Source organism: Clostridium sp. AF12-41, from assembly GCF_003461685.1.
In the GTDB taxonomy this organism is placed as follows: domain Bacteria; phylum Bacillota; class Clostridia; order Lachnospirales; family Lachnospiraceae; genus Otoolea; species Otoolea fessa.
The window spans coordinates 115,344-173,014 of the sequence record NZ_QTXO01000003.1 but is presented as its reverse complement, the minus strand read 5'-3'; the positions used below and the strand labels follow the sequence as shown (position 1 = coordinate 173,014).

Sequence of the window (57,671 nt, the reverse complement as noted above, 5' to 3'; positions counted from 1 at the left end):
CTTGTTGAGTTATTGGTAGAAAAAAGGAAATTTTTTTCAAAGAAATTCTCTAAGTAAATGATATTGCCTGTGGAGAGAACGTGAAGTTTGAAAACAGGAAACACAGAAAAAACAAAAATTTGGATTATTGAAAAAAATATATATCCAGTCTTTGGCAGTTGAGTGAAAATAAAATCGCTGTAACCCTTGTATTTGCTGGGGTGCAGCGATTTTTGTTGCTGTTGCAGACTATAGTATTTTTTTCTTCCTTGTCCATTTTTGGAATTGTTCTCATTTTACTGTTCGTTATGAATTGATAATCCGTTCGGAAACCGGAAACATTCTTCGAGCTGTCATCTGCTTTCATTTACTTTCAAAATTTCACTAACCTGATTATGCAACTATTAAACTCCCGTGCCAAGAATTAACAACCAGATCTGTCCGTAACTGGAACCGTACAAATTGGAAAAGAATGCATAATCATACAAAACCATGTAAAAAACAGGAATTCAGGCTTGATTATTTATAAAAATGCGGTATAATGTATTCCTAGATACAGTAATAAAAGTAAGAATATTCGTATTTACTGCATAAAAATACAAAAGCAGCGAATAGAAATGAGGAGGAATTTATTATGAAAAAGAAATTAGCAGCAATCGCTATGGCAACTGCTATGGCAGCATCGTTAGCAGCATGCTCTTCCAAACCGGCAGAGACAACCGCAGCCGCAGAGGAGAATGAGGAGACAACCGCAGAGGCAGCAGAGGGCAGCGAGGCAGCAGAAGCTGGCGACAGCGCATTTGCAGGAAAGACTCTGGTTATGTCCACCAACGCTGAGTTCGCACCGTATGAGTACCACGATGGAAATGATATCGTAGGTATCGACGTAGATATTGCAAACGCTATCTGCGAGGATATGGGAGCATCTCTGGAAATCACCGACGTAGCATTCGATTCTATCATCCCGGAGGTTCAGTCCGGCAAAGCTGATTTCGCAGCAGCAGGTATGACTGTTACCGAGGATCGTCAGACCCAGGTGGATTTCTCTGACACTTACGCAATCGGCGTTCAGTCTGTTATCGTAACAGAGGACAGCGACATCGCATCCCTGGATGATTTAAAGGGCAAGCAGATCGGCGTTCAGCAGGGTACCACCGGCGACCTGTACTCCACCGATGATTTCGGCGAGGAGAGCGTACAGAGATTTTCCAAGGGCGCCGATGCAGTACAGGCGCTGTCCACTGGCAAGATCGATGCAGTTATCATTGACAACAAACCGGCACAGGTATTTGTAGACGAGAATGAAGGCTTAAAGCTTCTGGAAACACCGTATGCAGAAGAAGAGTACGCAATCGCAGTTAAGAAGGGCAATACAGAGCTTCTGGACGCTATCAACGCATCCATCGCAAACCTGAAAGAGTCTGGAAAACTGGACGAGATCGTTGAAAAATACATTACCGCTGAGTAATATAAAAGAGAATTGAAATGAATCGTCAGATGGATGGATTCAGGTGATCCGGAAAACACCCAGAGTGCTTCCGGTATCTGACGGAACGGAAAAAGGTTGCTGCAGAATGGCGAAAACACGGTTCGGCGGCAGCCCTTTTTCAAGTCTATATCACCTTACAAGGAGGAAAACAGATTGGAGAAACTCAAGCAGGCCTTATATTTAAACCTGATCAAGGATGACAGGTGGCAGTATTTGACAGGGGGCCTAAAAAATACCCTGATCATCACGTTATTTGCGACCCTGATCGGCATTGCCCTTGGTCTGCTGATTGCGATTGTCCGTGCAACTCACGACAAAACCGGAAAAATGAAATTTTTAAATGGTGTCTGCCAGGTATATCTGACGGTCATCCGGGGAACGCCGGTTGTCATCCAGCTGATGATTTTCTACTACTGTATTTTTGTATCGCGTGTATTTGCTGGCGTCTTTGTCGGTGTGATCGCGTTTGGTCTTAACTCGGCAGCGTATGTAGCGGAGATCTTCCGTTCCGGTATCATGTCGATCGACGAGGGACAGATGGAGGCAGGTCGAAGCCTTGGTTTTAACTATGTCCAGACGATGCGCTATATCATTATGCCGCAGGCATTTAAAAACGTACTTCCGGCACTTTGCAATGAGTTTGTTGTTCTTCTGAAAGAGACTTCGGTAGCCGGTTACGTGGCGGTGCAGGATCTGACGAAGGGCGGCGATATCATCCGTTCCAGAACGTATGACGCGTGGACACCGCTTCTGATAGTGGCTGCTGTTTATCTGGCGCTGACGATGATCTTCAACCACTTTGCACAGAATCTGGAAAGGAGCCTGAGAAAGAATGAACGATAAAGTACAAAACGGAGAAGTGATAATTGACATCAAGGATCTTTCCAAGGCATTCGGTGATTTAAAGGTCCTGACTAATATTTCTACCCAGATACGCAAGGGGGATGTTGTCTGTGTGATCGGACCATCTGGTTCCGGTAAATCCACATTTCTGCGCTGCATGAACCTGCTGGAAACTCCGACCGGCGGACACATCTATTTTGAGGGAACGGATATCACGGATCCAAAGACAAACATTGACAAACTCCGTCAGAAAATGGGAATGGTATTCCAGCAGTTCAACCTGTTCCCGCACATGACGATTCTTGATAATATGACGCTGGCACCGATGAAACTGCTCGGACGCCCGAAGGACGAGGCGGAGACGGAAGCATTGAAACTTCTGGAGCGTGTCGGATTAAAGGAAAAGGCATCCGCCTATCCGGGACAGCTCTCCGGCGGTCAGAAACAGCGTGTGGCGATCGTCCGCGCCCTGGCAATGCATCCGGATGTGATGCTCTTTGACGAGCCAACCTCTGCGCTTGACCCGGAGATGGTAGGCGAGGTATTAAACGTAATGCGCCAGCTTGCCGAGGAGCACATGACGATGGTCGTGGTTACCCATGAGATGGGCTTCGCCCGCGAGGTGGCAACCCGCGTCATGTTCATGGAGGGCGGCAACTTCATCGAAGAAAACGAACCGAAGGAGTTCTTTGAGCATCCAAAGAGCGAAAGATTGAAGGCATTTTTGAGTAAGGTGCTGTAAGGAAATTTAATATTAGGAAAAGCCCGGTAGGGAGAGAATGTATAGAACAATTCTTTCTGCCGGGCTTTTTTATGTCTGTAATATCTTTATGCGTTTTCTATTATCCATCTGGTTCTTCTAACTTCCGTTTTGAAAAATGTTTATTTGGAAAGAAAAGTTGTTAAAAAAATTGCAAATATATAAAACAAAATGAAATCTCCCATCGTCTTATTAGTAGAACAGCAGAAAAGGAGGAAGATTCTGAAAAGAAGGCGGAACAGAATGTTGAGACAAAGCTGGACAGTGGGAAGCAGGAGAAAAAAGAGAATGCGGTAGAACGGTCGGTTAAAAACATTAGAACCGATAGCGCTGAGGAAGCACTTCCATATGAGCTCGTGATTGTGGAGGCAGAGAAAAAATAAATCTATAATAAAGGGGAAAGAATTGTGGAAAATGGCAGTTCTTTCCCCTTTTATGGTTTTCACACGCCTGTGCCTACCACGTCACCACCCGGTCAATCACCGTCTGCTGTTCCTGACTCGATTTCATCAGGTAAATCCGGGTTGTTTCGATGCTGTCGTGTCCTAACAGATCCGCCAGCAGGGAAATGTCATTGAACCGTTTCAAAAAATTGATGGCGTAGCGGTGCCGGAAAGAATGCGGGTACATTGTTGCCGGATTGATGCGGTAGCGCTTTGCGATGTTTTTTAACTGCATCTCGATGGCGCGTGCGGAGATGCAGGTGCGGCGGCGGGTCAGGAAGAGAAAGCCGCTGTCGATGCCGCGGGAGGCAAAGTAGGGGATTGCTTCCCCGCAGAGGGAGCGGGGGAAGAACAATCGCCGTATCTTGCCGCCTTTGGAGTAGAGATCGAGATAGCCAAGCTGCAGATCCTCCATTTTGATCTGGCGCAATTCACTGACGCGCGCGCCGGTGGAGGCGAGAAAACGCACGATGAAATACCAGAAGTAATTTTCATCCTTTTTTAGCCGCCGTTTGAGCCGGTCGTAATCTTTCTGGGAGATCACTGTATCAAGGTAGGTGTGCTTCTGCTCCCGGATGGGGCGCAGGCGGTAGTGACCCGTGGGAGTGATGCGGAGTGAATCTGTGGGGGCGGATATGGGTGATTGAAAATTCGCCTTTTCATTATCTAACAATCCACTGTTTTGCATAAAATCCAGAAACCGGTTCATTCCCAGAATCCGCGTATTCACTGTCGATGGCTTATAACATTCCAGCAGCCAGCGCCGGTACGACTGCAGGTGCTCGACCGAAAGGCTGTTATAATGCGAAAAAAACAGCCGGACGGAACAGCTGTAGACCCGGATGGTGCTGGCGGCGTGCCCCTGTTGTTCAAGGTAAACGCCAAAGTCGGAAATAAGTGTTTCAAAATTCATATGTGCTTCATTTACTCCTCTCTACCAGGTGACTACCCGGTTGACAATCTCATACTGCTCGCCGCTGGAACGACGCAGGTAAATCCGGGTTGTTTCGAGATTTTTGTGTCCAAGCAGGTCGGAGAGCAGGGAAATATCGCCGCATTTTTCGATAAAACTCTTGGCAAACCGGTGGCGGAATGCATGCGGATGTACCATTTCCGGTGTCATGTGGTAGGAGAGGGCGATGGTTTTGAGCTGGCTGCGGATGCCGCCTGGAGAGATGGGGGAACCGAAGCGGTTGAGGAAGATGGGACCGTGGGATTTGTGGAGAAAGGAAAGCCATTTGAGGGTATCGGTTCGGAGTGACTGTGGGATGTAGATGCGCCGGACTTTATTTCCTTTGGAATAGATGTCCTTATAGCCGGAGAAAATATCTTCTGCCTGGAACTGAATCACCTCGCTGACCCGGACGCCGGTTGCCGCCATGAAACGGATGAGAAAATAGTAAGTGTACCGTTCATCCCGAAGCAGGCAGCGTTTCAGGTATTCATAATCCGCCTCGCTGATCATGTGATCCAGATAGGTTTTCTGCTGGATTTTTACCATGGGAAGATGCCCGGGATAGAGCTTTTTAAAATCCAGGTAGGCATTCAAAGCCCGGATCCGTTGGTTGATGGTCTGCGGCTTGTAGTGCTCGAGCAGAAAGATTTTGTATAGCTTTAAATTGGGGTAGGTAATGTCACGGTAATAGGTAAAATATTGCCGTACCGCATAAGTGTAAGCGCGGAGTGTCTCATCGGCAAGGTTGCGCGTGAGCAGGTAGCGGGCAAATTCGTCCGCGGCCTTTTGGGCTCTTGCAGGTGCGGCAGCACGCGTTTGACCGGAAAGGCGTGGAATGGCAGCAGAAGTTTGCCTGGATGAGAGGGGGAGAGTGTGCTTGCTATGAGCAGCGTGTGGAAAAATATGATTTTCTATCATTTGTGGCATAATATGTAGGAACCTTCTTTCTGTATCATTGAGAAACGTCCATTGGCACAGAAAGAAAACTCTGCCGAGGCGTGGAACACACCGGAACGGATGAAAGGATGAAATGGCAGAGAAATCAATCCGGAATGCTGCTGGACGTTACAAAAGTCAATTATACAGGATTTAAAAGAAAGCGGAGAAAAAAGTGTCTCCGGTGTCTTTATCATACGGATACATTCTTCGCAGGTTCATCGGTTTCACAGTTGAATTTCTTCATTAATTCCATCAGGCGGCACAGGCACTCGTCCATCGATGCCAGTTCTTCCGGGGTGTAAGCGCGCAGCCCAAACAGGGTGGAAGACAGCATTTCCTGCTTCATCTGGTTCATCATCTCACGACCGGAATCGCAGATGCGGATGTAGACGCGGCGGCGGTTGGCTGTATCGTGGATCCGCTCGACCAGACCGCGTTCCTCAAGAACCTTGATCATATGGGAGAGCTGCTGCTTTGTGATACTCAGCTTGTCCGCCAGCTCAGACATGGTATAGTCTTGATCTGCCCAGCTGTCGAGCGCGATCAGGGCAAAAAATGGAAGCGAGTTGACTTTCATATCATGGCTTGGCTGGTAGTGGCATTTCGCCAGGGAGAGAAAGCCGAGTGCAAACTCCAGGAAGTGGATACCGGTGTTTTTTAAAAGATTTGAATTTTTTTTGCCTGGATTCATAGGAAAACCTCCAAATTTAAATATCAAAGTAATAAAATGCGGTCCATTTCACAAACATAAATTGCAAACAAGGAAACATCAATTTACTTGTACTCTAGCACATCCAGACAAAAAGGTCAACAAATATAAAAAGTAAATAAATATTTACTGTTGTGGATTGACAAATAACAAAGAATGCGGTATATGTTAATGTATCACGAAACGATGTGACAGAAACACAGAAACCATCTGTCACAGACTCACAATAAGGAGAACAATCTATGGTAGAGAACACGAACGGCGGCGGAAAGCAGCCGCCCAGAAAATCATTTTTATATTATTATGGATTGGTTATGCTGATTGTCATGCTGTTAAATATTTTCCTCTTTCCATCTATGATGGATCGGACGCAGCAGGTGCGGTTTGACCAGTTCAGCGATCAGTTGAAGGAAGACAATGTCGATGAAGTGTATGTGACGACGAACAATGAGATCGTTTATACGCTGAAAAATGACAATAAAAACACAGCGTGGAATGTCACCTACAAAACCGGCGAGATTCCGGGTGTCAACCTGTATGATCTGCTGGATGGTAAGGATGTGAAATACAGTGCGGAGATCAACACACAGGCGTCCCCGCTGCTGAATTTCCTGCTGACCTGGATCCTGCCGCTGATTCTCTTTGTGGGAATCGGACAGCTCATGGGACGCTCGCTGATGAAACGGATGGGCGGCGGACCCGGCAACGCAATGACGTTCGGCAAGTCCAATGCAAAGATTTATGCGGAATCCGAGACCGGCATCACCTTTGCGGATGTGGCTGGTGAGGAAGAGGCGAAGGATGCGTTAAAAGAGATTGTCGATTTCCTGCATAAGCCGGAAAAATATTCGGAGATCGGTGCGGTGCTTCCGAAGGGTGCACTTTTAGTCGGTCCTCCAGGAACCGGTAAAACAATGCTGGCGAAAGCGGTTGCCGGTGAGGCACACGTTCCATTTTTCTCGATCTCCGGTTCGGAATTTGTTGAGATGTTTGTCGGCATGGGTGCGGCGAAGGTGCGTGATTTATTTAAACAGGCCAATGAAAAAGCGCCGTGTATCGTATTTATCGACGAGATCGATACGATTGGTAAGAAGCGTGACGGCGCCGGCATGGGCGGCAATGACGAGCGCGAGCAGACGCTGAACCAGCTTCTGACTGAGATGGATGGTTTTGACGGCAAGAAGGGGGTTGTCATTCTGGCGGCGACCAACCGTCCGGAATCCCTCGATCCGGCGCTGCTTCGTCCGGGACGTTTTGACCGCCGGATTCCGGTAGAGCTGCCGGATCTGAAAGGCCGTGAGGCAATTCTGAAAGTCCATGGCAAAAAGGTTAAAGTGGATGAGAGTGTGGATTACAATGAGATCGCCCGTGCCACCAACGGTGCGAGCGGCGCGGAGCTGGCAAACATTGTCAATGAGGCGGCGCTGCGGGCAGTCCGGATGGGACGAAAGACCGTGTCCCAGCAGGATCTGGAAGAGAGTGTCGAGACGGTTATTGCCGGATATCAGAAGAAGGATGCCGGTGTTTCCGGGGATGAGAAGAAGATTGTCTCCTACCATGAGATCGGTCATGCGCTGGTAGCGGCGCTGCAGACGCACTCGGCTCCGGTCCACAAGATCACGATTGTGCCGCGAACCTCCGGGGCACTCGGATATACGATGCAGGTGGAGGCGGATCAGCGCTTCCTGATGAGCAGGGAAGAGGCGTTCAACAAGATCGTGACACTGACCGGCGGCCGTGCGGCGGAGGAGCTGATCTTCCATTCTATCACGACAGGGGCTTCGAATGATATCGAACAGGCAACCAAGATCGCCCGTGCGATGGTGACGCGTTACGGCATGAGTGACCATTTCGGCATGGTAGCGCTCGAGACGGTCAACAACGCCTACTTAGGCGGCGATACTTCCCTGGCTTGTTCGGCAGAGACGGCGGCGAGGGTCGATGAGGAAGTGATTGCGCTGGTAAAGAGCGCGTATGAGAAAGCGAAAGCTATTCTTTCCGGGCATGAGGATAAGCTTCATGAGCTGGCAGACTATCTTCTGGATAAGGAGACGATCACCGGTGAGGAGTTTATGAAGATTCTGGAAGAGAAGAAAGAGGATGGCGAGGCAGAGGCTTAAAACAGAGCCGTGTATTATAAGGTGGACGGTTACGTGTTTGCCGAAGTTATAAGAGAAATCAGTTACAGTGAGCTGAGCAGGTATCAGGCATTTTGAAAGGAAATGTCTGGTGCCTGTTTTTGTGTTATCTGCGTCGAAAAAAGATGCTGGCAGCTGATTCCTCCGGTGTTCCCTTCCTGCATATCGGGGGATTACAGGAGGAAAACAGAAATAAGTAAAACTTATGAAAAGAGATTAATAAATATCACAGTAAAAATCAGGCAAATTCCTTGAAAATCGTCTGTAAATATGCAATAATATTTCCTGTATCGATCCAAATTTTCGGGAATGCGGTTTTATTTTCGGATTTCAGGTTCTGCGAGGGAATTCTGACAAACGATGAGAAAGGGAGAGAACCGCATTCGCAGGCATTCTTAGGAGGAAATGTTATGAGAAAAGTAGTAAGCGTGTTACTGAGCGCTGCCATGGCGCTGTCCCTGTGTGCAGGCTGTTCTTCTTCGTCTTCTGATACAGCAGATACGAAGGCAGCGGAGGAAAAGGGAGTTGACGCGGCAGACACAGAAGCAGGCGAGGCAGCAGAGGGCGTGATGCCGGCAGTTGCTAAAGAGGATCTGAAGGTCGGAGTGATTCATATTGGAAATCCGGCGGATGGTTCCGGTTACAGCTATACGCATGATCAGGGTATCGTAGCGATGCAGAAAGCCGTTGGTCTGGAGGATGATCAGATTATCCGCAAGAACAACGTAGCGGACGATGATCAGACTGCCATCGAGACAGCAATGCGCGAGTGTGTCGAGGAAGGATGCCAGATTATCTTCGCGACAAGCTGGGGCTACATGGATGCATGCGAGGCACTGGCAGAAGAATATCCGGACGTTATCTTCTCCCATGCAACCGGCTACAAATCCAACGGTGTGAACTTTAACAATTATTTTGGACGGATTTATCAGTCCCGTTACCTCACTGGTATCGCGGCTGGTTTAAAGACAGAGAGCAATAAGATCGGTTATGTCGGCGCCTGGGGCAAGGACAATGCCGAGGTTACCGGCGGATGCGACGCATTTGCAATGGGTGTATATTCTGTAAACCCGGATACAACCGTTTACATCAAGACCACCAACAGCTGGTACGATCCGGAAGGTGAGAAACAGGCAGCCGTAGCCCTGATCAACGAGGGCTGTGATGTCATTGGACAGCACTGCGATACACCGAACCCGCAGCTGGCAGCTGAGGAAGCTGGCGTATTTGGTGTTGGTTACAACTCTGATATGAGCAAGGATGCTCCGAAGGCAGTTCTGACCTCCACCGTTTGGAACTGGGGCGCTTACTATACCAAAGCTGTACAGGATCTGATTGATGGTACATGGACAGGCGAGAACTACTTCGGCGGTCTGGAGGAAGGTCTGGTAGACATTTCCCCGTTATCTGACCTGTGCGTAGATGGTACGCAGGAGAAGATCGATGAGGCACGTGCGCAGATCGAGTCTGGCGACTGGGATGTATTTGACGGCGTGATCGAGTGCAACGACGGAACCACCGTTGGCACCGAGGGCGAGCATATGTCTGATGCAGATATCACAGGCAATATTCACTGGTACTTCAAGAACATCGTAGAGAAATAATCACGGAATTATATACCTGGAAGCGATACTGAAACAGGTTCGGAAACGCTTCCGGGTGTTGCAGATTTCAAGAGTATATAACAGATAAAAGGAGGCAGCTTCAAATGGATCCACTTTCATTTGCGGCACCTCTTTTTTCTTTTTTAGAAAATTGATTAAAAAAATTGGTTAAATATTCATTTGAGGTGACGATATGACAGAACAGTATGCCATTGAGTGTAGGCAGATCACGAAAGCATTCGGAAGCGTCGTGGCGAACGATAAGATTGATCTGACCGTCCGGTACGGCGAGATTATGGCACTTTTGGGAGAAAATGGTTCCGGTAAGACAACGCTCATGAACATGCTTTCCGGTATCTACCACCCAGATGCCGGTTCGATTCTGGTTGGAGGAAAAGAAGTCTCCATAAATTCGCCGGTAGATTCGAGAAATTTAGGAATAGGTATGATTCATCAGCATTTCAAACTGGTGGATGTGTTCAGTGCGATGGATAATATCGTGCTGGGAACCAAGGGAAAACGGCTGGGAAGAAAGGCGTTGCGGGAAAAAATTGAAGCGCTTGGACAGTCATTTGGACTTGAAATTGAACCGGAGAAAAAGGTCTACGACATGTCGGTCAGCGAGAAGCAGACGGTCGAGATCCTGAAGGTATTATATAGAGGCGCCCAGATCCTGATTCTGGACGAGCCGACGGCAGTCCTGACGCCGCAGGAGACGGAGCGGCTGTTTAAAATCCTGCGCCGGATGCGGGAACAGGGTTGTGCGATTATTATTATTACCCATAAATTAAATGAGGTCCTTTCTATCAGTGACCGTGTCACGATTCTGCGAAAAGGAAAGAGCATCGAGACGGTGGAAACTGCCGGATGTGATGAGAAGAAACTTACGGAGCTTATGGTTGGACGACCAATCAGCTTGAATATCGAGCGCCCGGAGATGGAGAAGAGAGAGACTATTTTGAAGATTGTCGATCTGACCGTCGATAAGAGTGACGGCGGCGTGGCGCTGGATGATATTTCTTTTGAGATTAAAACAGGCGAGATTCTGGGCGTTGCCGGTGTTGCCGGAAGCGGCCAGAAAGAACTCTGCGAGACGCTGACCGGGTTGATGGACGCGAAAAAGGGCGCTATTTTGTACCGTAAGGAAAATATCATCGGTAAGACTCCGGCGGAGATCATCCGCCTCGGAATCAGCATGAGTTTCGTGCCGGAGGATCGTCTCGGCATGGGACTGGTTGCTTCAATGGGTATGGTTGATAATATGCTGCTCAAGTCCTATTCGGAAGGGAAAGGGTTGTTTGTAGATCGGAAACCGGCAAGGGAGATGGCAGAACGCCTGATCGGAGAACTGGGAATCGTGACGCCGGGCGTTGATACGCCGGTGCGTATGATGTCGGGGGGCAATGTCCAGAAGGTACTTTTGGGACGTGAGATTGAGTCGAGCCCGCAGGTGCTGATCACGGCTTACCCGGTGCGAGGGCTTGATATTAATTCTTCCTATCTGATTTACGACCTCCTGAACCAGCAGAAGAAAAAGGGCGTGGCGGTTGTCTATATCGGTGAGGATCTGGATGTGCTTCTGGAGCTTTCAGACCGGATCATGGTACTCTGCCATGGAAAGATCACGGGTATCGTGGATGCTAAGAAGCTCACGAAAGAACAGCTGGGACTGATGATGACCGGTACCGAAGCGGGCGAGCTGGGGCTGGATAAGAGTATGGCATCCGAAAAGAAGGGGGAACAGGCATGAAAGAACCGTGGATCCGCGTTGTAAAAAAGGCGGAACTTGGAAAAAGAGAAACATTGATCCTCCGTCTGGAGGCGATCGTGCTGGCTCTGGTGGCAGGCGGATTCTTTATCCTGCTGATTGGGCAGAATCCATTTGTCATTTATCAGACGATTGTAACCGGAGCGCTGCGAAGCGAGATGGCGATACAGGCGACGGTCAAAATCATGATTCCACTTTTGATTGCGTCGCTGGGCGTGACGCTGGCATTTAAAATGAAATTCTGGAACATCGGAGCCGAGGGACAGATCATTATGGGCGGTATTTTTGCCTCGTATTTTGCACTGTTCCATGCGAACTGGAATCACTGGCTGCTGGTGATCGTGATGTTTCTGGCAGGCGCGATCGGCGGAGGTCTGTGGGGACTCATTCCGGCGTGGTTTAAGACCCGGTATGATACGAACGAGACGCTGTTTACGCTGATGTTAAACTATATCGCGCTGAATGTCATCGTATTTTTGAGAGAGGGCGCATGGCGTGACCCAGGTTCCCAGGGATATGCGAAGATTGCCCGTTTCAATAAGAACGCGGCGCTCGATAAGGTGTTCGGCATCCAGTTCGGCTGGGTGATTGCGCTGATTCTTGTGGTAGTGATAGCGGTTTACTTAAATCGTTCCAAGCAGGGATATGAGATCAGCGTCGTGGGAGAGAGCCAGGAGACGGCCCGCTATGCCGGCATGAATGTAAAAAAAGTGGTTCTGCGGACGATGTTTCTGTCCGGCGCTGTCTGCGGCATCGGCGGCATGGTGCAGGCGACCGGTTCGGATGTCACGCTGACGACGGCAGTTGCCGGAGGGGTCGGATTTACGGCGATCATCGTGGCATGGCTGGCACAGTTGAATCCGCCTGTGATTCTGCTGGTTACCTTTTTGTTCAGCGTGCTGGAAAAAGGAAGCAGCGTAGTTCAGTCTTCATTCGGATTGTCCTCGGACTGCGCGGATGTGCTGCAGGGAATCATCCTGTTCTTCATTCTGGGATGTGAACTGTTTATACGGTATCAATTTGTATTTCGCGGAAAAGGAGGTACACGCGCATGAGCAGCGAGATCGTAATTAAATTTCTGGTGGCGGCTGTATTGGCGGGTACGCCTTTCCTGTTTGGCACGGTTGGCGAAATTTTGAGTGAGAAGGTCGGACACCTGAATCTGGGCGTCGAGGGCATGATGTCGATTGGCGCGTGCGCCGGATTCATGGTCGGCTATCAGACGGATAACTTTGTTGCGGCGCTGTTAGCTGCGGCGGTGGCTGGAATGCTGTCGGCATTGATTTACGGTGTTTTGACTGTCACATTTATGGCAAATCAGAATGTAACGGGATTGACCCTGACGATTTTCGGCGTCGGATTAGCCAATTTTATCGGTGTCTTTATGCTGGAAAAATCAGAGAACGGCACCCTGAAACTTCCGGATGCGGTGACGGCACAGATGCGTAACATCCACATCCCGGGACTCAGTGATCTGCCGGTGGTCGGAGAATTATTATTTTCCTATAACCCGTTCGTTTATCTTGGAATCATCATCGCGATTGTGGCGAGTTTCTACTTATATAAAACACAGGTTGGTTTAAATGTGCAGGCGATCGGAGAAAATCCGGGCGCAGCAGATGCGGCAGGTATCGAAGTTACAAAGTGGAGATACATTAATATCCTGCTATCCGGTGCGATCTGCGGTATCGGCGGCGCGTATTGTTCGATGATCATCAACGGCGGCGTGTGGCTGCGCGACAGCGTCGGTGGTCTTGGCTGGATTTCCGTTGCCCTCGTTATCTTCGCGGCGTGGAAGCCGATCAATGTTATTTACGGTTCCTTTATTTTCGGGGCGCTGCGCGTGCTGAAATACTATGTGCCGAAAAACACGTATGCGATTCCAACGGCATTTTTCGATGCCCTTCCGTTCATTATCACCGCATTGGTGCTGGTGATCGCGTCGATGCGTAAGAATAAAGGGGCACATATCCCGGCGCATCTGGGCGAGAATTATTTCCGGGAGGAACGGTAGGAAAATGAAGGGGAACTTATAGGATTTGTGGGAGGGCTGCAAAAAGTAGTTACATGAAATAATAAGGGAAGCCCTTGATAGGTGATGTCAGATGGCGGCTTGAGATGATAAGACGACATCAGAAATGATATAGAAATAATAGAAAAGACGGTTGTTTGTCAAAGATTTTAAAGGGATAGAACAGAAAGATCGGACGAAAACCGTCTTTTTCTGTTTGAAATGGAAGGAAAGGTTATAAAACGATGTGGCAGGTTCGGAAATTCAGAAGATAAAAGGAAGAATTTGAAAAATGAATTTCGGACATAGAAAGGCTGATGGGAGGAAAATCTATGATTGCATCGAAACAGATTGCAGAAAATTATGTGGAGACGGGCAGAAAAAAGGCGGAACTTCCGGTGTCTCATATGCTGATACTCGGCTTTTTCGCCGGAATGTTCATCGCGCTGGCAGGCGCGGGGGCTTCGGTTGCCTCGGCAGCAATGACAAATGGCTCGGCATCGCGGATTGCTTCGGCACTCGTATTCCCGGCAGGATTGGCGCTGGTGGTCTGCACCGGGGCGGAACTTTTCACTGGGAACTGCCTGATGACGATCTCGGCGCTGCAGAAACGGATTTCCGTGGGCGGGCTGTTTAAAAATCTTCTGTTTGTCTATCTGGGAAATCTGATTGGCGCGATCTTTGTGGCGGTTTTATTTGTCTACGGGCATATTCCAAGCCTGTACGGCGGCAATCTGGCGCAGGTTCTTCTGAATACAGCCGTTTCCAAGGTGACCCTGACTCTGTCGGAGGTGCTGTGCCGTGCGATCCTCTGTAATGTGCTGGTTTGTATTGCAGTCTGGGCGGCGATGAGCTCCGAGCAGGTATCTGGCAAAATTCTGGCGCTTTACCCGCCGGTGGCGATTTTCATTCTCTGCGGCTTCGAGCATTGCATCGCCAATATGTTTTACATCCCGGCGGGGCTGATGATCATGGGCGAGTACGGTCTGGCAGCGGAAGGGCTGACGATCGGAACCTTTATTCTCAATAATCTGATTCCGGCTACGATCGGAAATATGATCGGCGGGATGCTGGTGATTGGAGGCGGGTACTGGCTGGTGTATCTTCGGGGAACGAAAAATCGTGAAATAAAATGAATGCGTGAAAAAATGAAATAGGGCGAAAGGGTATTTTTGTCTGGTCTCCATGTTAGGTTTGGAGTCGGGCGGAGGTGCCCTTTTTGTATTAGAATTGATGAAAAGTTTGACTTCTATTCCCAAGGAATATCTATGTTTAGCTGATTCAATTTTATCAAACAGAACAAATGTTTGCAAAGACTTTTGGAATGTGTTATACTAAGCATAATTACAGGGAAGACTGTGACTATAATGACTATAAAATAAGTCAGTAGCGACATGATAAAACAGAGCAGAGTCAATGATAATTGAGGTACAGATATGGCGAAGCAATATATAAAGATACGAGGTGCCAATGAGCACAATCTGAAAAACATTTCCATTGATATTCCGAGAAATGAGCTGGTCGTCCTGACCGGACTTTCTGGTTCGGGTAAATCATCTCTGGCATTTGACACGATCTATGCCGAAGGGCAGCGGCGGTATATGGAGTCCCTGTCGTCTTATGCGCGTCAGTTCTTAGGTCAGATGGAAAAGCCGGATGTCGAGAGCATCGAGGGCTTGTCCCCGGCGATCTCTATCGACCAGAAATCGACGAACCGGAATCCGCGTTCGACGGTCGGCACAGTGACGGAGATCTATGATTATATGCGTCTTTTGTACGCACGAATCGGTATTCCGCATTGCCCGAAGTGCGGTCGTGAGATCCGCCGCCAGACGGTCGATCAGATGGTTGACCAGATCATGGCGCTGCCAGAGCGCACAAAGATCCAGCTTCTTGCCCCGGTCGTGCGCGGGCGGAAAGGACGCCACGAGAAAGTGCTGGAGCAGGCAAAGAAGAGCGGTTATGTCCGTGTGCGGGTGGACGGCAGCTTATACGAGCTTTCCGAGGAGATCACGCTGGATAAAAATATCAAGCACAATATTGAGATTGTGGTCGATCGCCTGGTGGTCAAGCCGGGGATTGAGAAACGCCTTTCGGATTCGATTGAAACGGTCATGGGTCTCTCCAATGGTCTGATGCTGACCGATACGGCGGTGCGGGATGAAAATGGCGAAGAAAAGCACGATACCCTGACGTTCAGCCAGAATTTTTCCTGCCCGGACTGCGGTATCAGCGTGGATGAGGTCGAACCGCGCAGCTTCTCTTTCAACAACCCATTTGGTGCGTGCCCGGACTGCTTCGGTCTGGGATATAAGATGGAGTTTGATGAGGATCTGATGATTCCAGACAAGAGCCTGAGCATCAATCAGGGTGCGATCACGGCGATGGGATGGCAGTCTTGCACGGACAAAACGAGCTTTTCCGGCGCGATCTTAAATGCATTGGCAAAAGAATACGATTTCAGTCTGGATACCCCGTTTGAAGATTATCCGAAGGAGATCCATGATATTTTAATTTACGGAACCGGCGGCAAGGTTGTGAAGGTGTATTACCGTGGACAGCGTGGCGAGGGAATTTATGATATTGCCTTTGAGGGGCTGATTCAGAGCATGAACCGCAAATACCGTGAGACGTTCTCTGATTCAATGAAGGCGGAATATGAGACATTTATGCGGATCACGCCGTGTCCAGCCTGCAAGGGGCAGCGATTAAAGAAGGAATCTCTGGCAGTCACGGTTGGCGGGAAAAATATTTTCGAGGCGACCGATATGTCGATCGTCAAATTCCGCGAATTTATCGATGCGCTGGAGTTGACGTCGATGCAGCAGGCGATTGGTGCGCCGATTTTGAAAGAGATTCGGGCGAGGATCAGCTTCCTTATCAATGTCGGTCTGGAATACCTTTCCCTGTCGCGTGCGACTGGCACGCTGTCCGGCGGCGAGGCGCAGCGAATCCGCCTGGCAACCCAGATCGGCTCCGGTCTGGTCGGTGTGGCATATATTCTGGACGAGCCGAGTATCGGACTTCACCAGCGGGACAACGACAAGCTTCTGGATACCCTGAAACACCTGCGGGATCTGGGAAATTCAGTTCTGGTGGTTGAGCATGACGAGGATACGATGCGCGCGGCAGACTGTATCGTGGACATCGGTCCGGGCGCGGGCGAACACGGCGGCGAGGTCGTGGCGATCGGCACAGCGGAAGAGATCATGAAAAATGAAAAATCGATCACCGGCGCATATTTGAGCGGGCGCATTCAGATTCCGGTGCCGTCCGAGCGGAGAAAACCGGCCGGCTGGCTGACGGTGAAAGGCGCAGCGGAAAATAATCTTAAGAATATCGACGTCAAATTCCCGCTGGGCGTGATGACCTGCGTCACCGGCGTTTCCGGTTCGGGAAAGAGCTCACTTGTCAATGAGATTCTTTATAAAGCGCTGGCAAAGAAGCTGAACCGAGCACACACGATTCCGGGAAAACATAAATCCATCGAGGGCGTCGAGCAGCTCGATAAGATTATCGCGATCGACCAGTCTCCGATCGGGCGGACGCCGCGTTCCAATCCGGCAACCTATACGGGGGCATTTGATCTGATCCGGGATCTGTTTGCGGCATCTACGGATGCCAAGGCAAAAGGCTACAATAAAGGACGTTTCAGCTTCAATAAAAAAGGCGGGCGCTGTGAGGCGTGCTCCGGCGACGGTATCATCAAGATCGAGATGCATTTCCTGCCGGATATCTATGTGCCGTGTGAGGTCTGCGGCGGCAAGCGCTATAACCGGGAAACGCTGGAGGTCAAATATAAAGGGAAAAGCATCTATGATGTCCTCAATATGACGGTTGAGGAGGCGATGAAATTCTTCGAAAATGTGCCGTCCATACACCGGAAGATTGCGACACTCTACGATGTAGGACTTTCCTATATCCGCCTGGGACAGCCGTCCACCGAGCTGTCCGGCGGTGAGGCACAGCGAATCAAGCTGGCGACGGAGCTGAGCAAGCGTGGAACCGGCAAGACGATCTATATTCTGGACGAACCGACTACGGGACTTCATTTTGCCGATGTACACCGTCTGATTGAGATATTAAGACGTTTGTCGGATGGTGGAAATACCGTGGTTGTCATTGAACATAACCTGGATGTCATCAAAACTGCTGACTACCTGATCGACATCGGACCGGAAGGCGGCGAGGGCGGCGGAACCGTGATTGCGAAAGGAACACCGGAAGAGGTGGCAGCGACGCCGGGATCGTATACGGGGAAGTATGTGAAGAAATATTTAAATGTTTAGGACAATAAGCGGGAATCCTCGGCAATTCAATTACCGAGATGAAAGCGCAGGAGTGTGCATATCTGCACAATGCAAATAGTATAATAATTCTCATCCTTTGCTCTCAGTTGAGAAGCCCCACCTCTTTAGGTGGCGAGTAATAACAAATTTGTCTTAGTGGGAGTTAGGTCTCCGATTGAGATAAACGCTCCGCGAGGATGCGCAGTGATTCTGCATAGAATATGCATTTTTACTTGCGGATAGGAATTTTCTGCACTGAAAATTCCGTACGATATCATACTGGTAGCGGATTTTGCCGATGCTTCGCTGACCAGAATCACGCGCCAAGTCTCACGGATGTTCGACTTGAATTGAATCGAAAAGCATTTTTCTGAAAAAAGTGCCTGAAAATACCGTAAAAATGGCTTGTCTTTAATTGCCGGGTATTTTATAATAAAAGTTACAGGAATTGACAGGAAGAGAACGTGGTATAGCTGCTGAACAGATTGCGACCGGTTATTTTTCGATTGGCGGCGATGGGGCTGAAACGGAGCGATTACCTGCGGCAGCAGTATGACTGTTACAGTTCACATGTTGTGCAAGCGTGTGACCATAAATCCTGGAAGTTGATTCGAAGCTACAAGTTGATGAAGTACGGATCGCAGCATAAAATTATAGGAGGAATACTCGTGGAGAAAGAGATGATCATTGTACTGGACTTTGGCGGACAGTACAATCAGTTGATTGCCAGAAGAGTAAGAGAGTGTAACGTATATTGTGAGGTTCATCCTTACACCCTGCCGCTGGAAAAAATCAAAGAGATGAACCCGAAGGGTATCATTTTCACCGGCGGACCGAACAGTGTATACAAGGAGGAATCTCCGAGATGTTCAAAGGAAATCTTTGATCTGGGAATCCCGGTACTGGGTATCTGCTATGGCGCACAGCTGATGTCCTACCTGTTAGGTGGCGAGGTTGCCACAGCACCGGTCAGCGAATACGGAAAGACTGAGGTAGAGGTAGACACAACATCTAAGCTGTATGAGGGTGTATCCCCGAAGACCATATGCTGGATGAGCCATACCGACTATATTTCCAAGATGCCGGAAGGTTTCCGTGTGACAGCCCATACTCCGGTCTGCCCGATTGCAGGTATGGAAAATGAAGAAAAAGGCTGGTACGGCATCCAGGCACATCCTGAGGTACTTCATACACAGGAAGGCTCCAAGATGCTGCATAACTTCGTATACAGTGTCTGCCATTGTGCAGGTGACTGGAAGATGGATGCGTTCGTAGAGAAATCCATCGAAGAAATCCGTAAAAAAGTAGGAAATGGTCGTGCCCTTCTGGCTCTGTCCGGCGGTGTAGACTCTTCCGTAGCAGGCGTCCTGATGGCGAAAGCGATCGGCGACCAGCTGACCTGCGTATTCGTCGATCACGGTCTGCTTCGTAAAAACGAGGGTGACGAGGTAGAGGCAGTATTTGGTCCGAACGGTCCGTACAAGCTGAACTTCATTCGTGTCAATGCACAGCAGCGTTTCTACGACAAGCTGGCAGGTGTAACCGATCCGGAGCGCAAGCGTAAGATCATCGGCGAAGAGTTCATCCGCGTATTTGAGGAGGAAGCAAAGAAGATTGGCAAAGTAGATTACTTCGTACAGGGTACGATTTACCCGGATGTGATTGAGTCCGGTCTTGGAAAATCCGCTGTTATCAAGTCCCACCACAACGTAGGCGGACTTCCGGAACATGTAGATTTCAAGGAGATCATCGAGCCGCTGCGTATGCTGTTTAAAGATGAGGTCCGCCGCGCCGGTCTGGAACTTGGTATTCCGGAAAATCTGGTATACCGTCAGCCGTTCCCGGGTCCGGGACTTGGCGTTCGTATCATCGGTGAGGTAACAGCAGAGAAGGTACGCATCGTACAGGATGCAGACGCTATCTACCGCGAGGAGATCGCAAAAGCAGGTATCGACCGCACACTCGGTCAGTACTTCGCAGCCCTGACCAATATGCGTTCCGTAGGCTGCATGGGCGATGTCAGAACCTATGACTATGCCATCGCACTTCGTGCCGTCCTCACATCCGACTTCATGACCGCAGAATCCGCAGAACTTCCGTGGGAAGTACTCGGAAAAGTCACAAGCCGAATTGTAAATGAGGTGAAAGGTGTAAACCGCGTACTGTATGATTGCACGGGGAAACCGCCGGCTACGATTGAGTTTGAATAAATCGAGTTGCTTAAAAAAGCCAGTGTTTATGCGGGTTTCAGCGATTTCGATTAGTCTTTTGATAACAAATTGATAACAGTCATAGCAAGTGCCATTATTCTTGTTATCCAGTGGTTTATGGGTAACGGAACAATTAACAGGTGGCTTGCAGACTAAAGTTCGGAGCTTGGCTCTGAACAAATTCCATATTATAAACTAAGCCCTTAGCTGTGGTTAATAACCATAGTTAAGGGCTTTTTTGTCGTTGCCAAAGCATCTGTAGGGAGCTGCCAGTGGCAGGTCCTGTAGGTGCTTATTTATCTTTCAAGTGGTCTTTGAATGCTTCCACGAGAGCGTCACTTAATTCCTGTGATGGAACTTTTGCCCAACGCTGTGTGGTGTCGAACTCTGGATAATGGTAACGCCAGTTATCGTATTCTTCTCTGTTGATTTCTTCGGAAGATAGCTTGTCTGCCTGTTCTTTCCAAGCATACAGCATTTTGAGGAGTTCATATGCTTCTCTGCCTTTGTCCTTGTTGACCTTTAAGCATACCTCTCCGTCTGCTTCACTGACAGTAAGACCGTAAATATCTTCAAGGGTAAACAGAGTGTGCATAAGACCGATATAGCTGTCTATGTCAGGAACATCAAGAGCCTGTGGAGAAACATCAAGCACCTGTGCCAATGCATTTGTAAGGTCTGCTTTCGGTTTGCGTGTACCAGTTTCGTACTGTGCCAAACGCACATCAGCACTCTTTTCTGGAAAACCGATTGCTGTACCGAGATACTTTTGTGTCATACCACGCATTAGTCTGAAAAAATGTATTCTTTCGCTGATAGCCATAATGATACGCTCCTTTTATATTTAGTGAAATAAGTATAGCAGAAATGTTTAGTGGAAGTCAAGAAAAACCGAAACAAAAATGTTTAATATTTTCTTTGCAACCACTTGACAATAGCAAATATGTTTAGTAAAATAAATTACGAATTAAACAAATATGCTTAATGCGACAACTGAATGACCGTCCGAAAAGCCAAACCGCCAAGACCTCGTCGGAGCAAGTTCCGTATCGTTCGCTTGTGTGCAAGCACAAAAGCTCATTCGCTGCACTGCTCCTCCTCTTCCCCAAAAGTCTCCGACTTTTCGGGAACCCCTATACGAGCGAGCGCCTGATGTACTGCGGTGCATTGGGACAGCACAGCGCCTGCCGACAAGCAGGAGTGCCTGTTGGAACTTTAACACGGAGAAAGCGGCAAGCAAAAAATTATTTTAAGAAAGGAAGAAAAAGGATATGGAAAACAGATTTATCCGAGCCGAAGATGTGGCTCAGGAACTAAACGTATCAAAACCTTATGCATATTCGATATGATTTCAGGCACGAATGGTCTGATGGGTGCGGCAGACGGTGCATTTGTTCTCAGTAAGGACAAGCGTACTTCCAACAATGCCACACTTGATGTTGCTGGCAGAGACCAGCAGGATATGAAAATCCATCTTGTAAGGGACAGCGAGCGATTGGTGTGGAACTTTGCAAAATCGGAAACGGAGATGTGGAAAGAACCGCCCGAACCTCTGCTTGAGAAGATAGCGGATACGCTCTTTTCGGAAAGTGACAGATGGGAAGGAACTGCTTCGGAACTTTGCGAAAGGCTTGCGGTGGATATAAAGCCGAATGTACTTTCTTTAAGGCTCAGTATCAACGCAAGCAGGCTGTTTCGTGATTACGGTATCCGTTATCAGAACAGCCGCACACACGACGGAAGAAAGGTTTCACTTTGGAAAGAAACCGAGCAGACGGCGTGACAAACGGTGTCAAAGGTGTCAATGTTTTTGAGAGCAGCACGCTGTGAAAAACATTGTCACCATCGTCACACTTTGACACCGGATAAAGTTTAGGGGAGTGTGCAGAGAGTGCCTTTTCAAAGGCGGCTCTTTGGTCTCGCCTGCTGGCTCGGTCGGTTCGCAGGCGTGTGTGCCACCGGCACACGCTCACCCCTCGGAGAGCCTTCGGAGAACGCAAAACCTGTTTACACCTAAAAGTACAAATAATATGATAGCGGTAGGTATGGATGTTGACCGTTTAGGACTTATGTCAGTTGTAGGTCAGCCAATAAATATAATAGGTATGATGGAACAAATGATTATCAGTTTATGTTGGATATGTTCAATAAAAGAAATAAGAGTGAGATTACAGAACAGCAGCATAGAAAGATAAGAGGTTTGATAGCATATTCTATCAAGCCATTTTTAAGAGAACGACTAAAATATAAGTGAAGTTTATATAAATAATAATAGAAACAAATAGTAATTTAGCAAAAGGCATGATTTATCAGATTTTTACTGACGATTGTAGCAGAAAGTAAAGTATACCTGAGCAGACATGTTAAGAGAAATCTTGCAAAGGCAATCGATTTTATTCAGTACATAGAAATTTTGTGGTACTGCCCATTAGTACCACAAAATTTCTAGTTGCAGAAACATCGTCTGGAGATTATAATTTTCATAGGTGGACAAGCAAACCGACAGAAATTTATTCTGTGAATGGTAAACGAACCTGTAAGCCACCGGAACTACACACAATAATGAAAAAATGCAATGGTACTGGATTGGTACTAAAAATATGTGAAACGAAAAACAATGTGTGGAAAAGGCACGAGTTATCAATACAAAATAGTATAGATATTTACATTAGAATAACCTGAATCAAACCAGACTCTGCGAGTTTGAATAAACAAAAATGTTTAGTAAATCCAGCGTTTATGCGGGTTTGCAGCACTTTTAAAAGTCTTTTGATAACAATTTGATAACGGTTGCATGAGAGCCATTATTCTTGTAATCCAGTGGTTTTAGGGTTAGAGAATGATTGACAGGTGGTTGTGCAACAAATAAATCCATATTTATCTAAAAAGCCCTTAGCTGTGGGTATAAAACTCATAGCTAAGGGCTTTTGTCGTGCTTATTTATCTGGTTTGAGTTTGTCTTGGAACATTTCGACCGTAAATGGTAAACCACACATCTCTAGAACTACACCTCCAAGTTTGAGATAATGTTGGAAAAGTTGTACAATACACTTTTCCCATTTTTCACACTAGGAGGTCAATTATGAACACCAAACTTGCCACAGCACAGATCCGTGTAAAAAACTGGGCTGCTATTATTCAGGAGCGCAACGAATCTGGTCTGTCTGTCAAAGATTATTGTGCACAGCATCAGCTTTCATGAGACTCTTATTATTACTGGCTCCGCAAAGTGAAAGAGGCCCTGCTTGTAGAAAGCGGCTTTGTTGAAGTAACGCAGCCAAAGCAGTTCCCTGTGCAGAGGTCTGTAACAGCTGATCCAAATGAAATGTTAACGCTCAAATTCTTCTGTGGTTCCAGTAACCGGAAGATCAAAGGGCTGGTCTGGGAGGAAGACGGCTTCCTGCTTATTTATAAGCGGCTGGAGGCGGGAACTTTTCAATGGCCCCGATCGGAAGCGGAAGCCCGGAACATCACTTCGGAGCAGTATCATCTGCTCATGAGCGGATACTTCATAGATCCATCTGTCCATAAGATCGATCCAAAACATCCAGTGTGACTTTTGTACAAAACAGAGAAGTTTTCTGTTTGATTCGAAAGCCTGTATGGGGATAAAAAGTTCTGTTTTTTATCCGCTTAACATGAATTGTGGACAGTCTTCTCTGCCACATGAAAAGTAAGCCGGATCCACCTGTTTTCAGGCAGCCTGGAAGGTATTCTCTACAGAAAGAACTGCTTTTGGAGCAGGAGTTTTCCACCGTCAAAATACCGAAAAGATATCGGTCTGATTTTTGTGTTTTTTCGCTTCTTCTGTTATACTGGATCCATAAAAGCGAAGGAGACTGATCGTCCGTATGGCACTTGCGTTATCAAAAGAACAGCTGGCAAAACTGAATAAAAAAGATATCCTGCAGCTCTTGTTTGAAAGCATGGAGCAGGAAAAAGAATTACGTAGCCAGCTGGCTGTTCTTACGGATGAGTTGAAACGGACAAACCAGCAGATGCAGGTGATCCTTGAAAAATGGAACCTTGCGCAGGCAACTCGCTTTGGACGTTCTTCTGAAAAAATGACATATGATACCGGAGCCTGCCAGCAGTTGGAACTAGCCATCATGTACGCGGAATGTTTCAATGAAGCAGAAGCATGTTTTTTACGGCAAATCTTGCTAATAACCCCAGGTTTCGCCTATAATAGGATTCAATATGAATAATAGAAAGAAGGGGGTTAAGCAATGCAGGCATATACATATATTTCTAAGGGAAAGTTTGAATTAGTGGAAAAACCAAAACCGGTGCTTATGCACGAACGGGATGCGATTGTAAAGGTAACACTGGCCAGCATCTGTTCCAGTGATCTGCATATCAAACACGGAAGTGTGCCGCGGGCGGTCCCTGGAATTACAGTCGGTCATGAGATGGTAGGAATTGTGGAAGAAGTTGGGTCAGCGGTGACCCATGTGAAGCCGGGGGACAGAGTCACTGTAAACGTAGAGACCTTCTGCGGTGAATGCTTTTTCTGTAAAAATGGATATGTAAATAACTGTACGGACGAGAATGGCGGCTGGGCCCTGGGATGCCGTATCGACGGCGGGCAGGCCGAATATGTGCGGGTTCCATTTGCAGATCAGGGATTAAATAAGATTCCGGATGGAGTGACGGACCGGCAGGTACTGTTTGTGGGAGATGTGCTGGCGACCGGCTATTGGGCGGCGAGAATCTCTGAGATCACGGAGGAAGATACGGTTTTGATCATCGGTGCCGGTCCGACGGGTATTTGTACCCTTCTATGCGTAATGTTAAAGAAACCGAAACGAATCATTGTCTGCGAGAAAGATGAAAACCGTATCCGCTTTATAAAGGAGCATTATCCGGATGTATACACCGTTTCACCGGAGGAATGTCTGGAATATGTTCAGAAAAACAGTGATCACGGCGGAGCCGATGTGGTTCTTGAGGTGGCAGGAGCATCCTCTACTTTCCGATTAGCCTGGGAATGTGCAAGGCCTAATGCAATCGTCACGGTGGTAGCGCTCTATGACGAAGCCCAGACGCTGCCGCTTCCGGATATGTACGGCAAGAATCTTACCTTTAAAACCGGCGGTGTAGATGGATGTGACTGTGAGGAAACGCTTCGCCTCATTGCAGAGGGCAAGATCGATACGGAACCGCTTGTTACTCATACCTATCCGCTTAGCCGGATTGAAGATGCATACGAGCTTTTTGAGAACAAGAAAGATGGAGTGATTAAGGTAGCGGTGGAGTGCTAGTTGGATAAAGAAAGATAGGAGATACATGCAGAACATCAGATGGGCAGTTCTTGGAACCGGAGTGATTGCAAATGAAATGGCCGTGGCCTTAAAGAAAAACGGGCGAAACATCGATGCGGTGGGTAACAGAACCCATGAGAAAGCGGTTGCATTTGCAGAAAAATATGGGATAAAAAAGGTATATGATAATTATAATGACATGTTTACAGACCCGGATATTGATGTAATCTATATCACAACTCCCCATAATACCCATATTAATTTTATGCGCAGGGCAATTGAGAATGGAAAGCACATTCTGGTCGAAAAATCTATCACCTTAAACAGCCGGGAACTGGATGAGGCAATTGCTCTGGCGGATAAAAAGGGTGTTGTCATAGGTGAGGCCATGACGATTTATCATATGCCGATTTATAAAAAGCTTAAAGAGATTCTTGAGTCAGGGAAACTTGGAAAGGTGAATCTGATCACTATGAATTTTGGAAGCTTCAAAGAATATGATATGAACAACCGCTTTTTTAATAAAAACCTGGCAGGAGGTGCCATGCTGGATATCGGGGTGTACACGCTTTCCTTTATTCGGTGGTTTATGGATTCCAAGCCGGATCAGCTTTTATCCCAGGTAAAACCGGCACCTACAGGAGTGGATGAACAGGCAGGATTGCTGCTGATGAATCAGGAAGGCCAGATGGCATCTGTCATGTTGTCGCTGCATTCCAAGCAGCCGAAAAGAGGCATGGTATCCTGTGAAAAGGGATATATAGAAATCATGGAATATCCGAGAGCCTGGGAAGCGAGAATCACCTATACAGATTCCGGAGAAACGGAAGTGATTCAGACCGGTGAGCATGCAGATGCGCTGGCCTATGAGCTGGCGGATATGGAGAAAGCCATCCGTGGGGATGCAGAATGCATGCATTTGGATTATACAAAAGATGTGATGGATATGATGACGGAATTCAGAAAAGAATGGGGATTTCAGTATCCGGAGGAGATGTAAATTATGGTACGAAAACACATCTTTTTTTCAGGTGATGTCCAGGGCGTCGGCTTCCGCTACCGCTCCTTTTATATCGCCCAGTCCCTTGGCCTGGCCGGCTGGGTGGAGAACCTGTGGGACGGAAGAGTGGAGATGGAAGTGCAGGGAAGCGAAGTTTCCATTCGGGAAATGTTAGCTAGGATTCAGCAGCAGAGATGGATCAACGTGGCGGATATGGAGATCACAGAGATTCCCTGTGAAGAAGAACGGGGATTTAAGATAAGATAAAAACGAGGGGGATGTTACTATGTTTATCAATTTTTCCAATCATCCAAGCAAACTTTGGGCAGAGGATGAGAGAAATGCGGCTCTTCAGTATGGCACGATTGAGGATCTGGCCTTTCCGCAGGTTCCGGAAGGCGCAGTCTAATCACTGGCTAAGCCAGTGGTCATGATTTGCATTACCAGAGCCAATTCCATTTTTGGGTGTATAAAAATACAGGAAAATGACAAAAAACATGTAAATTTTTAGTTGGCTTTTTAGCATTCTATGGTAGACTAATATGGTATATCAAAAAAATGGGAAGGAGACTCAAAAATGAGCCAAAAAGAAGAAAAAGGGCTAAAGTCCTTTAACAAGGGATTCCAAGTGCCAGATACCTACATTATCATCTTTTTAGTAGTTGTTATCGCAGCACTTCTGACATTTCTTGTACCAAAGGGATTTTACGAAACACAGGATATTTCATATATGATCAATGGTGTTGAGAAAACCCGTACAGTAATCAAGGACGGAAGTTTCCAGTATCTGACAGATGATGCAGGAAATGTAGTAACAGAAGGAGTAGCACTCTTTAGCGGAGATGGTGGAACAGGATTCTTCAACTATATGTATAACGGAATCGTAAATAGTTCTGCAATCGAGATTATCGCATTCCTTATGGTAGTAGGTGGTGCATTTGGTATCATGATCCGTACAGGTGCGATTGAATCTGGATTGATCGGATTGATCCGTAAGGCCAAGGGAGCAGAAAAACTACTGATTCCGATACTTTTCGTACTGTTTTCTCTTGGTGGAGCAGTTTTCGGAATGGGAGAAGAAGCGCTTCCGTTTACTATGATTCTTTGTCCGTTGTTTGTAGCAGTTGGATATGATTCAGTTATCGCAGTTCTTGTTACTTATGTTGCCACACAGATTGGTTTCGGTTCATCTTGGATGAATCCGTTCTCTGTAGGCATTGCACAGGGTATTGCAGGTATTGACGTATTCTCCGGTGCAGGATTCCGTATGGTAATGTGGGTCGTATTTACAGCACTCGGCTGTGGAATGACTATGTTCTATGCATCAAAGATTAAAAAGAATCCGACAATCTCAATCGCATATAAGACGGATTCATATTTCCGTGAGCAGAATGAAACAACAGGAATTGACGAAGGACATTCATTTGGTCTTGGACACATTTTAGTCCTTCTGACACTGGCTGTTACAGTAGTATGGGTAGTTTGGGGAGTTATGACTCAGGGATACTACATGCCGGAGATTGCAACACAGTTCTTTATTATGGGAATTGTTTCCGGTGTGTTTGGAGTTATCTTTAAACTGAATGATATGAAACTGAATGATATTGCAACATCTTTCAAAGATGGAGCAAAAGACCTGATCGGTGCTGCCCTTGTCGTTGCTATGGCACAGGGAATCATGCAGGTTCTTGGTGGTTCTGATCCGACAACACCTACAGTTATTAATACAATTATGTATAATATTTCAAATGCATTGTCTGGAGTTTCCGGAGCAGTTGCAGCCGTACTTATGTATCTGTTCCAGTCCGTATTTAACTTCTTCGTTGTATCCGGAACAGGACAGGCTGCCATCACAATGCCGATCATGGCTCCGCTGTCAGACCTGTTAGGTGTTTCGCGTCAGACAGCTGTAGTTGCATTCCAGCTTGGTGATGCATTTACAAACCTGATTGTTCCTACATCCGGATGCTTGATTGGATCTCTTGCAATTGCAAAGATTGAGTGGTCTAACTGGATTAAATTCATGTGGAAATTCCTTGGTGTCTTAATGATTGGTGCAATCATTACAGTTCTTGTTGCAGTTGGAATTGGATTCTAAAATATGTATTTTATCTCAGTCGAGAAGACTCCCACCTCTTTTGGTGGCGAGTAATAGCAAATTTGTCTCAGTGGGAGTGATTTGTGATGAAATTAATTCAGAATATTGATGTTTATGCTCCACAGCATTTGGGGAAAAAAGATGTACTTATAATAAATGATAAGATTGTTAAGATGAAAGATGCGGGTTCTATATCCGCAGACGGATTTCTTTCTGAGGCAGAAAGGATCAATGGAGAGGGGCTACTTTTAACTCCGGGATTCATTGATAGTCATGTTCATGTACTCGGAGGCGGTGGCGAAGGCGGATTCGCCAATCGTACTCCGGAAGCAACCATGGAAGGACTTACGAAGTTTGGAGTGACAACCGTTGTTGGCTGCCTTGGAACAGATGGAATCGGTCGTGATATGTGTGCACTGGTTGCAAAGACAAAAGGATTGAATGAGCAGGGAATGTCTGCATACTGTTATACCGGAAGTTATCAGATTCCGGTCCGCACGTTGACTGACAGTATTGTGAAAGATATTATGATGATTCAGGAAATCATTGGAACGGGAGAAATCGCGATCTCTGATCATCGTTCTTCACAGCCGACTTTCGAGGAATTTGCACGTGTCATTGCGGATACAAGGCTTGGTGGTGTTCTTTCCGGGAAAGCTGGCATTGTAAATGTTCATCTGGGCGATAGTCCGAGATGCTTAGATCTGATTGAACGAGTAGTCGATGAGACAGAGATACCGGCAACTCAAATACTGCCAACACATATCAATCGAAATGAGATGCTTTTTGGCAAGTCGATTGAGTATGCACTGAAAGGCGGAGCAGTAGACTTTACTGGAAATGAAGATATTGACTATTGGGAAACTATCTGTGATGAGGTACGTGTATGTAATGGTATCAAACGAATGTTAGATGCAGGAGTAAATCCTGACCGCATAACAATTTCTTCTGACGGGCAGGGAAGCCTTCCGATGTACAGTAGTGATGGCAAATTCCTTGGAATGGGCGTTGGACAGTCCAGCTGCCTTCTGAAGGAAGTAAAGGAATGTGTATTTAAAACAGAAATTCCTTTAGAAATAGCAATTTCTACAATTACATCGAATCCAGCAGATATTCTTTGTCTTAAGGGAAAAGGTAAGGTTGAAGAAGGCTATGATGCGGATCTTTGTATTCTCGACCAGGAATTTCAGCTTGTTGAAGTGATTGCAAAAGGGAATACAGTTTATAAAAAATAAAGGATATCAGATGTGAGAAGCATCAGTCACTTAGTTGGCTGGTGCTTTTTGCGTGCTTATACAGTTGATAAAATGATAACCTTGCATAAAAAGAGATGCTGTCTGCTGGTAGAATTAAAAAGAAAAAAAGTTGTTGACATACACCACAAATATAATAACAATTCTAAATGTTTGAATTATAATTATTCTATATGATAGAAGAAGGAGATAAATAATAAATGGATGATTCCTTTCACTACTTGGGAGAGTTATTCTTTTATCTATTTAAGCGACCGGCTTAAGGCAAAGTTGACGGTATATCGGACGTTTTGTTCGAAACCATAGCCTGATCCCTTCTTTTACATACGACAGTATGCCTGAGATACCTTTAGCCAGCCGATAATAGCTGAAATGGATTTTTTCTTTTATAGGGTCTGCTTTCTGTATGATTGCAACCTTCAGGGCATGCGTTTCTGATTTCATGGATATATGTGCCAGAAATGCCATGCACAGGGTAATATAAAAATTTAGGGCATTGATTGCAGTGAGCTTCCTTACACGGAAGTTTTCAAACTGAAACATCTGCTTTTTTAGAGGTTTCTGGGCTTTGGGCTTGCAAAATGCTTGCAGTAAGTAAAATTTCTTATAATTTGAAAATACCAAGATGAAAATATCAAGGAAAGAAATCTCTTGACATTTCCCACCAACATGCCTAAAATAATAAACAGATTGCATACATGAAATCAATCAAACCAAACAAACAAACTAAAAGCTATGATCGTGTTCTATAAGATACTGTTTCCGGTCAGAGAGAAGAGGTCAGCGGCTGTGAGCCTTTTCCCGTTCAGACAGATATCCGAATTTCCCACGGGAGCTGCATTGCTGAAATTTAGAGTAGGCATTGCCGTCTGGTGTACGTTACATACCGGAAAGTGTCTGTGGCAGACGAAGAAATGACCTGCCGACAGGAAGCTGGGTGGTACCGCGGTATAGATATGATCGTCCCTTTGCACGTTTTGTGCGAAGGGATTTTTTTATGTCATGTCGCAAGCGACCGCGCTTAGCGCGAGAATGTGCCAGAGAACATCCTTTATGCACAAATTCGTGTCCACAAGTTAAAGCAATATCAAGATAAAAAGCAACAAAAGTAATAGAAGGAGAGAAATCATGCAGGATTTAAAAGAACTGAATGAAGTGATCACTGCGATCAAAGAGGAAATCCGCCAGGGTGCGGATGCTCTGACGACTTCCAAGAGTGTCTATGAGTTTAAGAAGACCTTTCTGGATAATAAGCAGGGCAGAATTGGTCTGCTGATGAAAGAAATGCGTAATGTTGCCAATGATCAGAAAGCGGAATTTGGTAAGACAATCAACGGCGCCAAGGAGTGGGCAAACAATTTCTTTGACGAGCTGGATCAGAAATTAAAGGAGAAAGAGCAGCAGCAGCGCTATGAATCAGAGAAGATTGATATTACGATGCCGCCGGTTAAAATCCGTTACGGCAAGCTGCATCCGGTTACGACGGTCCGCAATCAGCTGACGGATATCTTCACCTCTATGGGATTTGAGGTATATGAGGGAACCGAGATCGAGACCGATTATTATAACTTTACGGCTTTAAATACACCGCAGGATCATCCGGCACGCGATATGCAGGATACATTCTACCTGTCTCCGGAGTTCTTGCTCCGTACCCAGACATCGGCTGGACAGGTTCATGTCATGGAAGCGAAAAAACCGCCGATCAAGGTTGTTTCCCCGGGTAAGGTATTCCGTTCTGATGATGATGCGACCCATTCTCCGATGTTCAGCCAGATGGAAGGCCTGGTTGTTGATGAGGGCATCACCCTGTGTGATTTAAAGGGTATGCTGGATATGTTTGTTCAGAGAATTTTCGGTGAGCAGACAAAAACGAGACTTCGTCCGTCCTATTTCCCGTTCACGGAGCCGTCTGTCGAGGTCGATGTAAGCTGCTTCCAGTGCGGCGGAAAGGGCTGCCGTCTGTGCAAGGAAACTGGCTGGATCGAGGTTCTCGGCGCTGGTGTGGTAAATAAGAAGGTACTGGAAAACTGTGGCATTGATTCCAATAAATACAGTGGATTCGCATTCGGATTGGGTCTGGAGCGTATCGCAATGCTGAAATACGGCATCAACAACATCAAGATGCTTTTTGAGTCTGATCTGCGTGTGCTGGATCAGATCGATGACTGATCAGGACAGGAGGATTAGAAATGCTTGTACCGTTAAGCTGGTTAAAAGATTATGTAGATATTAATATTTCCGCAGATGAGCTGGAGAAGAAGCTTTTTGACTGTGGATTTGAGGTAGAAGAAAAATGGCAGGTTGGCAAGGATATCAGCGGCATCGTCGTTGGTTATGTTGACTCCTGTGAGCCGATTCCGGAAACACATCTTCATGTGTGCCAGGTCAATGTAGGTGGTCCGGAACTCTTACAGATCTGCTGTGGCGCTGACAATGTAAAAGCTGGCGGAAAATTCCCAGTTGCCATGATTGGCGCGAAAGTATATGCAACTGCAAAAGACCATGTGACGATCGAGGGCGTGGCTACCATTAAAAAGGGTAAATTGAGAGGTTATGAGTCCCAGGGTATGCTGTGTTCCGGTACCGAGCTTGGCTTAAACGAGGATCTGTATCCGGGCGCCGGTTACAACGGATTGCTGGTTCTGCCGGAGGATGCGGAAATTGGTTCGGATGTCAAAGAACTGACCGGCTTAAATGATTGGATCTTTGATGTTTCTATCACTGCAAACCGTCCGGACTGCCAGAGTATTTTCGGTCTGGCAAGAGAGGTTGCCGCCGCACTGGGCGAGCCGCTCAAGACACCGGCACTGGATTACACTGAGACAGAAATTGAGAAAGAAGGCTTCAATGTAACGGTAGAGGCACAGGATCTTTGCCCGCGTTACATTGCACACTATGTATATGACGTAAAATTGGGTCAGTCCCCGGCATGGATGAGACGACGTCTGGCTTTGGTAGGGAATAATTCCATTTCCAATATTGTTGATATTACAAACTATATCATGCGTGAGTTAGGTCAGCCGCTTCATGCGTTTGACTGCGATTATCTGGAGGGCAATGCGATCAACGTAAGACGCGCGGCCGAGGGCGAGAAGATCGTGACGCTGGATGAGAAAGAATTTACCTTAAATCCGAACAATCTGGTTATCTGCGACGGCAAAAAGCCGGTAGCACTTGCCGGAATCATGGGTGGTTTAAATTCTGAGGTCCGTGATACCACGACGGAAGTGATGTTCGAGGCAGCTAAATTTGCCCGTGACAACATCCGCAGAAGCTCCCGTGCATTAGGACAGGGATCCGACGCGAGCCAGCGATATTCTAAGGGCGTCGATGAGTACACAACCGAGATGGCGATGAAACGTGCCCTGCACCTGGTTGAGGAGCTGGGAGCTGGTAAGATTTCCAAGACCCATAAAAATGTAAATACCGGAAACTCCTTAGAGCCGACCACCTTCAAGACAAGTGTTAAGAAGGTAAACGCTGTTCTGGGTATTACCGTTCCGAACGAGGATATTTTACGCATCCTGACTGGCTTAAACTTCCAGCCGGAGATCAACGGCGACGAACTGACCATGCATTTCCCGGCATACCGCGAGGATATGGAAGATTATCCGGATGTTGCCGAGGAAGTGATCCGTATGTACGGCTACGATCACATCACATCGACCTTCCTGCCGAGTGCTAAGGTGACGATCGGTGGAAGCAACCTGCGTCAGAGAACAATTCTGAAAGTAAAGAGAACGCTGTGCAGTGTTGGCGCATTTGAGGGAATCCACTATTCCTTCTTCTCCCCGTCGGATCTGGATGAAATGGGATTTGCAGAGGACGCGCCAGAGCGCAGGGCGATCCGCATCATGAATCCGATCAACGAGGATCTGTCCCTGATGAGAACAACACTGGCACCGCAGATGATTCATGCGATGGGACGCAACCAGAAGAGAGGCATCTTCGAGGGACGTATCTTCGAGATTGGAAATGCATTTATTCCGAAGTCCCTGCCTCTGACGGAATATCCGGAAGAGCGAGAGACGCTGTGCATCGGTGCATTTGGTAAGGAAGAGTCCTTCTTTACCTTAAAGGGAATGGCAGAGGCAGTTGCCGATGTTTTAAATATTACTTTTAACTATGAAAAAGCAGAGAAACCGTTCCTGCATCCGTATCAGACCGCAGCGATCTTCTGCGAGGGCGAGGAGATTGGTTACCTCGGTAAGGTAAAATATGAGATCATGAAGGAAGAGGCAATGCGCGAAGATGCGTATGTGTTGGAGATCAGCATGAAAGCGCTGGAGAAATGGTATGGAAAAGCCAAAGTATTTGAGCCTCTTCCAAAATTCCCGGAGGAAAAACGTGATCTGGCGCTGGTTATGGACAAAGACATCACCTGCGGACAGGTTGAGGGCTGTATCCGCGAGGCTTGTGCTTACGTCAAGGATGTTAGCCTGTTCGACGTATACGAGGGCAGACAGATCGCAGCCGATAAGAAATCGATGGCATTTACCGTTCTCTTCACTCCGAAGGAAGAGGCGTTCAAGGCAGATACCGTTGACGGATATGTCAAGAAAGTGCTGAAACAGCTGAATAAGACGTATGGAATTGAGCTGAGAAGCTGATTTTGAAGGAAAGAAAAGGCTGCTGTCCAGAGAGAGAAACTTTGGACGGCAGTCTTTTTGTGTAATAGGAAATTCCTTGGAATTCCCTATTACACAAAAAGGCACTAACGTGCCAATGATGCGCACTCGCGCGAAGCAGAAACATGTCGCAAGCGACCGCGCTCGGCGCGAGAATGTGCCAAGGCACATTCTTTTTCACGTTCATAAAAAATATTTGATGATAAGTTTGATTACGCTTCATTTTCTATTCGTATAATCACAATATCATTTAATTTCAAAACCATATTTTTCTGCGGAAGCACCGACAGATCATCGCGCAGCACCAGAAATATCTTGATATTCTGCTCTTCTTCCATCTCTTCAATGGTTTTTCCGGCATATCGTTTATCGACGAAAACCTCGGCAATTTCCTGAATATCCGCGTCCTTCATGCTGGACAGGCTGCTCTTGCGCTGGTACTGTTCGACGAAACCGGCGCTGATGATACCGGTTGGGATCGCGACGGCACCGACTCCGAGGTAGGCGATGCAGATCGCCATCACGCGCCCAAGCGTTGTGACCGGGTAAATATCGCCGTAACCGACGGTCAGCAGCGTGGACATACTCCACCAGATGCCGCTGAATGCATTGCGGAAAATGTCCGGCTGAGCGTTGTGCTCGACACTATACATGCACATGCTGCTCGCCAGCATCAGCACCATGACGATGAACACAGAGGAAATGATCTGGTTCCGTTTTTCATAGAGTACGGTGGTAATGATGTTGAACGAGTCGTATTTCGCATTGAGCCGGAACAGATGGAAAATCCGCGCCACGCGCAGCATACGGAAAATGATGAAGCCCGACAGAAAAAAGACCGGGATGATCGTCAGCAGATCCACCACTCCATCAAAGGAAATGAGAAAGCAGAACCGGGCGCGTCCCGGCGTTTTTTCTGGATAGAGATAGTCGGCAGTCCAGATGCGCAGCGCGTATTCAATACAGAAAATCAGGACACTGGCATGTTCCAGCATGGTAAACAGACCACCGAAGGATGTTAATTGATCGAATGTTTCCAGAAACGTGACAATGATATTGCAGATGATCGTGAAGGTGATGAAAATATCGAATGCACGGCTGATACGGTTGCTCTTGTCGCCGATCTGGATGATGTTAAATATTTTTTCTTTCATAGTGGATATTTTTATAATAATTTTTGGGTGAATGTGTTTCCCTGTTGGTATAAAAGAGGGGGTTATCTCAGTCGAGAAGACTCCCACCTCTTCAGGTGGTGAGTAATAGCAAATTTGTCTCAGTGGAAGCCTTGTCTCCGACTGAGATAAACGCTCCGCGAGGATGCGCAGTGATCCTGATAGGAATATGTCAGCTTCGCTGACCAGGATCACGCGCCAAGTCTCACGGACGTTCGACTTGAATATAGTTGCAGATATTATTATTGTATCATTTTCAGGCATCCCTTGCAATCTTTCTGGTGTCTGGGTATAATTTCTGTAGGTAATTTAAAAAGGTAAAATGCTTTGTTTAAAACGGCCGCATTTAAAATAGAAGGTGCCGTATAATAGCAAGCATGCTCACAAAGGAGGAATAAGATGCTGTTTATTTATTATCCAAAATGTAGTACCTGCCAGAAAGCGAAAAAATGGCTGGATGCACAGGAAATTTCATATACAGAGCGCCATATCGTGGAGGAAAATCCGACGTATGAGGAATTGAAGAAGTGGCAGGCGAGAAGCGGGCTGCCGATCAAGAAATTTTTCAATACGAGCGGGATGCTATATAAGGAAATGCAGTTAAAGGATAAGCTGCCGCAGATGAGCGAGGACGAACAGTTGAAGTTGCTTGCCACCAATGGGATGTTGGTAAAACGCCCTGTCATTGTGGATGGAGATACTGTTTTAACGGGATTTCGGGAAAAGGAATGGGAAGAAAAGCTGCGGTGATGGACTGGGAGCAGAAGTTTCCTTTCTTACGCGAAAAAGGACAAGTGGTTTCGCTGATTGGCGGAGGCGGAAAGACGACGCTTCTGTATGCGCTGTCGGCGTACTGCACGGCGAAGGGATGGCGGGTGCTGACGACGACGACGACGCATATTCGAAAGCCGGTAAATGTGCCGTGGATTGCGGTAAATGAGGAAGAAAATACCGCGTGGGAGAATGCCAGAAAAGAGCGCGATCGTCTCTGGCAGCAGGGAACCTATGTCGTAGCCGGAACCCCAGCCCCACACGAAAAATTGACAATTCTGCCAGAATCGATTCGAAGCGAGTGGATTTCGGATGCAGATATCACATTTCTGGAGGCGGATGGCGCGAAATGTCTTCCGTGTAAATTTCCGGCGGCGTATGAGCCGGTGATACTGCCGCAGAGCGATATCGTGCTGGCGGTCGCGGGGCTGAGTGCCCTGTATCATCCGCTGGGGGAGGTGTGCTTCCGGGCGGAACTGGCGATTGAGGCGTGGAACAGGGATGTGTGCGAGTATGGGGACGCAGCTTATCCCAAAGAAGGAAAAAGACTGCTCAAAGAAGTGCCCATTTCGAAAGATACGCCTTTGACCCCAGAACTTCTGGCGTGGCTTCTTGGTAGCGAAAACGGTGCCAGAAAAGATATATCGGGGCGTTCGTTTTTTGTGGTTCTGAACCAGGCGGACACGTCAGAGCGCCGGGAGGATGGCAGAAAGGTACTGGATATCCTGAAACATAGCTACGGAATTCAGGGAATTTTAACTTCCTTTTCAGGAACAGAACGAAATCAGGAGTGAGAGAGATGAGTGAGAAAAAGGATATCGTATTTTGTACGGGCGGCGGCTGTACGGCAAAGCTGGGAGCCGGTGTTTTAAGCCGCATTTTGGAAAAACTACCGCGCGGCGAGAAGGATCCGAATCTTTTAGTCGGATATGACAGCCGGGACGATGCGGCAGTGTATCAGGTCACGGAGGATCTGGCGCTGGTGCAGACGGTTGATTTCTTCCCGCCGATGGTGGACGATCCGTATATTTTTGGACAGGTTGCAGCGGCAAATGCGCTGAGCGACGTGTACGCGATGGGCGGTGAGGTCAAGACGGCGCTGAATCTGGTGTGTTTTCCGGAATCAATGGATTTGAATGTTCTGGGACAGATTTTACAGGGCGGCGCGGAGAAGGTGGCAGAAGCAGGCGGCATTCTCGCGGGCGGTCACTCGATTGCGGACACGGGCGTGAAATACGGTTTGTCCGTGACGGGACTGGTAAATCCGAAAAAGCTGTACGCCAATGATGCCGGACAGCCGGGCGACCGCCTGATTTTGACAAAGGCATTGGGTGTTGGGCTGATTTGTTCGGCAAACCGCGTCGGAGAAGTGACAAAAGAGCAGATGGACGGAGCGGTACAGTCGATGACGACGCTCAATAAAACAGCGGCGGAAATCAGCCGGAAGTACACGGTTCACGCGTGCACAGATGTGACTGGGTTCGGTTTTCTGGGACATCTGCATGAAATGATGGGGCGCGGGCTGTCGTGCGAGATTGATGTGAAGCATATCCCGGTGCTTCCGGGCGCACGTGAGTCGGCAGATGCGTTTTTATACACGGCCGCAGGACAGAGAAACCGCAACCATGTCGGGGCGGCGGTGCAGTTTGAAAATGTACCGTTTTCAATGGAAGAGGTCTTGTTTGACCCGCAGACCTCCGGCGGACTTCTGATGGCAGCTGCCCCGGATGAGGCGGAGAAACTGGAACAGGAGCTGCAGAACGCTGGGCTTCCGGCGCGGATCGTGGGAACGATCACGGAACCGGGAGAGGTTGAAATTTTTGTACGAGGATAGGAGGAAACAGAAATGAAGAAAGTAGATGCAAGAGGAGACGCATGCCCGATTCCGGTCGTAAAGGCAAAACACGCGATAGAGGAACTTTCGGGTGCCGGACAGGTGGAAGTGCTGGTGGATAATGAGATTGCAGTTCAGAATCTGACGAAAATGGCGGAGCAGAAGGGCTATCAGAGCAGTGCAAAGAAGCTGGCGGATCAGGAATATCAGGTTATCTTTACGGTGGGTGAACAGACAGAAGAGGAAAAAGCACAGGCAGGAGCCGGATGCGAAGCCTGTATTCCGGACAGCCGTACCGATACCGTGGTTGTGATTGCCAATGATAAGATGGGCGAGGGCAGTGAGGAACTTGGAAAGACGCTTTTGAAGGCATTTACATTTGCCCTGACCCAGCAGGACAACTTGCCGAAAACCATTCTTTTCTATAACGGCGGAGCCAGTCTGACCTGTGAAGGATCTCCGATGCTGGAGGATCTGAAGACACTGGAGGCAGAAGGTGTGGAGATCCTGACCTGCGGCACCTGCCTGAATTTCTATGGTCTGACCGAGAAGCTGGCAGTCGGCGGTGTAACCAACATGTATGTTATCGCTGAAAAAATGCTGGGCGCTGGAAATGTGGTAAAACCATGATTTATATGGACAATGCGGCGACTTCGCTTCAAAAGCCGCTGCAGGTGGAACAGGCAGTCCTTGAGGCGCTTCGTACCGCAGGAAATCCGGGGCGCGGCGCGCATGAGGCAACCTTACATGCTTCAAGACTGGTGTACGGGGCACGTGCGGCAGCAGCAGAATTGTTCGATGCGGAAGATGCGTCGCGGATTGCCTTTACGGAAAACGCAACGGAGGCGCTGAACATAGCCATTTCCGGGCTGATTCGTCCGGGCGATCACGTGATCACGACGGTCTGTGAGCATAATTCGGTGCTGCGCCCTCTTTACCGTCTGCGTGATCAGGGAGCGATGCTTAGTTTTGTGGGTGTGGATGCGCGTGGAAATATAAAATATGAAGAGTTGGAAGCATTTCTGCGCCCAGAGACGCGTGCGGTGGTAATTACCGGCGCCTCCAACGTGACAGGAAATGTGACGGATCTTTCCTATATTTCTTCGTTTGTTAAACGGAATGGACTGCTTCTGATTGTGGATGCGTCGCAGACTGCAGGGGAAGAACTGTTTTCCGTGCAGAAGCTCGGAATCGACGTGCTCTGTTTTACCGGGCATAAGGCGCTTCTGGGACCACAGGGAACCGGCGGGCTGTATGTGAAGCCGGGACTTTCGGTGGAACCGCTTCTGGTTGGCGGCAGCGGCATTCACAGTTATGATGAACACCATCCGAAGGAAATGCCAACGGCACTCGAAGCCGGGACGCTCAATGTCCATGGTCTGGCGGGTCTGGCCGCAGGCATCCGTTACCGGATGGATCAGGGGATCGAGAAATTGCAGAAACGGGAGCGGGATTTAACACGCCGTTTTTACGAACAGGTGAAGGAAATTCCGGGCATCATTGTGTATGGAGCTCCGGCGGCAAAATGTCATGCGCCGATCGTCTCCCTCAACCTTGCCGGGGAAGATTCGGCACGTGTGGCGGATGTACTCTGGGAAGAATACGGCATCTGCGTCCGCGCGGGGGCACACTGTGCGCCGCTCATGCACCGGGCGCTTGGAACGGTCGGTCAGGGAGTGGTGCGGTTCAGTTTTTCGCATTTTAATACGGAAGAGGAGATTGAGAGGGCAGCAGAAGCAGTTCGGGCACTGGCAGAGGAAGCGTAGGGGAGAAATTGGTAGTATGAGAGAAAAACATCCATTTATCGTACTGTCCTTTCAGACAACTGTGGCGGCGATGAAATGGGAAAAACGATGTATGGAAACGGGCATTCCGGGACGTTTAATTCCACTTCCGAGGGAGATTTCTGCCGGCTGTGGTCTTGCGTGGCGGATGCGTCCGGAAGAGTGGGAGCAGTGGAGCGGACGGATAGACACTTCTGTTTATGATAAGGTGTCGTGTGTGTGGCAGTAAAAAGAATCACTCTAAAAGCAGAAAACACAATCAAAAAATTATTTGAAGAAGCTGCATAAACAGGTAATGGAAATAATAGTAGCAAAAGTGAGATAGGAGAAGGCATCCTCATGAAACGAGATGATTTAATTATTGTGCGCGGCGGCGGTGACCTGGCAACTGGGACGATTCATCGGCTCTGGGCGGCAGGGCTTCGGGTGCTGGTGCTGGAGATTGAAAATCCGGCGGCGATCCGGCGACAGGTAGCTCTGTGTGAGGCGGTTTATACAAAAACAACTGAGGTCGAGGGGCTTCGTGCTGTCCGGATTGATCGATATGAGGAGGCAGAAGCGGTCTGGCAGGAAAATAGCGTGCCGATTTTGATTGATCCGAAAGGCGTGTCGATTGGAGCGCTGAAACCGGCTGTTGTGATCGATGCGATTCTGGCAAAGCGAAATCTTGGAACTCGCCGGGATATGGCACCGCTCACGATTGCACTTGGTCCGGGCTTTACGGCAGGTGAGGATGTGGATGTTGTGGTGGAGACAAAGCGCGGTCACCGGCTTGGGCGAATTATCCGCGAGGGTGCGGCAATCCCGAATACGGGGATTCCGGGCGTGATCAGTGGATACGGTGCAGAGCGGGTGATTCACGCGCAGGCAGCGGGTATTTTCAAAAATGTGCGTGTGATTGGTGATATCGTTGAAGCCGGGGACACGATCGCGGAGATTTGGCAGGAGGACGGAACGAAACTTCTGGTTCAGACACAGATCACGGGCATTCTGCGAGGTCTTTTGCGGGATGGTTATCGGGTGACGGAACATTTCAAGGTAGCAGATGTCGATCCGAGAAAAGAGGAACTTTCCAACTGTTTTCTGATCTCGGACAAGGCGAGATGTATCGCGGGAAGTGTACTGGAGTTGGTGTGTGCCCAGTTATGGAAGTAAAAGAGAGACTATAGCAATAGTTCCTTTGAGAAAAATTCTAAGAAATTTCATCCTAATCATTGACGTATAGCAAAAAAACAGCGTAAAACTTTCTGGATAAGCTCCTTTGGCAGTCAGCTTTGATAAACATCAGGATCTGGTTTTGGAAGATGATCTCTATGATTGTTAGAATCTTCATGTCATAGGAAACTTCGTCCTATGACACAAAAATGCTCCGCGGAAAAGCACAGCGAACTATAAAGACGCTGTGCCTTCCGGGGTTTCTTCCCCTTCATTTGCTTCCTCCATGGTGACAATCGGCTGGATGGCCTCATCGGTGTAGCGGACGCGCAGAACTGCCTGCGGCCAGTTAAGCTTAATGAGGGCTGTTTTCTGCCGCTCTTTTCCAGCTTTTTCGATTAGGTCGAGCAGTTCACGCAGAACTTCCTTTGTCAGATAGCCGCCGCGCCAGTGAAACGTCAGTGTTTTTCCTTTTTTGGCCGCCTGTAAGGAGCGCTTGTAAACGTCCTCCTGTTTGGTAAAGGAGAGCTTCTTTTCTTTATAATAGAAATGGTCGCTGTCCGTGCAGGCAGGCGCCGGGGTGATGAGCGGTTCGTGGTCGCGGAAGATCGCCTTGTCGTCGAGATTGAAGTAATCGTAGCGGATTTCCTCGCCGGTCTGGAGGCATTTGCCGAGACTGTTGTCGAAGGTAGCGTCCAGATGGTAGTACGTTTTCCCGATCTTGACGATGTTCCAGGTATGGCGGTATTTGATGCCCTTTTCAGGGTTATTGCCGCAGAGCGCGATCATGCACCAGATGCCGAGCGTATCACAAAGAATTTTGACCGATTTGGCGATGCCCTCGCAGACGCCGACGCCCTGTCCCAGAGGTCCGATGATCTCATGGGAGTAGGGCTTTTTTAATTTGTCATAGTGAACGTGTTCGCAGATAAAATCGTGGATATAGCGTTCTTTTTCCAGTTCAGTCAGCCTCATTGCCGGGCGGGCAAGTTTTTCGACGCGGGCGCCCATCGCTTTCTGATGTTCGCGGATCTTGCCCTTGTCAAAGAGGTATTCCGGTATCAGGATCAGATTCGGGGAATCTGGGTAATACTTATATTTAAAGCCGGAAGCCCAGAAAATCTCCGGGTGATCGAGCCGCAGTTCAAAAAATACATTGCTTAAATCCTTTCCCTCCAGGCGCGGAATCTGAAATTCGTCGGAGAGATTGGTAAGCCCCTGCTGCATGGCGCGGTAGGCGGCTTGCTGGTTCTTGTTCATGTGATTATAGTAAAATGGTTCCATTTTGATATTCCTTTGTAACCTCTTTATATTTTAGTGTGATTCAGCCGCTTTCTCAATCTGCCCGGATTCCGGGTCAAACCAGACGCGATCGCCCTCATCGATTCCGGCATCATAGAGTGCCTGATCCGCGGTGCGTATCGTGTATTCTGGATGCTCTGAGAGGTTTGCATTTTCAGTTGTGTCCAGCAGACGGACACAGACCATCGTTTCCTGTCCGTCCGGGCGTTCTTCACAGCCAAAATCGGCTTCGTATATTTCTAAAACCCGGCAAAGACGCGGGAATGTTTGATTGCTGTTCATTGTGTATATGCCTCATTCCATGGGAAAATTCCTGTTTTTGTCTTTTTAATTTTAGCAGAAGATGATAAGGCAGGCAAGTAGAGATGAAGGGGGAAAAATAAATTAAATGCGAAGCCACGGCAAATTCCGTTACTGGGCATGATGCGTGAACAGTAATGATGGGGCGGCTGGGAAGAAAAGCGGGAGGGGGAGAAATTTGAGGAGAAAATTGCCGGCAGATACTTGTAATTCTAATAAAAACAGGTAGAATAGAAGCTGTCTATGTCCTCGGGAGACGGACATAAAAGTTACAATCACGGGGGTTATAAGTAAATGGCAAAAAAGAAAAACAGCTTCAGCGGTTCGCTGGGTTTTGTGCTGGCAGCAGCCGGAAGTGCCGTCGGTGTAGGAAATATCTGGCGTTTTCCGTATTTATGTGCGAAAGACGGAGGCGGACTGTTCCTGCTGGTGTATCTGGTGCTGGTGGCGACATTTGGATTTGTACTTCTGACGACGGATGTGGCGATCGGCAGAAGAACGAAGGAGAATGCGCTGCAGGCGTTTGGAACGCTGCATCCGAAGTGGAAGTTTGTCGGATACCTGACGTTTCTGGTTCCGATGTTAATTATGACGTATTATTCGGTCATCGGCGGATGGATCACGAAATATTTCTTTGAGTATTTGACGACATCCGGCAGGGATGTGGCGGAGGACGGATATTTTACATCGTTTATCACGGAAAAGAATGCGCCGCTGATTTTCACGGGAATCTTTCTGGCGCTCACAATCTGGGTTGTATACAGAGGTGTAGAGAAGGGAATTGAGAAATTTTCCTGTTTTATCATGCCGGGACTGATCCTGTTAGTCATCGGAATCGCGATTTTTTCATTGACGCTTTCCTACACGGACGCGGATGGGACGGTCCGGACGGGAATACAGGGATTCCTCGTCTACGTGCGCCCGGATTTTACGGGACTGACGGTAAGAGGATTTCTGGAAGTACTGCTGGATGCGATGAGCCAGCTCTTTTTCTCACTGAGTGTGTCGATGGGAATTATGGTAACATATGGTTCTTATGTCAAAGATGAGATCGATTTGAACAAGGCGACCAATCAGATTGAATTTTTTGATACAGGTGTGGCGCTTCTGTCCGGTATGATGATTATTCCGGCGGTCTTTGTATTTTTAGGACGCGATGGCATGGCGTCCGGTCCGAGTCTGACCTTTATTTCGCTTCCAAAGGTATTTCAGGCGATGGGCGGCGCCGGTCATATCGTGGGACTTGCATTTTTCCTGATGCTTGGCTTTGCGGCGCTGACATCCTGCGTTTCTGTCATGGAAACGCTGGTTGCCAACTGCATGGGAGTGTTTGGAAAGACGAGAAAACAGATGTGTGTGATGGTCGGAATCTATTCCCTGATCACGGCAGTTCTCATTTGTCTGGGCTACAATGTTCTGTATTTTGAGTTGAAGCTGCCGAACGGTTCCACCGGACAGCTGCTTGATGTGATGGATTATATCAGCAACAGCTTCCTTATGCCGATCATTTCCTTCTTAACCAGCATCCTGATCGGATGGGTGGTCGGACCGAAGTGGATCGTGGAAGAAGTCGAGAAAAATGGGGAACATTTTTCAAGAGCAGGTATGTACAGCTTCTTAATCCGGTATATTGTGCCGGCTGTCATGCTGGTTCTTTTCCTGGTATCGACCGGGTTTATTAATATGCTGTAATGAAAAATGGTTTTAGCCGATTTTCACGGAAAGTGCGAGAATTGGTTAAAACCTTTTTTATAGAAAAATGCGTCCCATTATTCTTCACGGTCATCCGACTCGATCTCATAGGTATATCCGGCATTTTCGATCGCCTGAATTGTATCCTTGATGCCCTGTCCGCCTGCTTTTTTTATAGGATTCAATAAAAACAGGAATCTGTTCGGAATAAAACCTATTAAAGATGTAGGAAAATAGGAACTATTAAAACCGATTTTATCATTTTTACCGGCTAGTGTCAACTTATAAAAATGTAAAAGTTTACAATCAAAACTGGACAATATATCGATTTTTTGCTATGATAAGCTAGTTAGAAAAAACTAACTTGCAGAGAACGTGAAAACGCAGTAAATTAGGTGCATAGGTGTGAAAGCTAGGCAGCCTGATTGGATAGAGTGGAGAAACAATGCAGTATTTGTGGATAAATCCGGTTTCTGCCGGGATGTGTGAGGAAGATTCGCTGAAGCGTTTTTTAGAACGGCATGGTCTGACGCGGGTCGAGTGCCGGGGCGATTGGGGACGGATCGTCCGGGAAAGATATGAAGCTAGTCTGCGGGCGGGCGTGACGCTTGCGGATGCGCGCTGTCCGGAGGCGGTTCGGCTGCTTGAAGAGATACAGAAGGAGCCGGAAAACGAATTTGGAATTGAAAACCTGAAAGTTGCCCCGATCGAGCCGATTTTACTTCACTGTGCGCGGGAATTAAGCACGCGTCCGGATCTGGCGGATGGGGAGAAGATCATCACGACGCCATGCCAGAGTCTTGCGGTGCTTGGAAATTCGCTGGGACTTGAGAATACGCGGTTTATCGCATGGAATCGTCTGGCAGGCGGTGAGGTGCGCGTCCGGGCGATCGAAGACAGCCCGATTCCGCCGGGGTATTTTGCGGGAATCTGCCGGAAAGATGGACAGGCGGCGAAGGTAGAGAGTGTCAGCAGTCCGGAGAAAATCCGGGCATATGTGGAGAGCGGAAGCTGGAAGCAGGCGGATCTGCTGGAACTTTTGTATTGTAAGGATGGATGCCATCACGGGGATGGCGTGCAGACAGAGTGAGAGAAATCTGCGGTTCATGGAAAACGCTTGAGGAAGCGGAAAATGCATGAATTGCGGCAAAAGAATGGGAAGAATGAAAGAAACGAAGAAATTCAAGGATAATTGGCAGAAATACTTCGGTCCGGCGCTGGGAATCGGAGCGGTATTTCTGATCTGGTGTTTGGTCTGCCGCATGGAGATGGTCAGTGCGTATGTGCTGCCGTCCCCGGCGCGGGTGTGGACGAGCTTTTTAAAAATGGTGAAAACCGGGGAACTGTGGGGGGATATTTCAATCAGTTTCCTGCGTGTCATGAAGGGATTTGCGATTGCGTTCCTGTTTGCCTTTGTGCTGGGAATGTTCCGGGCGCTGTTTCCGGGCAGCAGCGTTTACTATGAGTATATTGTGCAGTTTTTCCGCAATGTCCCGCCGCTCAGCATGATTCCGCTGCTGATTCTCTGGTGCGGAATCGGAGAGATGACGAAGACGGTGATTATTGTGCTGGCGTCATTTTTCCCGATGTACTTAAATATCGTGAAGGGATTTACCGGGTGCGATTCGAAACTTCTGGAAGTGGGCGATATGTTCGGCTACTCGAAGCGCCGCAAATTTTTCCGCATCATTCTGCCCTATGCGATGGCAGATATTCTGGTCGGAATGCGGATCGGGCTTGGCTATAGCTGGCGCGCCATTATCGGTGCGGAGATGGTGGCGGCGTCCACCGGGCTTGGACATATGATTTTATTTGCACAGCAGATGTCGCGGACCGACAAGGTGATCGTGGGGATTCTGGCGATCGGGGCAGTCGGATATGTGACGGACCGCCTGTTTGGATGGATGATAGGATTTGTGCTGAAAGGATCCGGGGAAAATGGCTGGAATTGAACTGATTGATATTCATAAAACATACCGGGTGGATAACCGGGAGATTCCCGTTTTAAACGGGATCAACCTGTCGCTTCCGGCGGGGAGAATCACCGTGATTCTGGGGCAGAGCGGATGTGGGAAAACGACGCTTCTGCGGCTGACCGGAGGACTGGAGACGGCGGACAGCGGAGAGATCCGCTGGGAGAGCGCCCACAAGACGGCATTTGTCTTTCAGGAACCGCGCCTCATGCCGTGGCTGACCGTCTGGGAAAATGTGGTGTTCGGGCTTTCAAAAAAGGAGACAGATCCGGGGAAAATAGAGGCGGTTATCCGCACGGTCGGATTATCTGGATTTGAAAAAGCATATCCGGCACAGCTCTCCGGCGGAATGCAGCAGCGGGCGGCGATCGCGCGGGCGCTGGCGTATGAGCCGACCTTTATCATGATGGATGAGCCGTTTGCTGCGCTTGACTATTTTACAAGGGAACAGATGCAGAAAGAGCTTCTGCGTGTCCAGCAGGAGCGCAGTGCGAGCATTCTGTTTGTGACGCACAGCATCGATGAGGCACTGATTCTGGGAAGCCAGATTGCGGTCATTGAAAAGGGCATGGTCAAGGCGCTCTATGAGGTCAAGGCGCCGCAGGAAGAGAGGAATCTTTTGGAGGATGAGATGATAACCCTGAAAAGGGATATTATAAATAATTTACATTTTATTTAGAGGAGGAACGATTATGATGAAACGATGGATGGCAATGGGAATGGCACTCTGCCTTATCGCAGCTTCCCTGGCAGGCTGCTCCGGTACAAAAGATGCGGCTGAGAGCACGCAGGCAGAGGCAGAAACCAGCGCAGAGGAGGCGGAAGCCGAGGAGGAGACAGCGAAAGAATCTGATCTGGATAAGCTGACCTTTACGTATGTAACTTCTCCGCTCAATGTGCCGACGATCATCGAGAAAAATCAGGGTATTTTTGAAAAAACATTTGGCGATATGGGGATTGAGGTTGATTATGCGGAGCTGACCTCCGGGGCAGATCAGACACAGGCGCTGGCTTCCGGCGATGTGCAGGTTTTGTATGCGGTTGGCGGTACTTCGGTGATTCTGTCTGCAGCAAATGGAGCGGATATCAAGGTATTAAATATGTACAGCCGTTCTCCGAAGGCATTCTGTATGTATTCTAAGGATGAGTCCCTGACGACGCCGGAAAGCCTGAGAGGAAAGACAATCGCAGGACCGACCGGAACCAACCTGCATGAGCTTCTCGTTTCCTATCTGGCAACGGCTGGCATGACGATCGACGATGTCAACTATGTCAATATGTCGATCCCGGATGCAAAAGCAGGTCTGGACGGCGGCAGTGTAGACGTGGCTCTGGTTGCTGGCGCAACTGCTTACAATGCAGGGAAGCAGGGTTACCACCTGGTAGCCGACGGCGAAGGCCTGATTAAGGCGATCATTGCAGTGGCAGTGACACAGAAATTCTATGACGAGCACCCGGAGATCATCGAGAAGCTGGAAGAAGCACAGACCGAGATTGCTGATTTCATGGAAGAAAAACCGGATGAGACGATGCAGATCGTAGCAGATGAACTGGATCTGGATGTCGATGCGGTGAAGAGTATGTACGATCTCTATGATTTCTCTACGGAAATCACAGACGAAGATAAGGCTGGATTCCAGAAGACGGCGGATTTCATGTATGAATCTGGTATGATCGATGAGAAATTTGATGTGAATCAGTTATTTATTGAAAAATAATCAGTGAACATTTGAGATGATAAACGATTGAAAAGCAGCTCCCGGAGTGTGGATTCCGGGGGCTGCTTTTACGATTGCATATGCAATTATGAAAATACGGAATGTTTACGCTAATACCTTTTTAATCGCTTCTAACAGCTCATCATACGCCTCATAAGCCGGAATCTGCGGATATTCTGCCTTGATCTCCTTCGTCGTGCGGAAGAGGAAGCCCGCCTTGCTTGCCTCAATCATGGCGAGGTCGTTGTGGCTGTCGCCGCTGGCGATCGTCTCGAAGCCGCAGGACTGGAGTGCTTTGACGGTTGTATATTTGGATTTCTCACAGCGCATCTTAAAATCGGTAATCTCACCATTTTCGCTGACAACCAGAGAGTTGCAGAAGATGGTCGGATAGCCAAGTTTCTTCATCAGAGGTCCGGCAAACTGGGAGAAGGTATCGCTGATGATGATTACCTGGGTGATTTCTTTTAATTTGTCTAAAAACTCCTTTGCACCCGGAAGCGGATCAATTTTAGAGATCGTTTCCTGAATTTCCTTGAGTCCCAGTCCGTGCTCGCGCAGGATGTTTAAACGGTAATTCATCAGTTTGTTATAATCCGGCTCATCGCGGGTGGTGCGTTTTAACTCCGGGATTCCGGTTTCTTCAGCAAATGCGATCCAGATTTCCGGCACTAATACACCTTCTAGATCTAAACATACAATATCCATGTCTCCTCCTGTCTGATACAACGCCTGTCAGCGCTGTGCTCGGTTGAAAAATTTGCTTCCTATTATAGACGAAATGCAGGGGAAATACCAGAGAAATTTGAGAAAAGATGAAAGAATAGAAAAAAGTGCGTTACTGGGCACGTATGCGTGAACAGTAACAAAAGTGCCAATTATTCGCGGTGAGAAAGATTCAGAAGTGAAGAGTTGGCATCATATAGCAGCAGAGTGGTTATCAATAGAATTAAAAAATACCAAAAAAGGGAGTCTCTTTTCGTGAGCGAGAGACACCCTTTTTGGCACCTATAGTCGGGTTATAATTTGATTTTGATGAAATCATTAGCAATGCGCCGGTTTATTCATTTCAGATCTTTTATCGTTTTCTGTCTTCGAAGCAGTCGATTTCGAAAACAGTACTTTACCGGAATGAACCACAATAATGACACCCAGAACCATCAGCAGAACCGCGATGATAAGCTGCAGTCCTTCTACCATAAAGACAGCGGTTCCGGCATTGTAAGCCTTTACCAGTGCGATGCAGCGCTCAACGAGTGCGGTGAAGGTAACGCACAGCATAACAACCAGTGGAACCAGCAGCGTGCGGTTTTCACGGCCGGTGACGCGTAAGAAGACGCACAGGGTGATGAGAACCAGGGCGCTTAACAGCTGGTTGGCGCTGCCAAACAGCGGCCAGATGTTGGAGTAGCCAATCTGGGTTAAAATGTAGCCGCATACCAAGGTGATAACAGTTGCAAAATATTTGTTGCAGAGAAGTTTTCTCCATCCTTCGGCGTGTTCCATGTCATCGACACTGAACAGCTCCTGGAAGGACATACGTCCGATACGTGCAACGGAATCCAGGCTTGTCAGGGCAAGTGCGGAGACGCACATTGTCATAAAGCACTGGGCAGCGTAAACTGGGATTCCGAACATCTCCAGGAATCCGGCAACACCGGAGGAGAAGATAGCAAACGGAGTACCGGTTGCAGGCGTGCCATCAGCGGAAGCGGCAGCACCGGCAACGCACAGAGCCAGGACAGCCAGTAAACTTTCCAAAAGCATAGCGCCGAAGCCAACTTTCGGCATATCCTTTTCATTGGTGATTGCCTTGGAGGAAGTACCCGAGGAAACCAGGCTGTGGAAACCGGATACGGCGCCGCAGGCAACGGTTACAAACAAAATCGGGAACAGGTCACCGGATTTCTCATTGTGGAAACCAGTGTAAGGCGCCAGGTTCATTGCCGGATGTGCGACAAGCAGTCCAACGACGGCACCGATAATCATACCGGCAAACATAAAGGTTGTCATCAGGTCACGCGGTTCCATCAAAAGCCACATAGGAAGAACGGCTGCGAGGAAAATGTAAGCGAATACCATGTAGGACCAGTTCGCCTTGGTGGTAATGAGCGGGCAGTTCATGCCGATGACGAAAGCAGCTACCGTGCAGACAAGTCCGAGCAAGGTCTGTTTCCAGCCATGGAACTGAGCCTTTTTCTGAATCAGTCCAAATACAACGGCAAAGGCAATGAACAGAAGGGAAATGCTTCCGGCTGCGCCGTTGACAGTTGCGGCGGCGGATAAGCTGGTCACGCCGTCTACCGTCTCATATGCATTGAATGTACCAGCAACCATGTCGGCAAAAGCGGCGGTTACAATTAAAGTAAAGAGCCAGCAGAACAGAAGGAACAGCTTTTTACCGGTTTTGCCGATGTACTGTTCAATCAGAAGTCCCATCGATTTGCCTTCATTTTTAACGCTGGCGTACAGGGCACCAAAATCGGTAACAGCGCCGAAGAAGATGCCGCCGAGGATGATCCAGAGAAAGACCGGAACCCATCCAAAGACAGCCGCCTGAATAGCACCGGTGACAGGACCGGCACCGGCGATGGATGAAAACTGGTGGGCAAATACAACCCAGCCATCGGTCGGAACATAGTCCTGACCATCTTCTTTTGTGACGGCCGGTGTTTTGGCGTTTGGATCAATGCCCCATTTATGGGCGAGCCATCTGCCGTAGAGCAGATAACCAGCCGCCAGACAACAGGCTGCGATAACTACGATAACTAATGTGTTCATAAAGATACCTCCATTCCCATAGGTCAAATGGTTTTTAGTGTCCCGGCAGTTTGCCGGAGTTTCGGGAGCGGGGAAACAAAAAAGCCTCCGTCCTCCTGAAACTTTTAAAAGTTCAAGAAGACGGAGGCATAAGCATCCGCGGTACCACTTCTTTTACCGGCTGTAAAGCCGATCTCTCAGCCATATCCATCATTCTGAATATGTTCCTCTTTAACGGTAGGAATCCGGACCGGACTACTGGTATCCTGCATGCGTTTGTCCGATCAGCTCACAGGGGATAATTTCCATCGGCGTTACTGTCTTTCATCGCCCGGCAGCTCTCTGAAAACGTGGAGAATTGGAAATCGTGTCCTGCTCAATGCTTTTTACAAGTACGAATTATAGACTTTTTTAAAGGAAAGTCAATCGAAAAAATAGCCGGAAGTTTGTGACAGAAAGTTTACAAATCCGTCATTTTGACAAAAAAATCACAACTAAGAAATCTGTGTTAAAATTTCGAAAAAACTGGACACCCCCTTATTTTGCTGTATAATAGGTAATTGTCGGTTCTTTTTAGGGCTGGCAATTACTTTTTATTTAAATTGGGAAGAAAAAGGGAGAGTTTGAGGTATGGAAAAAATACGTCCAATGTTGTTTACAACATTGAAGAAGTATTCCGGCGCACAGCTGATGTCAGATGTGGTAGCGGGTATCATCGTAGCGATCATCGCGCTGCCGCTTTCGATCGCGCTGGCGCTGGCTTCGGGTGTAGGTCCGGAACAGGGTATCTACACGGCGATTGCAGCCGGATTTGTGATCTCATTTTTAGGCGGCAGCCAGGTACAGATTGCAGGTCCAACGGCAGCATTTGCAACGATCGTGGCAGGTATCGTGGCGAAGAGCGGCGTGGAAGGACTGGCAGTTGCGACGATCATGGCAGGTATCATTCTGGTTATCATGGGATTCTGCCATTTTGGTTCACTGATTAAGTTTATTCCGTTTACAATCACGACCGGCTTTACCTCCGGTATCGCGGTGACGATCGTCATCGGTCAGTTGAAGGATTTCTTTGGCGTAACCTATCCGGCAGGCATGGAGACGATCGAGACGATGCAGAAGCTGAAAGCGTTCGCGGCTGGATTCGGAAGTGTCAACCTGCACGCGATCATCGTCGGCGTGGTGTGTCTGGCGATTCTGATCGTGATGCCGATGATCACGGAAAAAATTCCGGGATCGCTGGTAGCGGTTATTGCAGGTATTTTAATGGTAAAATTCCTGCCGCTGCATGTGAATACGATCGGCGACCTTTACACGGTCAGCAACAAGCTTCCGGCGTTCCGTCTGCCGGTGTTTAGCTACGATGTGATTCAGGGTTCCCTGTCGGATGCGTTTACGATTGCAGTTCTGGCGGCGATTGAGTCTCTGCTTTCCTGCGTGGTAGCGGACGGCATGATTGGCGGAAAACACCGTTCCAACACGGAGCTGGTGGCACAGGGCGCGGGGAATATTATTTCCGCCCTGTTTGGCGGTATTCCGGCGACGGGCGCGATCGCGCGTACCGCAGCCAATGTCAAAAATGGCGGCCGTACCCCGGTTGCAGGCATGGTTCATGCGGTTGTCCTGCTTCTGATTCTGGTAGTTCTGATGCCGTGTGCAAGCTGGATCCCGATGCCGACCATCGCGGCAATCTTGTTTATGGTTGCCTACAATATGTGTCAGTGGAGAACCTTCGTCCGTCTGACCAAGACGGCTCCGAAGAGTGATATTGCGGTTCTGGTGATGACCTTCTTCTTAACCGTTATCTTCGATCTGGTTGTAGCGATCGAGATCGGTATGCTGTTATCCTGCCTGCTGTTTATGAAGCGGATGAGCGATGAGACGGGCGTCAGAAGCTGGCTCTATGTCGAAGAAGTAGAGGAGCAGAAGCGCAAAGAGCAGGAAGTAAGAAAAGCGAAAAAAGCCGGAAAAGAGCTTTCAGTGGAAGAGGCACAGCTCTTAGCGGCAGCTGCAGAAGATGAAGAAGCAGCCATGAAAGAACAGGCACGTTTGCGGGAGATTCCGAGAGAACTGGCTGTTTATGAGATTACGGGACCGCTGTTCTTCGGTGCAGCAGACCGCATCAACCAGATTGAAACCCGCGAGGAGACGAAATGCCTGGTTCTTCGTATGCGTGCCGTTCCGGCGGTTGACAGTACAGCGATGAATTCGATGGTTGCCCTCTATGAGCGCTGCCAGAAGAACGGCGTTACATTGATTTTGTCCCATGTCAACGAGCAGCCGATGCACGTGATGGAGAAGGCAGGATTTGTGGATATGATCGGACGCGATCATTTCTGCCCGAATATCGAGGCAGCACTTGATCATGCGGACGAGGTGCTGGGGAAATAATTATGGACATCTATCGGAGAATGGAAGAAGTATTTAGGCGCATTCCGGACGGCTGCGTGACGACTTACGGTCAGGTCGCGCTCCTGTGTGGTGCGCCGCGCCATTCCCGCCAGGTGGGATATGCACTCCGCACCAACCGCCTGGGCGATGTCCCGGCATTCAGGGTGATTAATTCCAAGGGCTTTCTAAGCGGCGCGGCGGCATTCGACTATCCGGGACAGCAGAAAAAACTGCTGGAACAGGATGGAATACGGGTGGACTCCACCGAGGACGGCGACCGCGTCGATTTAAAACAATATGGATGGAAACCTTCGATGGACGAGGCAGAAGAATTGTATGCGTTGTTTCGGAAGTTGGGGATCTGAGTGGGAATCAAGGAAAATGCATCTGAATGAGATGTTGGTAAGCTAAAGAAGTGAAATGAGATGGATAAGATGGCAGACGATAGGGGCTGCATCTTATCCATTTTTAATAGACATTTCTGACCGTTTATTATTAAATTGCCTCCGCGATTTGCCGTGCCACATAGACACCGCTGGCAGATGCATGGGAAAGGGAATGGGTAATACCGCTGCCGTCACCGATGACGTAGAGTCCATCATGACAGGTCATCAGGTTGTGATCCACTTCCACCTCCATGTTGTAGAATTTTACCTCCACTCCATAGAGAAGCGTGTCATCATTCGCCGTACCCGGTGCCACCTTATCCAGGGCATAAATCATCTCGATAATACCGTCCAGAATCCGTTTTGGGAGAACCAGGCTCAGATCACCGGCAGCCGCATTGAGGGTTGGAACCGTAAAAGATTCATTGATTCGCTGCTGCGTGCTTCTTTTTCCGCGGATCAGGTCTCCAAAACGCTGCACAATTACGCCACCGCCCAGCATGTTGCTGAGTTTTGCAATACTCTCTCCATATTCATTGGAATTCTTGAAGGGCTCTGAAAAATGTTTCGCTACCAGGAGGGCAAAGTTCGTGTTATGGGTCTGCTTTGCAGGATCCTCGTAGCTGTGACCATTTACCGTTACGATGCCGTTGGTATTCTCATTTACCACAGCTCCCTTGGGATTCATACAGAAGGTGCGCACGTAATCCTCGTATTTTTCCGTGCGATACACGATCTTGCTCTCATAGAGTTCATCCGTAAGATCCGAAAAGATCTCAGCCGGCAGCTCAACCCGGACCCCCAGATCCACGCGGTTGGAATTCGTATGGATATCCAGATCCTTGCATACCTTCTGCATCCACTTACTGCCGCTTCGTCCGGCGGAAATGATACATTTCGTACCCTCAAAGGTTGTATCATCGCTGTAAACCTTGTAACCCTTCTCCGTTTTCTCCACGGTTTCGATGGCACAGTCAAAATAGAAATCCACCTTATTCTTCAGATGATCATAGAGGTGCTCCAGAACAATATAATTAATATCCGTACCCAGATGGCGGACCGAAGCATCCAGAAGATGCAGGCCGTGCTGCATACAGGTTTTCTTAAATTTTGTTCCCGCAGTGGAATACAGCTTCGTGCCCTCCCCGCCAAAACGGAGGTTGATTCCATCCACATATTCCATCAGTTCAATGGCTGTCTTTTTTCCGATATACTCATAGAGAGTGCCGCCGAAATCATTGGTAATGTTGTATTTTCCATCAGAAAATGCACCAGCTCCGCCGAATCCGCTCATGATGGAGCAGCATTTGCAGTGAATACAGGACTTGATTTTATCACCATCAATGGGACATTTACGGTGCTCCAGCGGATGTCCTACCTCAAAAACAGCGATCTTTAAATCTGGTTTACGTTCCATCAGTTCATAGGCAGAAAAGATACCGCCGGGACCGGCGCCGATAATTAACACATCATACATATTGAAATTCTCCTTGTTTTCCTAAAATTTGATTCCCTCTTTCTGTATTATAGCATAAATTCGAAAAAAGAGGCAGCACGTCATGCGCTGCCCCGAAACAGTATCTCCCATGTCGTCATGGCATCTTCCGTTATTATATCATCTTAAATATTTTGTATCTTGAAAGTGACCGGATTCCGGATACGGCAGTTGCACTGTTTTGAAGCCTGATTATATCTGATAAATAAAAAGAATAGACTAAAAAGACTTGCTGAATATAAAGCAGCGGGAGAAATTCTGGCTGCCGGTTTTGGATGGGGAATCATCGGTGTGTTTTCGAGCCAGATGACCTCTCCGGCGCTTCTTGGCAAAGGGCTGGCGCTGGGACTTGTATCTACCTTTTTTCCGTTTGTAAGCTACACACTGGGACTCCGCCAGATGGAGGCAGGAAAAGCCTCGGTTTTGGCGTTTGCTGAGCCGATGGTGGCAGCTGTGGCTGGGATTGTGGTATTTGGAGAAATGCTGCGGGTTGAAAATGTGCTGGGCATTCTTTTGATTTTTACAGCATTGGTGGTGTTGAACAGCCGGAACGTAAAACGGTAAAATCAGGGGCTAGTCGATAATGGAACTGTGACGAAAACACGGATCACAAATCTTAAACGGATATCCAACCGGCAGCATCCGTCCGCAGCGCTGGCAGCGGGCGATGTAGCTTTTTTTGCCCTTGGACAAATACCGCATGATCGTACCCTCAGTGCGGCTGCGTTCCTGTTCGAGCCAGTCCTCGTCGATGATCTTGTCAAAACGGTGGGAGAACTGGTAGTAGAGGTCGAGCTTGCGGTAATACGTTTCGTATTTCTGCAGTCCCAGCTTGGAACCGGCGCCTTTGTCCGGATGTTTCAGGCGTTTGTCCGCCGGGTAATCCTTGCAGTAGCGCAGCCATTGCAGGACAACCTGATGATCCTTGATATCGATGGGACAGCTGATCATGCGGTAGAGAATCCGTTTGTCATCGAATCCGTAGATATCGTCTCTGTGGCGTTCTGCCTGCGTATAAAGGCTTAAAATCTCATCGACGCTGACCTTTTCAAACGGAGGCGTCGGCTCAACGGATTTCCAGACTTTGATGATAACGTCCAGCGGCTCGTCCAGATCGAGGAGAATCTGCGGGAAACCGAGGCTGACTTTTTCGATCGGTTCCTCCTCCTGAGTAAGCTGTTCCCGGATATAATCGAGGGATTCCTGCCCCATCGCATTGACGTAGCCGGTGTCAAAGAGTCCGAAGCGTCCGGCGCGTCCGGCGATCTGCTTGATCTCCGGTACGGACAGACCGCGCCGGGTGGTACCGTCAAATTTCTGGGTCTGGACAAATACGATACGCCGGACAGGCAGGTTGAGTCCCATGCCGATCGCGTCGGTGGCGACGACCACCTTGGTTTTGCCGCTGGTAAAAAGCTGCATCTGGCGGCGGCGGATCTCCGGCGGCAGGCTTCCGTATATAACACTTGCCTTGATACCTTCTTCTTCCAGACGTCCCGCCACATCCAGCACGGATTTTTTGGAAAATACGACGAGTGCATCGCCGGGAAGAACACTTTCCGGGAAGGAAAATGGCGTGTCCTCACAGATGAGCGCAGTTTTGCGCTGATACCGGCAGATGGCAAGGCTGTCGCCGCACAGATGGATCAGGTGTGTGACAGCAGATTCAGCGGCGGGACTCATGCAGACATGGATTTCGTGAGCTTTCAGTCCCAGAATCGCCTTTGTCCAGCAATGCCCGCGGTCTGGATCGGCGGTCAGCTGTGCCTCATCAATCACGGCAATATCGTATTCCTCGGAGAAATCTGCCATCTCGATCGTCGAAGCTGTGATCCGGCTGTCATCGTCGGCGATACACTCCTGACCGGTCAGCATGGTGCTGGGAACGCCGCAGTCGTGCATTTTTTCATATACCTCAAGCGCCAGAAGGCGCAGCGGACCGAGGTAAGTGCCCTTTTTCGCTGTTTTTAAGCGTTCCAGCGCGTGAAATGTTTTGCCGCTGTTGGTCGGTCCGATGTGGAGAATGAAACGGCGGTTCATCGCCATAGTCTCCGGAAATTCCAGCTCTGGGCGGGATGGGACGAGATCCATGATTTTATACTGGATGACGTAGCGCTTATAGATCTGGTAAAGCTCCAGAAGTGTCTGCGTGCAGAGCTGACCATCCAATTCTGTTTCCAGATAATTCAGAAAATCCACGGAAATATCATCGCGCTGGGCGGGCAGAAACATTGCCTCATCCAGGCGGATGAGCTGTGGCAGCAGGCTGGTTTCAATGAGCTTTGTGACAGCATCGTTGTGCGAACGGTACGCAAAATAAGCCAGATTTTTGATCTGGCGGTGCCATTCCTCCAGCGAGAGGCTGGTGACCTGTGTCGGTTTGGTGCGTTTCAGTGTTTTAAACAGCCGGCTGGTCCGCTCGCTCAGATCGCGGGGGCGGGAACTGGTCTTCCTTTTTTTCTTGCTTGCCGCCTGATACTGGCGGATATATGTCTGAAGAAGCTGGTTTGGCTCGATCATTTGAAAGTCTCCTCTTTATGTAAATATCCTGTCCGATA

At 48.3% G+C, this 57,671-nt stretch carries 49 protein-coding genes and 1 other annotated feature; of the genes, 37 read left to right on the top strand and 12 right to left on the bottom strand.

The window, feature by feature from the left end; translation table 11 throughout:
• The first annotated feature begins 613 nt into the window (after positions 1–613).
• The 3 genes from DWV73_RS06695 to DWV73_RS06685 all read left to right on the top strand — a co-directional run bounded on the left by DWV73_RS06695 (position 614) and on the right by DWV73_RS06685 (position 3,053).
• Positions 614–1,447: a basic amino acid ABC transporter substrate-binding protein gene (locus DWV73_RS06695; protein WP_117796215.1), complete on the top strand. Its 834-nt coding sequence runs from the start codon at positions 614–616 to the stop codon at positions 1,445–1,447.
• Between the two features lie 174 nt (positions 1,448–1,621).
• Positions 1,622–2,311: an amino acid ABC transporter permease gene (locus DWV73_RS06690; protein ID WP_022360148.1), complete on the top strand. Its 690-nt coding sequence runs from the start codon at positions 1,622–1,624 to the stop codon at positions 2,309–2,311.
• The gene (locus DWV73_RS06685; RefSeq protein WP_117796214.1) at positions 2,301–3,053 is read left to right on the top strand and encodes an amino acid ABC transporter ATP-binding protein; all 753 of its coding nucleotides are present in this window, start codon (positions 2,301–2,303) and stop codon (positions 3,051–3,053) included. The genes DWV73_RS06690 and DWV73_RS06685 overlap by 11 nt, the downstream gene beginning before the upstream one ends.
• Positions 3,054–3,527: 474 nt before the next feature.
• Here DWV73_RS06685 and DWV73_RS06680 read toward each other — a convergent pair whose 3' ends face one another.
• From DWV73_RS06680 to DWV73_RS06670, 3 genes are all read right to left on the bottom strand, one after another.
• Entirely contained in the window at positions 3,528–4,427 is a 900-nt protein-coding gene (locus DWV73_RS06680; RefSeq protein WP_117796213.1) for a tyrosine-type recombinase/integrase, read from the bottom strand.
• Positions 4,428–4,448: 21 nt separating this feature from the next.
• On the bottom strand, positions 4,449–5,387 hold the full coding sequence (locus tag DWV73_RS06675; protein WP_117796212.1) for a tyrosine-type recombinase/integrase: 939 nt from the start codon (positions 5,385–5,387) through the stop codon (positions 4,449–4,451).
• Positions 5,388–5,598: 211 nt separating this feature from the next.
• A complete protein-coding gene (locus DWV73_RS06670; protein ID WP_107000566.1) occupies positions 5,599–6,099 on the bottom strand; it encodes a MarR family transcriptional regulator in 501 nt (166 codons plus the stop codon).
• Between the two features lie 260 nt (positions 6,100–6,359).
• Here DWV73_RS06670 and ftsH point away from each other — a divergent pair, with 260 nt between their 5' ends.
• The 8 genes from ftsH to guaA all read left to right on the top strand — a co-directional run bounded on the left by ftsH (position 6,360) and on the right by guaA (position 20,137).
• Positions 6,360–8,237, top strand: a complete 1,878-nt coding sequence (ftsH, locus tag DWV73_RS06665) for an ATP-dependent zinc metalloprotease FtsH (RefSeq protein WP_117796211.1) — start codon at positions 6,360–6,362, stop codon at positions 8,235–8,237.
• A 428-nt stretch (positions 8,238–8,665) separates the two neighbouring features.
• Positions 8,666–9,859 (top strand): BMP family ABC transporter substrate-binding protein, encoded by a 1,194-nt coding sequence (locus tag DWV73_RS06660; RefSeq protein ID WP_117796210.1) that lies wholly within the window; start codon positions 8,666–8,668, stop codon positions 9,857–9,859.
• 193 nt (positions 9,860–10,052) lie between these two features.
• Positions 10,053–11,609 (top strand): ABC transporter ATP-binding protein, encoded by a 1,557-nt coding sequence (locus tag DWV73_RS06655; protein ID WP_117796209.1) that lies wholly within the window; start codon positions 10,053–10,055, stop codon positions 11,607–11,609.
• Entirely contained in the window at positions 11,606–12,682 is a 1,077-nt protein-coding gene (locus DWV73_RS06650; protein WP_022360157.1) for an ABC transporter permease, read from the top strand. Before DWV73_RS06655 ends, DWV73_RS06650 begins: the two co-directional genes overlap by 4 nt.
• Positions 12,679–13,641: an ABC transporter permease gene (locus DWV73_RS06645; RefSeq protein WP_022360158.1), complete on the top strand. Its 963-nt coding sequence runs from the start codon at positions 12,679–12,681 to the stop codon at positions 13,639–13,641. Before DWV73_RS06650 ends, DWV73_RS06645 begins: the two co-directional genes overlap by 4 nt.
• 329 nt (positions 13,642–13,970) lie before the next feature.
• Positions 13,971–14,774, top strand: a complete 804-nt coding sequence (locus DWV73_RS06640; RefSeq protein WP_181986222.1) for a formate/nitrite transporter family protein — start codon at positions 13,971–13,973, stop codon at positions 14,772–14,774.
• A gap of 300 nt (positions 14,775–15,074) precedes the next feature.
• Positions 15,075–17,927: an excinuclease ABC subunit UvrA gene (gene uvrA / locus DWV73_RS06635; protein ID WP_117796207.1), complete on the top strand. Its 2,853-nt coding sequence runs from the start codon at positions 15,075–15,077 to the stop codon at positions 17,925–17,927.
• A gap of 668 nt (positions 17,928–18,595) precedes the next feature.
• Entirely contained in the window at positions 18,596–20,137 is a 1,542-nt protein-coding gene (gene guaA, locus DWV73_RS06630) for a glutamine-hydrolyzing GMP synthase (RefSeq protein WP_117796206.1), read from the top strand.
• A gap of 292 nt (positions 20,138–20,429) precedes the next feature.
• On the opposite strand, the gene DWV73_RS06625 is transcribed toward guaA, so the two are convergent.
• Positions 20,430–20,960: a helix-turn-helix transcriptional regulator gene (locus tag DWV73_RS06625; RefSeq protein ID WP_009247529.1), complete on the bottom strand. Its 531-nt coding sequence runs from the start codon at positions 20,958–20,960 to the stop codon at positions 20,430–20,432.
• Positions 20,961–21,482: 522 nt separating this feature from the next.
• On the opposite strand from DWV73_RS06625, the gene DWV73_RS06615 reads away from it, so the two are divergent.
• The 9 genes from DWV73_RS06615 to iadA all read left to right on the top strand — a co-directional run bounded on the left by DWV73_RS06615 (position 21,483) and on the right by iadA (position 29,734).
• Entirely contained in the window at positions 21,483–21,920 is a 438-nt protein-coding gene (locus tag DWV73_RS06615; protein WP_242995762.1) for a hypothetical protein, read from the top strand.
• Between the two features lie 1,446 nt (positions 21,921–23,366).
• Complete coding sequence (gene tnpB, locus DWV73_RS06610) at positions 23,367–23,693, top strand: IS66 family insertion sequence element accessory protein TnpB (RefSeq protein ID WP_333549892.1); 327 nt, start codon at positions 23,367–23,369, stop codon at positions 23,691–23,693.
• 295 nt (positions 23,694–23,988) lie between these two features.
• The gene (locus tag DWV73_RS06605; protein WP_117796205.1) at positions 23,989–24,345 is read left to right on the top strand and encodes a hypothetical protein; all 357 of its coding nucleotides are present in this window, start codon (positions 23,989–23,991) and stop codon (positions 24,343–24,345) included.
• Positions 24,346–24,366: 21 nt separating this feature from the next.
• On the top strand, positions 24,367–25,401 hold the full coding sequence (locus tag DWV73_RS06600) for an alcohol dehydrogenase (RefSeq protein ID WP_117796204.1): 1,035 nt from the start codon (positions 24,367–24,369) through the stop codon (positions 25,399–25,401).
• A 25-nt stretch (positions 25,402–25,426) separates the two neighbouring features.
• Positions 25,427–26,401: a Gfo/Idh/MocA family oxidoreductase gene (locus DWV73_RS06595; protein ID WP_117796203.1), complete on the top strand. Its 975-nt coding sequence runs from the start codon at positions 25,427–25,429 to the stop codon at positions 26,399–26,401.
• Positions 26,402–26,404: 3 nt separating this feature from the next.
• Positions 26,405–26,668 (top strand): acylphosphatase, encoded by a 264-nt coding sequence (locus DWV73_RS06590; protein WP_181357185.1) that lies wholly within the window; start codon positions 26,405–26,407, stop codon positions 26,666–26,668.
• A gap of 19 nt (positions 26,669–26,687) precedes the next feature.
• Positions 26,688–26,810 carry a hypothetical protein gene (locus tag DWV73_RS13080; protein WP_267895299.1) on the top strand — a complete coding sequence of 41 codons (123 nt, stop codon included), beginning with the start codon at positions 26,688–26,690 and terminating at the stop codon, positions 26,808–26,810.
• A gap of 168 nt (positions 26,811–26,978) precedes the next feature.
• Positions 26,979–28,499, top strand: a complete 1,521-nt coding sequence (yfcC, locus tag DWV73_RS06585; protein ID WP_117796202.1) for a putative basic amino acid antiporter YfcC — start codon at positions 26,979–26,981, stop codon at positions 28,497–28,499.
• Between the two features lie 86 nt (positions 28,500–28,585).
• Positions 28,586–29,734 carry a beta-aspartyl-peptidase gene (gene iadA, locus DWV73_RS06580; RefSeq protein WP_117796201.1) on the top strand — a complete coding sequence of 383 codons (1,149 nt, stop codon included), beginning with the start codon at positions 28,586–28,588 and terminating at the stop codon, positions 29,732–29,734.
• 264 nt (positions 29,735–29,998) lie between these two features.
• Here the strand turns inward: iadA and DWV73_RS12870 are convergent, their stop codons facing one another.
• A complete protein-coding gene (locus tag DWV73_RS12870) occupies positions 29,999–30,295 on the bottom strand; it encodes a transposase (protein ID WP_242995761.1) in 297 nt (98 codons plus the stop codon).
• A gap of 585 nt (positions 30,296–30,880) precedes the next feature.
• Between DWV73_RS12870 and pheS the strand changes: the two genes are divergently transcribed.
• Together pheS and pheT are read left to right on the top strand one after the other, a co-directional pair.
• Positions 30,881–31,924, top strand: a complete 1,044-nt coding sequence (gene pheS, locus DWV73_RS06570) for a phenylalanine--tRNA ligase subunit alpha (protein ID WP_117796200.1) — start codon at positions 30,881–30,883, stop codon at positions 31,922–31,924.
• 20 nt (positions 31,925–31,944) lie between these two features.
• Positions 31,945–34,365, top strand: a complete 2,421-nt coding sequence (pheT, locus tag DWV73_RS06565) for a phenylalanine--tRNA ligase subunit beta (protein WP_117796199.1) — start codon at positions 31,945–31,947, stop codon at positions 34,363–34,365.
• Between the two features lie 230 nt (positions 34,366–34,595).
• On the opposite strand, the gene DWV73_RS06560 is transcribed toward pheT, so the two are convergent.
• Positions 34,596–35,537, bottom strand: a complete 942-nt coding sequence (locus DWV73_RS06560; RefSeq protein WP_022359086.1) for an ion transporter — start codon at positions 35,535–35,537, stop codon at positions 34,596–34,598.
• Positions 35,538–35,954: 417 nt separating this feature from the next.
• On the opposite strand from DWV73_RS06560, the gene DWV73_RS06555 reads away from it, so the two are divergent.
• The 7 genes from DWV73_RS06555 (at position 35,955) to yqeB (ending at position 41,099) form a co-directional block, all read left to right on the top strand.
• On the top strand, positions 35,955–36,305 hold the full coding sequence (locus DWV73_RS06555) for an arsenate reductase family protein (RefSeq protein ID WP_022359085.1): 351 nt from the start codon (positions 35,955–35,957) through the stop codon (positions 36,303–36,305).
• Entirely contained in the window at positions 36,284–37,120 is an 837-nt protein-coding gene (gene yqeC / locus DWV73_RS06550) for a selenium cofactor biosynthesis protein YqeC (protein WP_242995760.1), read from the top strand. Before DWV73_RS06555 ends, yqeC begins: the two co-directional genes overlap by 22 nt.
• 5 nt (positions 37,121–37,125) lie before the next feature.
• The gene (gene selD / locus DWV73_RS06545) at positions 37,126–38,160 is read left to right on the top strand and encodes a selenide, water dikinase SelD (protein ID WP_117796198.1); all 1,035 of its coding nucleotides are present in this window, start codon (positions 37,126–37,128) and stop codon (positions 38,158–38,160) included.
• A 12-nt stretch (positions 38,161–38,172) separates the two neighbouring features.
• A complete protein-coding gene (yedF, locus tag DWV73_RS06540; protein ID WP_022359082.1) occupies positions 38,173–38,790 on the top strand; it encodes a sulfurtransferase-like selenium metabolism protein YedF in 618 nt (205 codons plus the stop codon).
• Complete coding sequence (locus DWV73_RS06535; protein ID WP_117796197.1) at positions 38,787–39,926, top strand: aminotransferase class V-fold PLP-dependent enzyme; 1,140 nt, start codon at positions 38,787–38,789, stop codon at positions 39,924–39,926. The genes yedF and DWV73_RS06535 overlap by 4 nt, the downstream gene beginning before the upstream one ends.
• A 16-nt stretch (positions 39,927–39,942) precedes the next feature.
• Complete coding sequence (locus DWV73_RS06530) at positions 39,943–40,173, top strand: DUF3343 domain-containing protein (RefSeq protein ID WP_117796196.1); 231 nt, start codon at positions 39,943–39,945, stop codon at positions 40,171–40,173.
• A 110-nt stretch (positions 40,174–40,283) separates the two neighbouring features.
• Positions 40,284–41,099 (top strand): selenium-dependent molybdenum cofactor biosynthesis protein YqeB, encoded by an 816-nt coding sequence (gene yqeB / locus DWV73_RS06525; protein ID WP_117796195.1) that lies wholly within the window; start codon positions 40,284–40,286, stop codon positions 41,097–41,099.
• Positions 41,100–41,333: 234 nt separating this feature from the next.
• Here the strand turns inward: yqeB and DWV73_RS06520 are convergent, their stop codons facing one another.
• Together DWV73_RS06520 and DWV73_RS06515 are read right to left on the bottom strand one after the other, a co-directional pair.
• A complete protein-coding gene (locus DWV73_RS06520) occupies positions 41,334–42,359 on the bottom strand; it encodes a transglutaminase domain-containing protein (RefSeq protein ID WP_347472252.1) in 1,026 nt (341 codons plus the stop codon).
• A gap of 54 nt (positions 42,360–42,413) precedes the next feature.
• Positions 42,414–42,683: a hypothetical protein gene (locus tag DWV73_RS06515; protein WP_117796193.1), complete on the bottom strand. Its 270-nt coding sequence runs from the start codon at positions 42,681–42,683 to the stop codon at positions 42,414–42,416.
• Between the two features lie 312 nt (positions 42,684–42,995).
• Between DWV73_RS06515 and DWV73_RS06510 the strand changes: the two genes are divergently transcribed.
• The 5 genes from DWV73_RS06510 to DWV73_RS06490 all read left to right on the top strand — a co-directional run bounded on the left by DWV73_RS06510 (position 42,996) and on the right by DWV73_RS06490 (position 48,084).
• Positions 42,996–44,393, top strand: coding sequence for a sodium-dependent transporter (locus tag DWV73_RS06510; RefSeq protein WP_117796192.1), 1,398 nt, complete (start codon positions 42,996–42,998; stop codon positions 44,391–44,393).
• A gap of 445 nt (positions 44,394–44,838) precedes the next feature.
• Entirely contained in the window at positions 44,839–45,483 is a 645-nt protein-coding gene (locus tag DWV73_RS06505; protein WP_117796191.1) for a hypothetical protein, read from the top strand.
• Positions 45,484–45,547: 64 nt separating this feature from the next.
• Positions 45,548–46,345, top strand: a complete 798-nt coding sequence (locus tag DWV73_RS06500) for an ABC transporter permease (protein ID WP_242995759.1) — start codon at positions 45,548–45,550, stop codon at positions 46,343–46,345.
• Positions 46,332–47,045 (top strand): ABC transporter ATP-binding protein, encoded by a 714-nt coding sequence (locus DWV73_RS06495; RefSeq protein WP_117796190.1) that lies wholly within the window; start codon positions 46,332–46,334, stop codon positions 47,043–47,045. The genes DWV73_RS06500 and DWV73_RS06495 overlap by 14 nt, the downstream gene beginning before the upstream one ends.
• A gap of 13 nt (positions 47,046–47,058) precedes the next feature.
• A complete protein-coding gene (locus DWV73_RS06490) occupies positions 47,059–48,084 on the top strand; it encodes an NrtA/SsuA/CpmA family ABC transporter substrate-binding protein (protein WP_333549891.1) in 1,026 nt (341 codons plus the stop codon).
• Positions 48,085–48,189: 105 nt separating this feature from the next.
• Here DWV73_RS06490 and thrH read toward each other — a convergent pair whose 3' ends face one another.
• Both thrH and DWV73_RS06480 read right to left on the bottom strand, forming a co-directional pair.
• Complete coding sequence (gene thrH, locus DWV73_RS06485) at positions 48,190–48,792, bottom strand: bifunctional phosphoserine phosphatase/homoserine phosphotransferase ThrH (protein WP_117796189.1); 603 nt, start codon at positions 48,790–48,792, stop codon at positions 48,190–48,192.
• Positions 48,793–49,128: 336 nt separating this feature from the next.
• Positions 49,129–50,865 (bottom strand): carbon starvation CstA family protein, encoded by a 1,737-nt coding sequence (locus tag DWV73_RS06480; protein ID WP_117796188.1) that lies wholly within the window; start codon positions 50,863–50,865, stop codon positions 49,129–49,131.
• A 113-nt stretch (positions 50,866–50,978) separates the two neighbouring features.
• Positions 50,979–51,233, bottom strand: a binding site (T-box leader).
• 241 nt (positions 51,234–51,474) lie between these two features.
• Here DWV73_RS06480 and DWV73_RS06475 point away from each other — a divergent pair.
• Positions 51,475–53,232 (top strand): SulP family inorganic anion transporter, encoded by a 1,758-nt coding sequence (locus DWV73_RS06475; RefSeq protein ID WP_117796187.1) that lies wholly within the window; start codon positions 51,475–51,477, stop codon positions 53,230–53,232.
• A 20-nt stretch (positions 53,233–53,252) separates the two neighbouring features.
• The gene (locus DWV73_RS06470) at positions 53,253–53,597 is read left to right on the top strand and encodes an MGMT family protein (protein WP_347472251.1); all 345 of its coding nucleotides are present in this window, start codon (positions 53,253–53,255) and stop codon (positions 53,595–53,597) included.
• A 130-nt stretch (positions 53,598–53,727) separates the two neighbouring features.
• Here the strand turns inward: DWV73_RS06470 and DWV73_RS06465 are convergent, their stop codons facing one another.
• On the bottom strand, positions 53,728–55,095 hold the full coding sequence (locus tag DWV73_RS06465; protein WP_022359067.1) for an NAD(P)/FAD-dependent oxidoreductase: 1,368 nt from the start codon (positions 55,093–55,095) through the stop codon (positions 53,728–53,730).
• A 216-nt stretch (positions 55,096–55,311) separates the two neighbouring features.
• Between DWV73_RS06465 and DWV73_RS06460 the strand changes: the two genes are divergently transcribed.
• A complete protein-coding gene (locus DWV73_RS06460) occupies positions 55,312–55,677 on the top strand; it encodes a DMT family transporter (protein WP_333549895.1) in 366 nt (121 codons plus the stop codon).
• A gap of 9 nt (positions 55,678–55,686) precedes the next feature.
• Here DWV73_RS06460 and DWV73_RS06455 read toward each other — a convergent pair whose 3' ends face one another.
• A complete protein-coding gene (locus DWV73_RS06455; protein WP_117796185.1) occupies positions 55,687–57,633 on the bottom strand; it encodes a DEAD/DEAH box helicase in 1,947 nt (648 codons plus the stop codon).
• Between the last annotated feature and the right edge of the window lie 38 nt (positions 57,634–57,671).

Coding starts and splice junctions, on each gene's coding strand:
- DWV73_RS06695 (WP_117796215.1), top strand. CDS start 614: ATGAAAAAGAAATTAGCAGCAATCGCTATGGCAACTGCTATGGCAGCA.
- DWV73_RS06685 (WP_117796214.1), top strand. CDS start 2,301: ATGAACGATAAAGTACAAAACGGAGAAGTGATAATTGACATCAAGGAT.
- DWV73_RS06680 (WP_117796213.1), bottom strand. CDS start 4,427: ATGAATTTTGAAACACTTATTTCCGACTTTGGCGTTTACCTTGAACAA.
- DWV73_RS06675 (WP_117796212.1), bottom strand. CDS start 5,387: ATGATAGAAAATCATATTTTTCCACACGCTGCTCATAGCAAGCACACT.
- DWV73_RS06670 (WP_107000566.1), bottom strand. CDS start 6,099: ATGAATCCAGGCAAAAAAAATTCAAATCTTTTAAAAAACACCGGTATC.
- ftsH (WP_117796211.1), top strand. CDS start 6,360: ATGGTAGAGAACACGAACGGCGGCGGAAAGCAGCCGCCCAGAAAATCA.
- DWV73_RS06660 (WP_117796210.1), top strand. CDS start 8,666: ATGAGAAAAGTAGTAAGCGTGTTACTGAGCGCTGCCATGGCGCTGTCC.
- DWV73_RS06655 (WP_117796209.1), top strand. CDS start 10,053: ATGACAGAACAGTATGCCATTGAGTGTAGGCAGATCACGAAAGCATTC.
- DWV73_RS06650 (WP_022360157.1), top strand. CDS start 11,606: ATGAAAGAACCGTGGATCCGCGTTGTAAAAAAGGCGGAACTTGGAAAA.
- DWV73_RS06645 (WP_022360158.1), top strand. CDS start 12,679: ATGAGCAGCGAGATCGTAATTAAATTTCTGGTGGCGGCTGTATTGGCG.
- DWV73_RS06640 (WP_181986222.1), top strand. CDS start 13,971: ATGATTGCATCGAAACAGATTGCAGAAAATTATGTGGAGACGGGCAGA.
- uvrA (WP_117796207.1), top strand. CDS start 15,075: ATGGCGAAGCAATATATAAAGATACGAGGTGCCAATGAGCACAATCTG.
- DWV73_RS06625 (WP_009247529.1), bottom strand. CDS start 20,960: ATGGCTATCAGCGAAAGAATACATTTTTTCAGACTAATGCGTGGTATG.
- DWV73_RS06615 (WP_242995762.1), top strand. CDS start 21,483: ATGATTTCAGGCACGAATGGTCTGATGGGTGCGGCAGACGGTGCATTT.
- DWV73_RS06605 (WP_117796205.1), top strand. CDS start 23,989: ATGGCACTTGCGTTATCAAAAGAACAGCTGGCAAAACTGAATAAAAAA.
- DWV73_RS06600 (WP_117796204.1), top strand. CDS start 24,367: ATGCAGGCATATACATATATTTCTAAGGGAAAGTTTGAATTAGTGGAA.
- DWV73_RS06595 (WP_117796203.1), top strand. CDS start 25,427: ATGCAGAACATCAGATGGGCAGTTCTTGGAACCGGAGTGATTGCAAAT.
- DWV73_RS06590 (WP_181357185.1), top strand. CDS start 26,405: ATGGTACGAAAACACATCTTTTTTTCAGGTGATGTCCAGGGCGTCGGC.
- DWV73_RS13080 (WP_267895299.1), top strand. CDS start 26,688: ATGTTTATCAATTTTTCCAATCATCCAAGCAAACTTTGGGCAGAGGAT.
- yfcC (WP_117796202.1), top strand. CDS start 26,979: ATGAGCCAAAAAGAAGAAAAAGGGCTAAAGTCCTTTAACAAGGGATTC.
- iadA (WP_117796201.1), top strand. CDS start 28,586: ATGAAATTAATTCAGAATATTGATGTTTATGCTCCACAGCATTTGGGG.
- DWV73_RS12870 (WP_242995761.1), bottom strand. CDS start 30,295: ATGTTTCAGTTTGAAAACTTCCGTGTAAGGAAGCTCACTGCAATCAAT.
- pheS (WP_117796200.1), top strand. CDS start 30,881: ATGCAGGATTTAAAAGAACTGAATGAAGTGATCACTGCGATCAAAGAG.
- pheT (WP_117796199.1), top strand. CDS start 31,945: ATGCTTGTACCGTTAAGCTGGTTAAAAGATTATGTAGATATTAATATT.
- DWV73_RS06560 (WP_022359086.1), bottom strand. CDS start 35,537: ATGAAAGAAAAAATATTTAACATCATCCAGATCGGCGACAAGAGCAAC.
- DWV73_RS06555 (WP_022359085.1), top strand. CDS start 35,955: ATGCTGTTTATTTATTATCCAAAATGTAGTACCTGCCAGAAAGCGAAA.
- yqeC (WP_242995760.1), top strand. CDS start 36,284: ATGGGAAGAAAAGCTGCGGTGATGGACTGGGAGCAGAAGTTTCCTTTC.
- selD (WP_117796198.1), top strand. CDS start 37,126: ATGAGTGAGAAAAAGGATATCGTATTTTGTACGGGCGGCGGCTGTACG.
- yedF (WP_022359082.1), top strand. CDS start 38,173: ATGAAGAAAGTAGATGCAAGAGGAGACGCATGCCCGATTCCGGTCGTA.
- DWV73_RS06535 (WP_117796197.1), top strand. CDS start 38,787: ATGATTTATATGGACAATGCGGCGACTTCGCTTCAAAAGCCGCTGCAG.
- DWV73_RS06530 (WP_117796196.1), top strand. CDS start 39,943: ATGAGAGAAAAACATCCATTTATCGTACTGTCCTTTCAGACAACTGTG.
- yqeB (WP_117796195.1), top strand. CDS start 40,284: ATGAAACGAGATGATTTAATTATTGTGCGCGGCGGCGGTGACCTGGCA.
- DWV73_RS06520 (WP_347472252.1), bottom strand. CDS start 42,359: ATGAACAAGAACCAGCAAGCCGCCTACCGCGCCATGCAGCAGGGGCTT.
- DWV73_RS06515 (WP_117796193.1), bottom strand. CDS start 42,683: ATGAACAGCAATCAAACATTCCCGCGTCTTTGCCGGGTTTTAGAAATA.
- DWV73_RS06510 (WP_117796192.1), top strand. CDS start 42,996: ATGGCAAAAAAGAAAAACAGCTTCAGCGGTTCGCTGGGTTTTGTGCTG.
- DWV73_RS06505 (WP_117796191.1), top strand. CDS start 44,839: ATGCAGTATTTGTGGATAAATCCGGTTTCTGCCGGGATGTGTGAGGAA.
- DWV73_RS06500 (WP_242995759.1), top strand. CDS start 45,548: ATGGGAAGAATGAAAGAAACGAAGAAATTCAAGGATAATTGGCAGAAA.
- DWV73_RS06495 (WP_117796190.1), top strand. CDS start 46,332: ATGGCTGGAATTGAACTGATTGATATTCATAAAACATACCGGGTGGAT.
- DWV73_RS06490 (WP_333549891.1), top strand. CDS start 47,059: ATGATGAAACGATGGATGGCAATGGGAATGGCACTCTGCCTTATCGCA.
- thrH (WP_117796189.1), bottom strand. CDS start 48,792: ATGGATATTGTATGTTTAGATCTAGAAGGTGTATTAGTGCCGGAAATC.
- DWV73_RS06480 (WP_117796188.1), bottom strand. CDS start 50,865: ATGAACACATTAGTTATCGTAGTTATCGCAGCCTGTTGTCTGGCGGCT.
- DWV73_RS06475 (WP_117796187.1), top strand. CDS start 51,475: ATGGAAAAAATACGTCCAATGTTGTTTACAACATTGAAGAAGTATTCC.
- DWV73_RS06470 (WP_347472251.1), top strand. CDS start 53,253: ATGGAAGAAGTATTTAGGCGCATTCCGGACGGCTGCGTGACGACTTAC.
- DWV73_RS06465 (WP_022359067.1), bottom strand. CDS start 55,095: ATGTATGATGTGTTAATTATCGGCGCCGGTCCCGGCGGTATCTTTTCT.
- DWV73_RS06455 (WP_117796185.1), bottom strand. CDS start 57,633: ATGATCGAGCCAAACCAGCTTCTTCAGACATATATCCGCCAGTATCAG.